Source organism: uncultured Amnibacterium sp. (assembly GCF_964244015.1).
Lineage (GTDB): Bacteria > Actinomycetota > Actinomycetes > Actinomycetales > Microbacteriaceae > Amnibacterium.
Genome location: NZ_CAXTHO010000003.1, coordinates 1 through 57,337, shown reverse-complemented (window position 1 = coordinate 57,337; position 57,337 = coordinate 1). Strand labels below are relative to the sequence as shown.

Sequence of the window (57,337 nt, the reverse complement as noted above, 5' to 3'; positions counted from 1 at the left end):
AACGGCATGCCGATCAGCTGGCGGCGGGACAGCCCGACGTCGGAGGCGAGGTAGACGTAGAGGGGGCCGGGCTCGCCCTCGGGTGCCGGCCGGACCAGTGCGACGTCGGTGGAGCCGGTGCCGCTCGGCAGCAGCGGGAAGTGTTGGTTCTCGAGCCGGTCGACGACGCTGCAGAACTGCCGGCCGCGCTCGCCGTCGATCACGATGAGGAAGCGCTCCTCGAGGGAGATGTCGAGCACGTGGATCAGGTCGCCCTCGGCGAGGTCGTCGAGCCGGCCGGTCCACGGGTCGGCCAGGTACGCCTTCGTCGCCCTGCCGAGGGCGGGGGAGGGGAACGTCACCACGAGGCGGTGCCCGCTCCGGGTCCACGGGCCCTGCTCGGCGTGCTCGTCCTGGTCGCCCGCGATGCGTCGCGCCTCGGACCCGTCGGGCTGCACCACCCACACCTGGGTGCGGACGCCGCCCCCGGTGGCGACCGTGCAGGCGAGCCACCGGCTGTCCGCCGACCAGGACACCGCGATGACCGGGTCCGCCGAGAGCGGGATGCGCTGGGCCGGGGGAGCGTCGCCGTGCAGCACGACCTCCTGCACCCAGACCTCCGGGGTCCCGGACCGGTCGCTGATGAACGCGACCCGCTTCGCATCGGGCGTCATGGTCGGTGACCAGCTGCCCCACGCGTCGATGAGGTCCGTCCCGAGCCGGACGGCGGCGTCGATCCGGTCGTCGGTGGCGGTGTCGGTCACGGGACCATCCTCCACCAGCGCCTCCTCCAGCGACGTCGGGGGAGGCCGCCCCGCCCCATCCCGCTGGCGAGCCCCTCCGCGGCCGATGCGCCCGCGTGCGCAGAGAGTGGATGACGGCCGTCTCCTCCGGCGGCGCAGTGCCGGACCGGTCCAGGAGGACCGCGTGCAGGCCAGCCGATCGGGCGCCGACCACGTCCACCTCGAACTCGTCACCGACGGAGAGCACGGTGTCCGGCGCGACGCCGAGCCGGTCGCACGTGATCAGGAACGCCCGAGGGTCGGGCTTCCGCGCACCCATCGCTTCCGCCCTGCGCTGGTCCTGCGCGACGAACCAGGCGTCGACGATCTCGGGCGTCGCGCGCTCGCCGAGCAAGCCCCTGACCGCCTCCAGCGCCGCACGCCGGTGGTCCATCAGCACCCCGTCGAGGTCGAGCAGGACCGTCGTCACCTTTGCGGATCCGGAGATGTTCAGCGACACGCCGTGCTCAGCGCTCCTTCCGCGGGGTGTCGCGGAATTCCTCCGGATCCGCGAAGGATCTCCGGATCCGCGAGACGGCGGATCAGCGGATGTGGTTGGTCTGGAGCCAGAGCTCGAGCAGGCCCAGCTGCCAGAGCGCGTTGCTGCCGAGGGTCGTGCGCTCGGTGTTCGGGTCGGTCAGGAGGCGCTCGACCGTGCTCCTGCGGAACAGGTCGCGGTGCTGCGCGGCCGGGTCCAGGAGGGCGTCGCGCACCTTCTGCAGCATCGGGCCCTCCAGCTGGCGGATCGCCGGGACGGGGAAGTAGCCCTTCGTCCGGTCGATGACCGCGTCCGGCACGACGCCGCGGGAGGCGCGCTTCAGCACGCCCTTGCCGCCGTCGGCGAGCTTCAGCTCGGGCGGGATCCGGCCGGCCAGCTCGACGAACTCGTGGTCGAGGAACGGCACGCGGCCCTCCAGGCCCCACGCCATCGTCATGTTGTCGACCCGCTTCACCGGGTCGTCGACGAGCATCACGGTCGTGTCGTTCCGCAGCGCCGCGTCGACGGCCGTCGTGGCGCCCGCGGCGCTGAAGGAGGCCTCGAGGAACGCCCGCGGCACGTCGGTCTCGGCGAGCCATGCGGGGTTCAGCCACTCGGCCATCGCCGCCCACGGCCGGTCGACGAAGACGTCCGAGTAGGCGCTGACGGCATCCCCGCGCGCGACCCCGGCGAGCGGCGGGTACCAGTCGTAGCCGCCGAGCACCTCGTCGGCGCCCTGGCCGGACTGCACGACCTTGATCGACTTCGCCACCTCCTCCGACAGCAGGTAGAAGGCGACGGCGTCGTGGCTGACCATCGGCTCGCTCATCGCCGCGACCGCGCCGTCGACCGCGGGCAGCAGGCGCGCCGAGCCGATCGGGATGCGGTGGTGGACGGTGCCGAACTCCCGGGCGACGAGGGTCGAGTACTCGAACTCGTCGCCGGACTCGCCGCCGCCGGACTCGAACCCGATGCTGAACGTCGCCAGGTCGGTCTGGCCCAGCTCCGCGAGCAGCGCGACGACGAGCGACGAGTCGAGCCCGCCGGAGAGCAGCACCCCGACCGGCACGTCGGCGACCATCCGCCGCTTGACGGCGACGCGGAGGGAGTCGAGCACCGCGTCCTGCCACTCCTGCGGCGACCGGCCGGCGTCGGCGGGGTCGCGCTCGAACGACGGCGTCCAGTACACGTGCTGCCGGCTGGTGCCGTCCGCCTCGATCACGCGGACCGTCGCCGGCGGCAGCTTCGTGATCCCCGCCAGGATCGTGCGCGGCGCTGGGACGACGGAGTGGAAGCTCATGTACTGAGCGAGCGCGTCGCGGTCGATGCCCGTGTCCACACCGCCGGCGTCGAGGAGCGCCTGCGTCGTGGAGGCGAACCGCAGCATCCCGGGCCGCTCGTCGAGGTAGAGCGGCTTGATGCCGAGCCGGTCGCGGGCCAGCACCGTCCTGCCGGTGCGGGGCTCGCGCAGCGCGATCGCGAACATCCCGAAGAAGTGGTCGACGAAGCCCTCGCCCCACTGCGCCCACGACTTCTCGATCACCTCGGTGTCGGAGGTGGAGACGAACGTGTGCCCGAGCCCGCGCAGCTCGTCGCGCAGCTCGTGGTGGTTGTAGATGCAGCCGTTGAACACGATGACGGCGCCGGTCTCGGTGTCCGTCATGGGCTGGGCGCCGGAGGCCGACAGGTCGATGATCGCGAGCCGCCGGTGCCCGAACGCGGCGGCCCCCTCCGCCCACAGCCCTTCGCCGTCGGGGCCGCGGTGCACCATGCACGCCGTCATCCGGGCGACGGCGCCCACGTCGGCAGGTCGGGAGTCGAACCGGATCTCGCCGGCAAGTCCGCACATGGGGTTCTCCTAGCGGTCGCGGGATCGGGCCCGGCGGTGCTCGGGGAGCACGATCCAGGTGTCCTTCGCCCCGCCGCCTCGCGAGGAGTTCACGACCAGGCTGCCCTCGGGCGCGACCCGGGTCAGGGCCAGGTCCGCGAGCAGGTAGTCCTTCCTGCGGTGCCCCGTCGCGTAGACGAACGCGCGCAGATCGACGTGCCGCGGCTGCAGCAGCCCGCCCTCGAGCGACGGGACGGAGGAGAGCGACACGACCTCCTGCGCCACCCAGGCCCTCGGGTCGTCCGCGATCTCCGCGCGCCGGCTCGCCACCTCGCCCGCATCCGCGGCGGGTCCGACGAGCACCCCGCGACCGCCGGAGCCGTCGACCGGCTTCGTCACCAGCTCTCCGACCCGCTCGAGCACCGCCTGCCGCTCGCCCTCGTCGCCGAGCCGGTAGGTCGGCACGCCCTCGAGCAGGGGCCGCTCGTGGAGGTAGTACCCGATCAGCTCGGGCACGGACCGGTACATGGCCTTGTCGTCGGCGACGCCGTTGCCCGGCGCGTTCACCAGGGTCACGCCTCCGGCCGCCGCGACGTGCATGATCTCGGCGCCGATCGCCCGCCCGGTCTCGTCCACGAGGTCGGGCAGCTCGACGTCGAGGCGCAGGTAGAGGCTGCCGATCCGGTCGCCCGACGACCGTTGGACGACGGTGCCGTGCTCGACGACCAGGTCGCCCGGCACCGCGAGCAGCAGGCCCGCACCGTCCGCGAGGCGCCGGTGCTCGAACCAGGCCGAGCTGTCCTCACCACCGGACAGCAGCGCGCCGCGCGTGCCGGGCTTCGCACCCGCCAGCACGGTGCGGCGGAGGTGCTCGAGCGCGGTCGCCGGATCGGCGAGGTGATCCGGCCTCGGCAGCTCGGGCAGCACGGCGTCCATCAGCTGCCGGATCGCGATGGAGTAGGCCACGCCGGAGGGGTTGCGCACGTTGTCCTCGAGCACCCGCCAGCCGCCGTACTCGTTGCGGACGAGGTCGAAGCCCTGGATCGGCGCGCGCAGCGCCTCGCGCGGCAGGCGGGCGGCGTCGGGCAGCCAGCCGGGAGCGCCGAGCACGGCCTCCTCCGGCAGCACCCCGTCCCGGAGGATCCTCCGCTCGCCGTACACGTCGTCGAGGAACGCCTCGATGGCGCGAGCGCGCTGGACGAGACCCGCTTCGAGCTCCGCCCACTCGTACGCCTGGATGAGCCGCGGGACGAGATCGACCTGGAACGGCCGCTTGCTGCCGGCGACGCCGAAGTCGAAGGAGTGCGTGGCCGTCCAGCGTTCCTGCGCCGCCGTCCGCTCGGCGATCCCGTCGTCCCCGAGCGCGCGCACGTGCTCGATGACCGCACGGTAGTTGGGGCGCGGCACCGCGTTCGCATCGATGCCCTCGTCGCCCGCGCGGGCCCGGTAGCGGCGCAGCGCAGGCGTGACCGCCGCCGGCCCGGAGGCGGGCCCCTGCGTCTCCTCGACGACGCTCCGCATCACGTCCGACAGGTCGCCGTGCTGCACGAACGCGGCGCGCTGCCGGTCCGCGGAGTTGCCGCGGGCCAGGGCGGTCTCGGTCAGCTCGCCGACCTCGTCCCAGTCGCCCAGCTCCTCCAGCGTCTCCCGCAGGTCCGTGACGAGCCCGCGGATCACCTCGTGCGCGAGCACGGGCCGCGGGTGGTCGGAGTCGTCGAGCAGCTTCCCCGACAGCCCGCCGCGCGCGGCCTGCCAGATCGCGGCACGGTGGAGGGGGAGCGGGCGCACGGTGCGGGGCAGCCCCTGCTCGATCTCCTTCTCGGCGTCGCGGACCATCGCGCGGAACAGGCCCGCGATCAGGACCGCGTCGTCGACGAGGGGGCAGGCGTCGCAGATCCGCAGCTCCAGCGTCGGTGCGTGGGACGAGGGGCGCACGTCGAAGTACGCCATCTTCGAATCCGCGATGACGCCGGAGGCGATCAGGTCGTCCAGCAGCTCGTCGTACGCCGCGGCGTCGGGCAGCGGGCCGGTCGCGCCGGCGCTCGGCCAGCGCTGCCAGATGATCGTGCGGATCGACGCGTAGCCGGTGTCGAGCCCGTTCCAGTAGGGCGAGCTCGCAGAGAGCGCGAGCAGCACCGGCAGCCGCCGGGCGATGCGCTGCGTGATCTCGACCGCGAGGTCCCGGTCCTCGACGCCGACGTGGATCTGGGTGCCGCAGATCAGCTGCTCGTCGACGAGCAGGCGGTACTGCTCCTGCATCCGCCCGTAGCGCCCGGTCGCGGTCAGCTCGAAGTCGCGGAACTCGCTGCGAGGAGCCGTGCCGACCGCGGCGATGCCGAGCCCCTCCTTCGACGCGACGTCCACGGCGCCGCGGCGGAGGCGCAGCAGCTCCGTCCGGAGGTCCGGCAGGCTCGAGACCACGTCGGTGTTGGTCTCGACCGTGGTGCGCTGGATCTCGGCGGAGTAGTTCGCGCTCGGCAGCTTGCCGAGCAGCTGAGGAGCGCGCGCGGCCAGCTGCCAGCGCTCGAGATCGATGAGGTGCAGCTCCTCCTCGGCGCCGAGCGTCAGTGCGGCGACCATCGCAGCACCCTAGCGATCACGCGGGCGAACCCGCCCTACGCGATGCCGGTCGTACCGAGCAGCAGGCCGATCGACCACGTCGCCGCGAGGGCGAGTCCGCCGCCGACGAGCGTGCGGACCGTCGGCCGGAGGGCGGGTGCGCCACCGAGGCGGGCACCTGCCGCGCCGGTCAGTGCGAGCGCGACGAGCACGACGAGCACCGTGATCGGGACCCGGGCCGCGCCGTGCGCGACCAGCACGGCGACGAGCGGCAGCACCCCTCCGGTCAGGAACGCGGTCGCGGACGCCAGTGCGGCCGCCCACGGGTTCGCGCCACTGTCGACCTGCGCCGCCCGCTCACCGTCGCGCTGGCTCGAGACCGAGACGTACTCGCCGAGCGCCATCGAGACGGCACCGCCGATCAGCGCCGCGAGCCCGGCGACCAGCACAGCGCCGTGCGCGGAGGACGCGCCGGCGACGCCGACGACGATCGCGGCGACCGACACGATCCCGTCGTTCGCCCCGAGCACGCCGGCGCGGAGGGTGTTCGCGCGGCCGGAGACGGCGCTCCCGTCCGAGGGCGCGCCGTGGGTCAGCACGGCCAGCGTCGAGGTCATGACGGCATCGTCCATGACGTGCCGGCGCTCGCGCCAGCAAGGACAGGCACACCTCACCGCTGATCAGGGTGCCCTTCTCGCGGTCACGGGCCGGGCGCGTAGCGTGCGTCGACGTGTCTTCTCACCCGCCCTACCCCGCCATGACAACGCCGCAGCTCGTCCTCGTCCGCCATGGCGAGACCGCGTGGAGCAGGTCGGGCCGGCACACCGGCGTCACGGACGTCCCGCTGACCGACGAGGGCGAGCGACGCGCTCGCGCGCTGCGCCCGGTGCTCGCGGATCGTGACGTCGCCCTGGTGCTGTCCAGTCCGCGGCGGCGCGCGGTGACGACGGCGCAGCTCGCCGGGTTCGCCGACCGGCTGGAGACGACGGAGGATCTCGCCGAGTTCGACTACGGCGCCTACGAGGGGCTCACCTCCGACGAGATCGAGACGATCCGGCCCGGGTGGAACCTCTGGCGGCACGGCGCGCCCGACGGCGAGACGCCGGCGGAGGTGCGGGTCCGTGTGGAGCGGGTGATCGCCCGCGCGCAGACGGTGCTGGACGCCGGCCACGACGTGCTGGCGTTCGCGCACGGGCACGTGCTGCGCGCGCTGGCGGCGGCCTGGATCGATCTGCCGCCGGAGGGCGGGGGCCGACTGGTGCTCTCGACCGCCGGGATCGCGGAGCTCGGGTACGAGCACGGCACCCGCGTCATCGACCTGTGGAACGCTGCGTGAGTGACCGACAGGGATGAGGCGCTCGCGGGGCGCCGGTTCGGTGCCGCAGCGGACCAGTACATCGCGGGCCGGCCGGACTACCCGCAGGAGATCGTGGACTGGCTCGTCGGGGACGCCGAGGCGGTCGCGGACGTCGGTGCGGGCACCGGCAAGCTGACCGCGGCCCTGGTGCGTCCCGGCCGGGAGGTCGTCGCCGTCGAACCGGATGCCGGCATGCTCGCAGCACTGGCGCGGGAGGTGCCGGGCGCTCGCGCCGAGGCAGGTTCCGGAGAGGCGCTGCCGCTGCCGGACGCCTCGGTCGACGCGGTCGTCTACGGGCAGGCGTGGCACTGGGTCGACGTGCCCGCCGCCTCCGCGGAGGCGGCGAGGGTGCTGCGGCCCGGCGGTGTCCTGGGCCTCGTCTGGAACGTCCGCGACTCGGACGTGGACTGGGTCCGCGAACTCGGCTCGATCATGCGGGGCAGCGCGGCCGAGCGGATGATCGACGGCGATTCCGTCGTCGTCGCACGTCCGTTCGGGCCGCTCGAGCGGCGGGACCTGCGCTGGACGCGCTCCATGACCGTCGCCGAGATCGTCGCGATGGCCGCCTCCCGCTCCTACGTCATCGCGCTGCCGGAGGCGGAGCGCGCGGACGTGCTCGACCGGATCAGGATCCTGCTCGCGACCCACCCCGAGACGGCCGGTCTCGACCGCATCGAGATGCCGTACACGACCAGCGCGTTCCGCACCCGTCGCCCCTGAGATCATCGTCGTGAAGGTGCTCCCGCCTCTGGAGCACCTTCACGACGAAGCCGGACCGCTACGGGGTCGGGGTGCCGCCGTTCACCGCGAGCGTGGCGCCGACGACGAAGCTCGACTCGGGTGAGCTGAAGAACACGTAGGCGGGCGCCAGCTCGGCGGGCTGAGCGGCCCGGCCGAGCGGGGTGTCCGAGCCGTACTCCTCGATCTCCTCCTGCGGGATCCCTCCCGAGACCTGCAGCGCGGTCCAGGTCGGGCCCGGCGCGACGACGTTCACACGGATGCCCTTCTCCGCGAGCTGCTGCGCCATGCCCTTGCCGAGGTTGTTAATCGCGGCCTTGGTGCTCGCGTAGTCGATGCGCTCGGGGGACGCCTGGTACGTCTCGAGGGAGGCGGTCAGCACGATCGTTGAGCCCGGCGGCAGCAGCGGCACGGCTGCCTGCACGATGCGGAACGCCGCGAACACATTGACCTCGTAGGTCTCGACGAACTGCGCGTCCGGCAGCTCCGTCAGATCCTTCGAGGTGACCTGCTTGCCCGCGACCAGCGCCAGGGCGTCGAGGCCGCCCAGCGCCTCCTGCGCCGTCGCGACGAGCGCCCGGCAGAACCCGGCGTCGGTGAGGTCACCGGGGATGCTCACGCCGATCCGGCCGGCCGCACGGATCTGCTCGAGCACATGATCGGCGTCCGCCTGCTCCTGCGGCAGGTGCACGATCGCGACATCGGCCCCCTCGCGGGCGAACGCGATCGCCGTCGCGCCGCCGATGCCGGAGTCGCCACCGGTGATCAGCGCCTTCCGTCCGGTCAGCCGCCCCGTGCCGCGGTAGGTCGTCTCCCCGAGATCGGGCACCGGTGTCATCGCCGACTGCAGCCCGGGCTTCTGCTGGACCTGATCGGTCGGCGGGTCGATCTTCGGGAAGCGGGTACGCGGGTCGTCGAACGTCAGCTGATCGGTCACGCGGGCGAGGGTGGCAAGCGGTTCTGGGCGATCGATTCGCACGCGCTGTGAGATCGTCGCTGCGTGGCCGTCCTGCTCGCGCTGTTCGGCGCCCTCGTCTACGGCGCCGCGGACTTCGCCGGCGGCCTCGCGACGCGGCGGGCGGCGGCGGTCGCCGTCGTCTTCTGCGGCCAGGCGGCGGGCGCGCTCCTGCTCGTCGCCCTGCTGGTGCTCGTACCCGGACGGTTCGACCCGCCGTCGATCGCGTGGGGCGCCGGCGCCGGTCTCAGCGGAGCGTTCGCGCTGCTGCTGTTCTACCGGGCGCTGGCGACCGGGTCGATGACGGTCGTCGCGCCGCTCACCGCGGTGACCGCAGCGGTCGTGCCCGTCGTCGGCGGCGTCGCCCTGGGCGAGCAGCCGTCCGCGCTCGCTCTGATCGGGGTGCTGCTCGCGATCGCCGCGATCCTGCTGATCAGCGCGGAGGGTGGACGCCTGCCGACCGCCGCCATGCTGCGGGGTCGGGGCGTGGCGGGCGCCCTGCTCGCCGGCGCCGGGTTCGGGCTGCTGTTCGTGCTGCTGTCCAGGGCCGCGCCGGACAGCGGGTTCTGGGCGCTCGCCGGCACGCGCGTCGCCTCCCTCGCGCTGCTCGCCGTCGTCGCGCTCGTGAGCCGGCGGAGCCTCCTGCCGCGCGGCGCCGCGCCGCTGCTGGTGATCGTCTCCGGCGTCGGCGACATGGCCGCGAACCTCCTGTTCCTGCTCGCCTCCCGCTTCGGGCTGCTGTCGATCGTCGGCGTGCTGGTGTCGATGTACCCGGCCGGCACGGTGCTGCTGGCGCTGGTGGTCCTTCGCGAGCGCCTCCACGCCCTGCAGGTCGCCGGCCTCGCCGTCGCCGGTGCCGGCGTGGCGCTGATCGCCCTCGGCTGAGGTGCACGGAACCGCGGGGCGCCCCCGCGGGCTGAGGAGTCGGCGGACGACCTGGGCAGGCGGCTACGGTCGCGGCGTGGTGCGGCAGCGGATCCTGTTCGGCGAGCAGCTCGGGCCCCTGTTCGACGACGGCGAGGAGCAGGTGCTCCTCGTCGAGTCGCTCGCGGCGTTCAGGAAGCGGCCGACGCACCGGGCGAAGGCGCACCTCTACCTCTCCGCGATCCGGCACCGGGCGGCCGAGCTCGGGGACCGTGCCGAGCTGGTGCGGGCCGACACCTTCCGCGAGGTGCTGACCGGCCGGGATCTCGTCGCCGTCGACCCGCCGTCCTATGCCGCCAGACGGCTGGTGCGCTCGGTCGGCGCGGAGGTGCTGCCGAGCCGCGGCTTCGTCACCGGCGAGCAGGACTTCGCGTCCTGGGTCGCGGGTCGCAGCGACCGGGGTCTCGTGATGGACACGTTCTACCGCTGGGTCCGCGAGCGCGAGGACATCCTGATGACCGCGGCGGGCAAGCCCGTCGGCGGCCGGTTCAGCTACGACGCGGACAACCGGCAGCCGCCTCCGAAGTCGGCACGGCTCGACCTGCCCGAGCCGTGGTGGCCGGAGGAGGACGAGATCGACGCGACGGTGCGCGCCGACCTCGACGCGTGGGAGCGCGACGGGACGGTGCACTTCATCGGCGACGACGGGCCGCGCCGCTTCGCCGCGACGCATCAGGAGGCCGGGCGGGCGCTCGAGCACTTCGTGCGGCACCGGCTGCCGGCGTTCGGCCCGGTCGAGGACGCCACCCTGTCCGCGGACTGGACGATGGCGCACTCGCTGCTGTCGGTGCCGATGAACCTCGGGCTGCTCGACCCGCGCGACGCCGTCCGCGCCGCGCTCGCGGCCTCGGCCGACGGCTCCGCGCCGCTGAACTCGGTGGAGGGGTTCGTGCGGCAGATCATCGGCTGGCGCGACTGGATGTGGCACCTCTACTGGCACCTCGGCGAGCGGTACGTGCACCGGAACGCGCTGGACGCGCGCCGGCGCGTGCCCGATGCGTTCTGGGAGCTCGACGCCGGCGCGATCGAGGCGAACTGCCTCTCGTCCGTCGTGGCCGGCGTCCGGGAGCACGGCTGGGCGCACCACATCCAGCGGCTGATGGTGCTCGGCAACTTCGCGCTCGAGCACGGCTGGTCGCCCGCCGAGACTTCCGAGTGGTTCACCGGCGCGTTCGTCGACGGCACGCCGTGGGTGATGCCGACGAACGTGGTCGGGATGAGCCTCCATGCGGACGGCGGCGTCGTCGCGACGAAGCCGTACGCCTCAGGAGGCGCGTACATCGACCGGATGACCGACTACTGCGGCGGCTGCCGGTTCGACCCGAAGGTGCGGGTGGGCGAGAACGCGTGCCCCTTCACCGCGGGCTACTGGGCGTTCCTCGCGGAGCATCGCGAGACGCTGTCGGCGAACCCGCGGATGGCCCAGCCGCTCGCCGGTCTGAACCGCCTCAGGGACCTCGACGCCGTCATCGAGCAGGAGGCCCACCGCACCCGCTGGTGAGTTCCGTTTTGAAGGAGTTTCCGGCGCTTCGCGCGGAAGACTCCTTCAAAACGGAAGTCAGAGGTCGACGAGGACCTTGCCGGTCGTACCGGCCTCGACGGCGGCATGGGCGTCGGCGGTCCGCTCCAAGGGGAAGCGGGTGAGCGGCAGGCCCGCCTCCTCGCCGACGCGGAGCGCGCCTGCCGCGACGGCCGCCTGCACGCCGGCGACCGCCGCGTCCTTCTCCGCGGGCGGCACCGTGTAGGTGAGCAGGAAGCGCCAGCGCAGGTTCCGCGTCATGAACGGCCGGATCGAGAACGACAGCGGATCGGGGCTGTCCGTCGCGTAGACCGCGATCATGCCGCCCGGCTTCAGCACCGCGGCGTCGAGCGCGGCGTTCGCGTTCGGGTTGACCTCGGCGATCAGATCCACGCCGTCGGGCGCGAGCAGCGTGATCGCCGCAGCCGCGTCCTCCGCGCGGTAGTCGACGACCTCGTGCGCGCCGGCCGCCCGCGCCAGCGCCGCCTTTGCGGGGGAGGAGACGGTGGTGATCACCCGGGCCCCCGCCCAGACGGCCAGCTCGATCGCCGCGTGCCCGACCGCGCCCGCCCCGCCGGCGACCAGCACCGTGCTGCCGGCGAGCGCGCCGGGTGCGAGCGGCTCACCCTCGTGGCCGCCTGCCCGCAGCGCGAGGTGCGCGGTGAGCGCGGGGATCCCGAGCGACGCGCCGAGATCGAAGGACGCGCCCTCCGGCAGCAGCACGGCCTGCCGCGCCGGCACGACGGTCAGCTCCTGCGCCGTCCCGTCCGGCCGCCCGTAGGCGGCGTCCCACACCCAGACCCGGTCGCCGACCGCGAAGGGGGCGCCCGCCCCGACCGCGTCGATCACGCCGGCACCGTCCTGGTCCGGCACCTGCTCGCCGACCGGATCGGTGCCGCTCCTCGACTTCCAGTCCGTGGGGTTCACCCCCGACACGGCGACGCGCACCCGCACCTCACCTGCGCCGGGCTCGCGCGCCTCGCGGTCGACGAGTCGCAGCACCTCGGGGCCGCCGGAGCTGGAGTAGACGATCGCGCGCATGCCCTCAGTGTCGTGAAGCCGATCCGGACGTCCGCCCAGAGGCGTCAGGCGAGCCTCGTGGAGGCGTAATACGCCATCGCGTCGCGGTAGAACTCCGCCAGGCCGGGTGCGATCGCGTCGTAGAGCGAGCGGAACCGGTCGTCGTCGACGTAGGTCGCGCCGAGTCCGGTGAACGACGCGGCATCCGGCGTCCACATCGCGGAGATCCGCTGGAACAGCGCAGCGATCTCGTCCTGCACCGATGCGGCGGAGACCGGCGTCGCGGCGGCGAGGAGCGCCGCCATGCGGTGCATCTCGTCGACGTACTCCTGCTGGAGCCGCCCCTTCTCGGCGTCCGTCAGGTTCGCGGTGTACCGCTCGCTCGAACGGGCCTGCTCCGGCCAGCGCGTCCGCGCCTCCTCCGCGTAGGCCTGCTCGTCGAAGCCGTCGAACAGGTCCTCGGGTCGGTCGATGGTCATCGGGTCGTTCCTCTCGGTTCGTTCCAGCTCCTGGATGGTGCGGTCGACGGTGTCGGCCATGCGCGCGAGCCGGTCGCCCTCGGCGCGGAGCGCGTCCCGGTGCTCCCGCAGGGTGGCGACCTCGTCCTGCTCCGCGTCGAGCACCGCGCCGATGGAGCGGAGCGGCAGCCCGAGCGCACGGAGCACGAGGATGCGCTGCAGGCGGAGCAGCGCTCGGTCGTCGTATCGGCGATACCCGTCGGCACCGACGGACGTCGGTCGGAGCAGTCCGATGGCGTCGAAGTGGCGCAGGGTTCTGCTGGTGAGGCCCGCAGAGCGGGCGACGTCGACGATGGACCACAGCACGCTTCCCACTCCTCTTCTCGGCCGGTGATCCGACCGTAGGGATTGCCGCTGCGTCAACCGCAAGCACCGCCACCCGGCAGATGCGACACTTCCCGGATGGCGAGGCTGCTGGTCGCGGTGAACGCGGTCTCCGGCGGTGGTCGCGGCGCCGCAGTCGGCGACCGGGCCATCGCCGCCTTCCGGGCGGCAGGCCACGAGGTGCGGCGGCTGGGCGGCGGCGACGGCTCGGCAATGGAGGCGGCGCTGCGGGAGGCCGCCGCCAGGAACCCTCCCGACGTCGCAGTCGTGATCGGCGGTGACGGCTCGCTGCATGCCGCGGTCAACGCGCTCGCCCGTACCGGGGTGCCGCTCGGCATCATCGCGGCGGGCACCGGCAACGACGTCGCACGCTGCCTCGGTCTGCCGCACGACGACCCCGACACGGCCGTCGCCCACCTCGTCGCGGCGCTGGCCGGGGACGTCATGCCGATCCGGGACATCGACGCGGTGCGGGTGAGCACGGGCCGCTGGTTCGTCGGGATGCTGTCCGCCGGGTTCGACGCGGCCGTCAACGAGCGGGCGAACCGGATGACCCGGCTGTCCGGCACCCCCCGCTACATCGCTGCCGTGCTGCTGGAGGTCGCACGACTCCGCGCGCGTCGCTACCGCGTCACCATCGATCGGGACACCCGCCGGCTCGACGCGGTGCTCGTGACGGTCGGCAACACCGCGAGCATCGGGGGCGGCATGCGGCTCGCGCCGGATGCGCGGGTCGACGACGGCCTGCTCGACGTGCTCATCGCGACACCGCTGTCGCGATTCGAGCTGCTGAAGCTGTTCCCCCGCGTGTTCCGCGGCACCCACGTGCACGACGACCACGTCAGCATCGAGCGCGGCCGGGTCGTCACGATCGACATCGACGATCGCCTCCCTCCGCCGATCACCTACGCGGACGGCGAGCGATTCGGCCCGCTGCCGGTCACCCTCGAGGTCGTGGCCGGCGCCCTGAGGGTCGTCGGGTGACGGAGGAGGTGCGCTGGGTCGCCGCCGACGACCCGGTGCTGCAGCCGCTGATCGACGACCTCGCGCGCGACTACGACGCGCGGTACCCGCCGACGAACGGCGTGCCCTCCTCCGCGGAGCTGATGCGGTATCCGCCGGAGGTGTTCACCACCGCGCAGCGCGGAGCGTTCGTCGCGGTGCTCGATGAGGGCCTCATCGTGGCGGGCGGCGCGATCAAGGCGGGGGAGCCGGGCGCCGACGGCCGACCGCTCGCGGAGCTGAAACGCATGTGGACGGATCCCGGCCGGCGCCGAAGCGGGCTCGCGGGCCGGGTGCTCACGCTGCTGGAGCAGCGGGCGGCCGAGCTCGGCTACACCGGGCTCGAGCTGACGACCGGCGCGCGGCAGCCCGAGGCCGTCGCCCTCTACCTCCGCCACGGCTGGACGCCGGACTTCGATCCTGCGGTCCCGCAGGACGCGTCCGCCTACCTCCGGTTCACGAAGCCGGCGCCGGAGGCCTGACCGGCCGGGCGACGACCGGGCTCGAGTAGGCGACGCTCGTCGTCACCGCGCCCATCGTCCCGATTCGGCCGGTGACCTGCTCGAGATGCCGCATCGACGTGGCGACCACCTTGATGACGAAGCAATCGTCGCCCGTGACGTGATGCGCCTCCAGCACCTCCGGCACGTCGTCGAGCAGGGCGTGCAGCGGCCCGTAGCTGCTGCTCGGGTAGCGCAGCCGGAGGTGCGCGAGCACCGAGTAGCCGAGCGCCTCGGGGTCGATCACGGCGCGGTAGCCCGTGATCACCCCGGCGTTCTCGAGACGCCGCACGCGCTCCGCGACCGCGCTCGCGGACATCCGGACGTCGCGTGCCAGCTCCGCCATGCTGCGACGGCCGTCGACCTGGAGCGCGGCGAGGATCGCGTGGTCGGTGCGGTCGGCGACGAACGGGGATCCTGCGGTCATCGCCGCAGTATCCCGCGGGATCGGCGGCCACCACTCGAGTGGACCGGGGATCGGGCCTTCAGATCGGTCTCGGCCCTCGGTACCGTTCCCGCTCATGACCGATGCCGTCGCCCACTTCGCCGCCCGCCTCCGCTTCGAGACGGACCCGTCCGACGTCCGCGCCGCCCAGGTGGCGGGGGAGCCGTTCGTGCTGGTCGACTCCCGCGGCGACGCGGCCTGGGCGCAGGGCCGCGCGGTCGGCGCCGTGCACCTGCCGGCGGCGCGGATCGCAGCGGAGGCGGCAACCACCATCCCGCCGGGAATACCGGTCGTCGTCTACTGCTGGGGCCCGGGCTGCAACGGCGGCACGAAGGCGGCGCTTGCGTTCGCCGAAGCGGGCTACTCGGTGCGCGAGCTGCTCGGCGGCTTCGAGTACTGGGCGAGGGAGGGTCTCCCGGTCGAGACCGACGAGGGCCCGCTCGTCCGCGCGCCGGACCCGCTCACCGCTCCGGTGCTGTCGGTCGCCTGCGACTGCTGATGTTTCATAAATCCGGGGATCGGCGTGCGCAGCCGCCCGATCCCCGGATTTATGAAACATCAGTCGCCGGCCAGCACCGTCGCCGCGCCTCGGACGAGGTCCTCGGCCGTTCCGCCGCGTTCCAGCAGGTCCGCGAGCGCCGCGCGGAGGGGTGCCGTGCCGGTGCCGCTCGTGACCGCCGCGTCGCGCAGCAGCGACGCGGCGTGCAGGGCCTCGATCGCGAGCAGGTCCGTCGCCGCGTCGATCGCGTCGTGCGTCGTGCGCGCCGCCGTCCACCCCCAGGTGGCGTAGTCCTCCACCTCGGACAGCACGACGTCGTCGAGGCTGACCGGGGCCGCGAGGCGGCGCAGGTCGTTCATGCGCTCGGCGCCCGTGTAGGCGAGCAGCCCGGGGATGCCCGCCCTGCCGGCAGCGCGGACGGGTCGGGCGAGCGCCGAGAGCACGGCGGTGCGCCGCGCCGAGATCCGGCCGACGTGCGCGAGCGCCAGGCGCGCCGACTCGAGGCCGAGCACGAGATCGGGCGACGCGAAGTTGCCGTTCGGCACGACCGAGCGCGACTCGACGTCGACCAGCGGATTCTCCGCCCTGACCACCAGCGCGTCGTCGACCGCGTCGGCGAGGTCTTCGGCGCGCTCCGCGAGCGCACCGTGCACCTGCGGTGCGCAGCGGAACGAGAGCTCGTCCTGCGTCCGCCGATCGGTCGCGCCGTGGAGGAAGGACGCCTGCAGCAGCTCGCGGATCACGACGGCGGACCGCCAGGCGCCACTGCCCTCGACGTCGTCGAACACGGTGCTCGAGTAGGGACCGAGATCGCCGGACGGCCGGTGCGCCCCGGCCGCCTCCAGCGAGAGCGCCACGACGCGGTCCGCGACCAGCCCGAGCTCCTCCACCCGCGGGATCGCGAGGACGGCCGAGCCGAGCGTGAAGGTGTTGGTGTTCAGGAGGGACAGCGCCTCGTGGGTCTCCAGCTCGAGCGGCACCAGGCCCGCGTCCGCGAGCGCCTCCGCGCCCGAGACGGTCAGGCCCTCCTCCGTCAGCGTCGCGCCCTCGCCGATCACGATCTGCGCGACCGCGGCGTTCAGGGCGAGGTCGGCCATGCCGACCGACCCGCGATCCGGCACGAACGGCACGATGTCGGCGTTCAGCAGCCCGACCAGGGCGTCCGCGACCGCCGGCCGCACACCGCTGCCGCCGAGCGCGAGCTGCGCGACACGGACCGCGATCGCCGCCCGCACGATCAGCGGCTCGACGGGATCGCCGATCGCACCCGCGTGGTTGCGCACGACCTGCAGCTGGAAGGCCGTCTGCTCGTCGACCTCGTCCCCAGCGCCGGCGCCGAGCCGCCGCGTCGCGCCGTAGACCGCGTCGCCGCGCTGCACCGCCTCGAGCAGGACCGCGCGGGACACCGCCATGCGGGCCCGAGCCGCCGCGCCGATGCGCACCGGCGCACCCGCCGCGATCGCCAGCAGGTCGTCGGCCTCGAGCGGCTCGGTCGCGACGGTGATCGCGCGCACCATGGGGGCGGAGGCCATCAGCGCGCGGCCAGGTTGCCGCGCAGCGTCGTCGCGGGCAGCTCGCGCTGCAGCAGCCCGGCGTCGTGGAGCACCGGCACGAGCGGGTCGAGGGTCCGGTGCACGTGCGCAGGATGCACCTGCCCGGTGAACAGGAACCCGTCCGCGCCGCTGCCCTCCGCCAGCTCGCCGAGCCGGTCCGCGATCTGCACGGGGGTGCCGACGATCGCCAGGCCGTCGGCCTTCGCGCGGGCGGCGAGCACCTCGCGGAGCGTCGAGCCCTCCGGCGCGCTCCGGACGAAGTTGTCGAGGGTGCCCCGGTTGCTGTTCGTCTCGAACGACGGCAGCGGCTCGTCCAGGTCGAAGGTCGCGAAGTCCACGTTGGTCAGGTACGAGATCGACTGCAGCTGCTCGTCGATCGCGGCCTGCGTGAGCTCGGCGCGGGCGGCCCTGACGGAGGCGGTGTGCTCCGCGTTCACGGTCGGGATCGGGTTCACCACGAACAGCACCGTGATCGCGTCCGGGTCCCGGCCGGCGTCGGCAGCGGCCTGCCGCACCCCGTCGCGGTGCGCCTGCATCCGCTCGGGCGTCGAGGCGAGCGCGAGCACCACGTCGGAGTGCCGCCCGGCGAACGCCTGCCCGCGGCCGGAGGCGCCCGCCTGCACCATCACGGGTTCCTCCTCCGGTGGCAGCGTATTCAGGGGGCCTCGCACGCGGAAGAAGCGGCCCTGGTGGTCGATGGTGTGCACCTTGCCGAAGTCCGCGTAGACACCGTTCGCGGTGTCCTCGACGACGGCGCCGGGCTCCCAGCTGCGCCAGAGCTTGCGGACCACGTCGAGCCACTCGTCGGCCCGGTCGTAGCGGAGGTCGTGCTCGATCTGCTTGTCGAGGCCGTAGTTCTGCGCGGCGAGGTCCGAGCCGGAGGTGACGACGTTGAACCCGAGGCGTCCGTGCGCGAAGTGCTGCAGCGTCGCGAGCAGCCGGGCGGCCGTGTACGGCTCCCAGAAGCTCGCCGACAGCGTCGGCACGATGCCGAGCCGCTCGGTCGCGCCGAGCAGGTACGGCACGAGGGGGAGCGGGTCGTGCTTCGGCACGAACCGCGCGGCCGCGAGGTTCACCTCCGCGGTGCCGCGGTAGGTGTCGGGTACGGCGACGCCGTCCTCGATCACGAGGAGGTCGAACGCGGCCGCCTCGAAGGCGCGTGCGGCGTCCTGGTAGATCCGCGGCTGGGTCCAGTCGTATCCGACGCCGTAGCTCGGGTCGCCCCAGCCCTGCACACCGAACCCGGCTCCGAGGAACCAGCCGAAGTGCACCGTCATCGAGCGAGCAGCGTGAGGTAGTTGGTCCCGGAGTCGGGGGCGATGGCCAGCACGACGTGCCGCTCGTCGAGGTCGGCCGCGACCTCGAGCGCGACCGCGACCGCGAGACCGGAGGAGGGCCCGACGAGCAGCCCCTCCTGCGCCGCCAGGTCCCGGACGGTCGCAGCAGCGACGTCGTCGGGGATCGTGCGGATCTCGTGCGGCACCGAGGTGTCGAGGTTCTGCGGCCAGTGGCTGCGCGGCCAGGTCGTGCCGACCCCCTCCACCCGCACGATGCCGGGCAGGCCGCCGCCGTAGGTGGAGCCGGTCGGGTTCGCGCCGACGATCCGCACCTGATCGCCGGACACCTCGCGGAGGTAGCGGCCCGTACCCGAGATCGTGCCGCCCGTGCCGATGCCGGCGACGAGGTGCGTGATCCGCCCTCCGGTCTGGCGCCAGATCTCCGGGCCGGTGTGCCGGTAGTGGGCGCCGGGATTCGCGGGGTTGTCGTACTGGTGGCTGCGCCAGCCGCTTCGCTCGATCGCGATGCGGTCGGCGACCGCCCGCGGGTTGTCCGGGTCGTCCGGGCCGGCCGCCCAGTCCGCCTCGATCAGCTCGGCGCCGTACAGGCGCAGCACCGCGAGCTTCTCGGGCGACATCGTTCCGCCGTGCACGATCACCACGGGGTGCCCGGTCACCCGGCCGACCAGCGCGAGCCCGATGCCGGTGTTGCCGGAGGTGGACTCCACGATCGCGGCCCCCGGCCGGAGCGCGCCGGACGCCTCCGCGTCGCGGACGAGCGCCAGCGCCGGCCGGTCCTTGGCGCTGCCGCCGGGGTTCCTGCCCTCGAGCTTCACCACCACCTGCGCGCCGCCTGCGGGCGCGAGCCGGTTCAGTCGAACCACCGGCGTCTCGCCGATGAGATCGAGCACCGAGTCGGCGACTCCTGGCAGCGACGGTGGCGCGAAGACGGCGGTGTGGTGCACCCGGACCACGGTAGAGCCGCAGGCGCCGTGGACCGCGAAGTGTGACGCCGCGCGGCGCCGCACCCGCTGTCCGAGGCGTCCGGCGCCACCACGACGGGCGACTTCGGACATCCCGGGCGTCCGTTCTCGCCCGCGACGTCCGGAAACGCCCGCCGACGACACGTCTCCCGCACCGACGCCGCGCACCCGGTTGTGTCAGGCGCTGCGCAGGCGCTCCAGGAGGGTGGCCTTCGGCAGGTTCGACGTGCCCGTCAGCCCGCGCTTCTTGGCCTCGGCACGCAGCTGCAGCAGCGTCCAGGACGCGCTCGGCTGGTCGTCGGTGGGCTCGGCCGGCAGGGGCGGGGTGAGCTCGGTCGAGGTCACCGTCGGCTCGGCGCTCGCGTCGTCCTGCGCGAACACGGCCGCCGCCTCGGCGGCCTCGCCCTCGTGCGACGGCTCCGGATCGATGGCGGCTGCCTCGATCTCCGCCTCGGTGATGATGTCGTCCAGCTCCGCCGCGACGGCTTCGGCCTGCGCGGCGTCGATCGTCAGCGCGTCGGTGACCACGTCGGCGTCGACGACGGCCTCGAGCACGGTCGCCTCGACGGCGGCGTCGACGATCGCGTCCTCGATCGAGTTCTCGAGGACCTCGTCGTCGAGGGTGTGCAGGTCCGCGACCTGGCGCTCCAGCGCCTGGACCTTGCGCTCCGCGTCGGTCAGCTTCGCCTCGGCGCTGCGGAGCGCGAGCTTCAGCAGGTCCGCCTCCGACGGTGTCGCCTTCGGTTCGGGTGCGCCTGCGGCGACCGCCTTGGCCTGCGCCTTCTCGGCGGCCTTCACGGCCGCGTCGGCCGTCTTCCTGGCCTTCTTCGCCTCGTCGGACAGTGCTGCCCGCTTCGCGGCGGCCTTGGCGGCGGTCTTCGCAGCCGCTTTGGCCGCCGATTTCGCAGCGGCCGACTTCTCGTCGGCCTTCTTGTCGTCCTTGGACTTCGACGAGCTGGACTTGCCGGACTTGGCCATGGGGTGCTCCTGAGGGGTAGCGGGCTGGAGGATGTCGGCGTGTCGCCGCCGATCACGCTACCGATGCACGGTGCGTGTCGGGTGGGCGCTCGGTCGGCCGCATCGGCCGCGTCGGCCGCTCAGGGTACGGCCGAGACGCTGCCGGAGGATCGAGGGCACTCATCGCGAAGGAGATCGACATGGCTGAGCTCGACATCCTCTTCCTCGGCGGCACCGGGACGATCAGCACCGCGAGCGTGCGGCTGGCCGTCGCACGCGGGCATCGCGTGAGCGTGCTGAACCGCGGCCGGAGCGGGAAGGCGCTGCCCGACGGCGTCGAGTCGCTGATCGGGGACGTCGCCGACCCGGCGAGCGTCGACGCGGCCGTGGGCAGCCGGACGTTCGACGTCGTCGCGCAGTTCCGCGCCTTCACCCCGGACACGGTCGCCGGCGACATCGACCGGTTCGGCGGCCGCGTCGGGCAGTACGTCTTCATCTCGAGCGCCTCCGCCTACCAGAAGCCGCCGGCGTCGATCCCCGTGACGGAGGCGACCCCGCTGAAGAACCCGTTCTGGCAGTACTCCCGGGACAAGATCGCGTGCGAGGACGTGCTGGTCGCCGCCGACCGGGACCACGACTTCCCGATGACGATCGTGCGCCCGAGCCACACCTACGACGACGCCCTGCTGCCGACCACGGGCGGCTGGACCGACATCGCCAGGATGCGCGCCGGCAAGCCGGTGGTCGTCCACGGCGACGGCACCACGCCATGGACCCTGACGCACGCCGACGACTTCGCGGTCGGCTTCGTTGGGCTGTTCGGCCGGCCGGAGGCGCTCGGATCCGCCTACACGATCACGGGGGAGTCGGCCCCGACCTGGAACCAGGTCTACACGTGGCTCGGCCGCGCGGCCGGCGCGGAGCCGACCCTCGCGCACGTCGCGAGCGAGCGGATCGCCCGCGAGATCCCGGAGGTGGGACCGGGACTCGTCGGCGACAAGGCCCACGCGATGCTGTTCGACACCACGAAGCTGCGCCGTCTCGTGCCCGAGTTCACGACCACCGTGCCCTACGCGGAGGGCGCTCGCCGCCAGATCGCCTGGTACGACGCGCACCCCGAGGCGCAGATCGTCGACGAGGAGCTGGACGCCCGGTTCGACCGTCTGGCCGCACTGGCCTGATGCGCCCGGCCGCTGTCGTTACGGTTGCTCGGGTGACCGAACTGCCCCCCGGACCGCCTCCGGGTCCGCGGGACCCCGCGGACGGCTGGGTGGAGCTGTCCGACGGCCGACGCTTCTGGGGCAGGGCGGGCGCTGCCGGGCTGCTCGTCGTCGATCCGGACGGGGCCGTGCTGCTGCAGCACCGCGTCGGCTGGAGCCACTTCGGCGGTACCTGGGGTCTTCCGGGCGGTGCACGCCACATCGGTGAGTCGGCGTACGACGGGGCGCTGCGGGAGGCGCACGAGGAGACCGGGATCGAGGTCGCCGCGCTGCGGCCGCGGTTCGCCGTCCGACTCGATCTGGAGGTCTGGAGCTACACGACGGTCGCGGTCGCGGCGCCCTCGACCCTCCCGGTGTCCGTCACCGATCAGGAGAGCACCGCGCTCGAGTGGGTTCCCGCCGACCGGGTCGCCGATCGCGAGCTGCACCCCGGATTCGGCTCGGCGTGGGCGCGGCTGCAGCAGCAGCTCGCCGTCCCCGACCCGGTGCTCGTCGTCGACGCGGCGAACGTCGTGGGCAGCCGGCCGGACGGCTGGTGGAAGGACCGGGCGGGTGCCGCCGCGCGCCTGCTCACCTCGTTGCAGGCCCTCGCGGCTGCGGGGACGCCCGCCGGGCCGGCAGGGGATGGCCCGCTGCCGGTCGTGCATCGCTGGCCGCGCATCGTCGTCGTGCTGGAGGGGCAGGCGACCGCCGCCGCGGACGTACCGGGTCTCGACGTGGTGCGCGCGACCGCCTCCGGCGACGACGCGATCGTGGAGCAGGCCGCGCGCTTCGCCGGCTCACCGGTCACGGTCGTCACGGCCGATCGGGGCCTGATCGAGCGGGTCAGGGCCGAGGGCGCCGACGTGCTCGGCCCGAGCCGCCTGCTCGAGCAGCTGGAGCAGCTGGACGCTCCGGCCCGCTGATCGAGGTGCGCCCGTGAGCGGCTCTCGGGCTCTAGGCCGGCTGGGCGGCGCCGATGCGCCAGCCGGCCAGCCGCCGGACCTGCGCGTCGAGGTCGGCCTCGAGCTCGCGGACCCGCTCGTCGGGCAGCACGGGGTTGAGCACGGCCCAGCAGCGGACGCGGGCGTCGCGATCATGGCTCAGGGACTCCACCAGCGCGGGATCGGTCGCCTCGTTCTTCGCGACCTCGCCGCGCACGCCGGCATCGCGGTCGGCCGCGAGCGCCGCCAGCAGGTCGAGCGGCGCGTGGAGGTTCGACGCGACGCTCTGCCGGATGCCCGGCCGGTCGTTCGCCGCCAGCAGCCGGAGGCGGGCGATCTTGCTCTCGGTCACCGGAGGGGAGAGATGCAGGATCGCCTGGTCGCCCGCGGCCAGCGCTGCGGAGTCCTGCCGCATCGCGTCCAGCTGGGCCTTGGTGGTGAACCGGATGCACGACATGTCGAGGACGGTAGCGCCCCCCTCCGACCCCGGCCGCAGCGGGTGTGGGACGGGGTCTGCGACACGCCGGAGGCGTCCGCTACCCTGGTGCGCCATGAGGAGGTCGCCGGATGCCCGATGAACGCGACGATCGCCCCCGCAGGCGCCGAGAGGAGCCGTCGAGCGGGCCCGAGACGACCGCCTCGTTCGGGTACGAGTTCGGTTCGAGGCTCGCTGAGCTGACCGGCAGCCCCGCGGAGGAGCAGGCCGCGGTCAGCGCCCTGCCCAGCGGTTCGGCGCTGCTCGTCGTGCGCCGCGGGCCGAACGTGGGGGCCCGCTTCCTGCTGGACGAGGACGAGACGATCGCCGGCCGGCACCCGTCCGCGGACATCTTCCTGGACGACGTGACGGTCTCGCGCCGTCACGCGCAGTTCCTCCGGCACGGCACCGCGTTCGAGGTCAAGGACCTCGGCAGCCTGAACGGCACGTTCTTCGACGGCGTCCGCATCGAGACGGCGCTGCTCTCCGACGGTGCGGAGGTGCAGATCGGCAAGTTCCGGCTCACCTTCTACGCCTCCCGCCTCGACCTGGCCGGGATCGCGGCCCGATGAGCGCGGCGCTTCCCGACCGTCGGGATCCGGCGCCCGCCACCGGCACGATCTCCATCGGGCAGGTCCTCGCCCGGCTCGAGCCGGACTTCCCCGAGCTCTCGCCCTCGAAGCTCCGCTTCCTCGAGGACCGCGGCCTCATCCAGCCCGCGCGGACCGCCTCCGGCTACCGCAGCTTCTCGTCGGTCGACATCGACCGGATCAAGCTCGTGCTGCAGATGCAGCGGGACCACTACCTGCCGCTCAAGGTGATCCGCCGCTACCTCGCGGACCTGGACGCCGGTCGCAACCCGGAATGGCCCGGCACCGCCACCGGGTCGATCTCGATCCTCGGCGCCGAGCGCCGGTGGACCCGAGACGAGCTGCTCGCGGAGGCGCACGCCGGCGTCGACCTGCTCGGCGACGCGATCGCGACGGGCCTGATGCGCGCATCCGAGCTGTACGACGAGGGCGACCTGGGCACGATGCGGGCGCTCGCCGACCTCCGGAGCGCCGGCATCGAGCCGAGGCACCTGCGCGCGATGCGCATCGCCGTCGAGCGGGAGCTGGAACTCGTCGCGAACGCCCTGCTGCCCCTCCGCCGCCGAGCGGACTCGGCGAGCCGGCACCGTGCCGACGAGCGCGCGAACGAGCTCTCGGGAGACCTCGAGACGATCCGCGCGGCGCTCGTGAAGCGCGCCCTCGAGAACCACGCGTCCTGACCTCGACGCCCGCAGCCACGGCCGACACGCCGGAGATCGAAACCGCGATGTCGTTGCCCGGACCCTGGGCGGTCTGTAGCGTGACCCACAGAACGCGTCCCCGCTGCCCGCGGGAAACGCGTGGGGGGTGGAAGGCAGGGCACATTGACTGAGGTAAATCGGAGTGAAGACCGATACGACCTCGGCTTGCTGTTCACGGACGGCATGCCGGAGTTGGACGATTCGGCTGGCTACCGCGGTGTCATCGCCGCGCGCGCAGCAGGGATCACGTATCGGCAGCTCGACTACTGGGCTCGCACGGGCCTCGTGGAACCGACGATCCGTGGTGCCGCTGGTAGCGGTTCCCAACGGCTCTACGGGTTCCGCGACATCCTGGTGCTGAAGCTCGTCAAGCGATTGCTGGACACCGGCATCTCGTTGCAGCAGATCCGCACCGCGGTCGAGCAGCTCCGTCATTGGGGGATCACGGACCTTGCGCAGACCACGCTGATGTCGGACGGCGCCAGCGTCTACCTGTGCACGTCGAAGGAAGAGGTCTTCGACGTGCTGCAGCGCGGGCAGGGCGTGTTCGGCATCGCGGTCGGCAAGGTGCTCACGGACGTCCAGTCGGACCTGGTCCAGCTGGAGTCCGAGGCCGCCGACCCGATGGACGAGCTCTCCCTCCGCCGCGCCGCGCGCGCGGTCTAGCGACTTCGACCGAAGGCCCGGACCGATACCGGCCCGGGCCTTCGGCGTGCCCGCGGTGGTCTCGAGACGGGCGCTGAGCGCCCTCCTCGACCAGCGGATGAGGGTCGCCGCACCCCGGTGGTCGAGGAGCGCCGTCCACGGCGCGTCTCGAGACCACGGAGCTACGCGGAGCGGCCGGCCGGCTGCTGGGTCGGGATCTCGCTCGTCGCGAACTCGCCGATGCGGCCGGTGCGCATCACGCGGTCCAGCAGCTGGTCGAACATGCGGGCCAGCTCCTGCGCGCTCTCGCCGGGCCAGACGTGCAGCGGCTTCGCCGCGCCCTGCGCCTGCTGCAGGGACGTGCGCTCCGGCAGCTGGGGGCTGAGCACGAGCGGCCCGAACATGTCGCGCAGCTCCTTGATGCGGAACTGGTGCTCGAGGCTCTGCATGCGGGCGCGGTTCACGATGATGCCGAGCGGCTGGAGGCGCGGCGAGAGACCGCGACGGATCTCCTCGATCGCCCGCAGCGCGCGGTCGGCTGCGGCGACGGAGAACAGCCCGGGCTCGGTCACGACGGACACCCGGTCCGACGCCGCCCATGCGGTCCTGGTGAGCGCGTTCAGCGACGGCGCGCAGTCGACGAGCACGAGGTCGTACTCCGCCTCGACGTGCGCGAGCGCCTCCTCCAGCTTCCAGATGTCGCGGACGGAGGGGTGCGGGCCGTCGAAGTTGATCGCGGCGGGCGAGCCGACCATCACGTCGACGACGCCGCCCCGGCCGCGGGTCCATCCCGACGGGGTGATCGCCGCACGGACGATCTTCTCCTTCGGGCTGCCCAGGACGTCGGCGACGTTGACGGCTGCGACGGGCACGTCCATCCCCGTCGAGACGTCGGCCTGCGGATCGAGGTCCACGACCAGGGTCGAGACGCCGCGGGCGAACGCCGCGGAGGCCAGGCCGAGCGTCACCGTGGTCTTGCCGACCCCTCCCTTGAGGGAGCTGACACTCAGTACGTGCACGCCCAGTAGGTTAGCGGCGATGCCCCCACGGGCCGGGGGAACCGCCGCGCCCACGACAGTTGGAGACGGGCCCGTGTTCACGAAGATCCTGGTGGCCAATCGCGGCGAGATCGCGATCCGCGCCTTCCGAGCCGCCTACGAGCTGGGCGCGAAGACCGTCGCGGTGTTCCCGTACGAGGACCGCGAGTCGCTGCACCGGCAGAAGGCCGACGAGTCGTACCAGATCGGCGAGCCGGGCCACGCGGTCCGCGCGTACCTGGACGTCGCCGAGATCATCCGGGTCGCGAAGCTCTCCGGGGCCGACGCCGTCTACCCCGGCTACGGGTTCCTGTCCGAGAACCCGGAGCTCGCGGAGGCGTGCGACGCGAACGGCATCACCTTCATCGGTCCGCCCGCCAGGGTGCTGCGCAGCGCCGGCAACAAGGTGACCGCGAAGGAGCAGGCGATCGCCGCCGGCGTGCCGGTGCTGAAGTCGTCCCCGCCGAGCAGGGACGTCGACGAGCTGCTCGCCGCCGCGGCGGGGATCGGGTTCCCGATCTTCGCGAAGGCGGTCGCGGGCGGCGGCGGACGCGGCATGCGACGGGTGGAGGCGCCGGAGGATCTGCGTGCGGCCCTCGAAGCGGCGATGCGGGAGGCCGACAGCGCGTTCGGCGACCCGACGATGTTCCTCGAGCAGGCCGTGCTGCGGCCCCGCCACATCGAGGTGCAGATCCTCGCGGACGGTGCGGGCACGACCCTCCACCTGTTCGAGCGGGACTGCTCGGTGCAGCGGCGGCACCAGAAGGTCGTGGAGATCGCACCGGCGCCGAACCTCGACCAGTCGATCCGGGACGCGCTCTACCGCGACGCGATCGCGTTCGCGCGCTCGATCGACTACGTGAACGCCGGGACCGTCGAGTTCCTGCTCGACACGGCCGGGGAGCGCGCGGGTCAGCACGTGTTCATCGAGATGAATCCGCGCATCCAGGTCGAGCACACCGTGACGGAGGAGATCACGGACGTCGACCTGGTCGGTTCGCAGATGCGGATCGCGGCGGGGGAGACGATGGCCGATCTCGGGCTGTCGCAGGACGCGCTGCAGATCCGCGGCGCGGCCATCCAGTGCCGCATCACGACCGAGGACCCGAACCAGGGCTTCCGGCCCGACACCGGCCGGATCACGACGTACCGGTCGCCGGGCGGGGCCGGCGTACGGCTCGACGGCGGCACCATCAACCCGGGTGCGCAGATCAGCCCGCACTTCGACTCGATGCTCGCGAAGCTCACCTGCCGCGGCCGGGACTTCGCCGCGGCGGTCGCGCGCGAGAAGCGGGCGCTGGCGGAGTTCCGGATCCGCGGCGTCACGACGAACATCCCGTTCCTGCAGGCGCTGCTCGACGATCCGGCGTTCGTCGCCGGCGACCTCTCGACGAGCTTCATCGAGGAGCGCCCGCAGCTGGTCCACCAGCGCCCCAGCCGCGACCGCGCGACGAAGATCCTGAACTGGCTCGCCGACGTGACGGTGAACCAGCCGAACGGGCCGATGCCCCGCGGGCCCCGACCGGAGGACAAGCTGCCGGCCGCCGACCTCGCCGCCGCACCGCCTGCGGGCTCGAAGCAGCGCCTCGACGAGCTCGGTCCGGTCGGCTGGGCGAGGGCGCTCCGCGAGCAGACGGCGCTGGCGGTCACCGAGACCACGTTCCGCGACGCGCACCAGTCGCTGCTGGCGACCAGGGTGCGGACACGCGACCTGCTCGCCGTCGCGCCGTCGGTGGCGCGGCTCACCCCGCAGCTGCTGACGGTGGAGGCGTGGGGCGGCGCGACCTACGACGTCGCGCTGCGGTTCCTCGGCGAGGACCCGTGGGAGCGGCTCGAGCGGTTGCGGACCGCACTGCCGAACGTCGCGATCCAGATGCTGCTGCGCGGGCGCAACACGGTCGGCTACACGCCCTACCCGACCCGGGTGACCGACGCGTTCGTCGCCGAGGCAGCCGCGACCGGGGTCGACGTGTTCCGGATCTTCGACGCCCTGAACGACGTGAACCAGATCCGCCCCGCGGTCGACGCCGTGCTGGCGACCGGGACGGCGGTCGCCGAGACCGCCGTCTGCTACACGGCCGATCTGCTCGACCCGGCGGAGACGCTCTACACGCTCGACTACTACGTGCGCCTCGCGGAGCAGATGGTCGCCGCGGGCGCGCACGTGCTGGCGATCAAGGACATGGCCGGCCTGCTGCGGCCCCGAGCCGCGGCGAAGCTCGTGGCGGCGTTCCGGCGCGAGTTCGACCTGCCGGTCCACGTGCACACCCACGACACGGCCGGCGGGCAGCTCGCGACCCTGCTGGCGGCGAGCGACGCGGGCGCCGACGCGGTGGACGTCGCCGCTGCACCGATGGCCGGTACGACCAGCCAGCCCTCGTTCTCCGCGCTCGTGGCGGCGCTCGCCCACACGGAACGCGACACCGGGATCCCGCTGTCCGCGGTGACCGACCTCGAGCCGTACTGGGAGGCGATGCGCGCGCGGTACCGGCCGTTCGAGTCGGGGCTGCCGGGCCCGACCGGCCGCGTGTACACGCACGAGATCCCCGGTGGGCAGCTGTCGAACCTGCGGCAGCAGGCGATCGCGCTGGGGCTGGCCGACCGGTTCGAGCTGATCGAGGACCTCTACGCCGCCAGCAATCGGATCCTCGGCCGCATCCCGAAGGTCACGCCGTCGTCGAAGGTCGTCGGCGACCTGGCGCTGCAGCTCGCCGCGACGGATGCCGACCCTGCCGACTTCGAGCAGCACCCCGAGCGGTACGACATCCCGGACTCCGTCGTCGGGTTCATGGCGGGGGAGCTGGGCGACCTGCCCGGCGGCTGGCCGGAGCCGTTCCGCACGAAGGTGCTGGCGGGCCGCACGGTCCGCGTCGGCGTGACCGACCTCTCCGACGCGGATCAGGCCGCGCTGGACACCGGGTCGGCGACCCGGCGCGCGACGCTGAACCGCCTCCTGTTCCCCGGCCCGACCAAGCAGTTCGCCGAGCTGCACGACCTGTTCGGCGACCTCTCCGTCGTCGACACCGCCGACTACCTGTACGGCCTGCGTCCCGGCATCGAGCACACCGTCGCGATCGATCGCGGCGTGGAGCTGTTCATCGCGTTGGAGGCCATCGGTGAGCCCGACGACAAGGGCATCCGCACGGTCATGACCACGCTGAACGGGCAGCTGCGCCCCGTGTACGTGCGGGACCGCGGCATCGCGATCACGACGACCGCGGCGGAGAAGGCCGACCCGAACCGCGCCGGCCACATCGCCGCACCCTTCGCCGGCGTCGTCACGGTCAAGGTCGAGCAGGGTGCGACCGTCGCGGCCGGTGAGACGATCGCGACGATCGAGGCGATGAAGATGGAGGCCTCCATCACCACCCCCGTCGCCGGCACGGTCACCCGCGTCGCGGTGTCGAAAACCGCGCAGGTCGAGGCCCAGGACCTCCTGCTCGTCGTCGAGTAGGCCCCGCGCCGTTCACGGATCGGGAGATCCGGCACCGCCGCTCCGCGGCAGCCGCCGGATCCCCTGATCCGTGCACGTCTGCACCGGACAGGTCGCGGGGTGCACACTGGGGTCGCGCTACCCCGGCGCTCGCCCCCGGAACCCTCGGGGCACGCCCCCAGAACGGGCGCACGGCCGCCGCGCCGTGCCGCTTCCGGGGGGAGCAGAACTCTCAAGTTACAGTCGAGACATCGACCGCTCGAGGAAGTGGAAGCCGTGGCCAACAAGCGCATGAAGCCGGACGTGTCCGGCGGTCTGCTGGACGGCGCCCGCATGGAGGACGACACCGAGTTCGGCGACGGACCCGTGCAGGTGGCGCTCGTGACCCGCGCCGCCGGTACCGACCTGTCCTCGTTCGCGCGCTTCCCGGTGCAGCAGCATCCCTCCATCGAGATCGATCTGCCGCCGTTGCCGAAGTCGGACATCCCCGAGGCCGAGGCCGCCGTCGCGATCGACGACGTCCCGGTCGACCCCGGTTCGCTCGCCGGAGCGACGTCGAGCGTCGAGATCGTCGCGGGGAACACCGGCGAGCACGCGTTCGACGCGCTGATCACGGGTTCGACGGCGCGCGCGACCACCGGGTCCTTCTCCCGTGCCACCGGCCCGCTCCCGCGCTCGACCGGCTCGCTGCCGCGTGCAACGGGTTCGATGTCCGTCCCGCGTCGCACGGGCAGCGCTTACGACGCCCTGCTCGGCGCGCCGGTCCCGCCGCCCGGCGCGTTCGGCGACCACCGCCCGGGCGCGACGGGGGAGATGCCCCGCCTCGACGGCGCCGGATCCGCCACGCGCCGCGAGCGCCGCAACGGCACGCCTCCCTCGACCGACGAGCCCGAGTCCGCCGCGATGCTCACCGCGGACCGCCTGATCGAGAACGGCGGCCGGGTCCGCGAGAAGCCCACCGGCGGCTGGAACCGGTTCGTCTACGCGGCGACGCTGCACCGCCTGAACCTCGGTGACTCACCGCTCGAGCGCACGCGCAAGGATGAGGTCGCCAGGATCACCAAGGCGTTCGAGGGCGGCACCCGCTTCGTCCCGGTGCTGACCCGCAAGGGCGGCGTCGGGAAGACGACGGTCACCACCCTGCTCGGGATGACGATGGCGACGCTCCGCGAGGACCGCATCATCGCGATCGATGCGAACCCGGACCGCGGCACGCTCTCCGAGCGGGTGACGAAGCAGACCCGCGCGACCGTGCGGGACGTCGTGACCCGGGCCAACGCGATCAGCGGATTCACCGACTTCACGACCCTCGTCTCGCGCGACGAGACGCGGCTCGACATCCTGGCGTCCGACACCGACCCGCTGCTGTCGGAGGCGTTCGACGAGAACGACTACAACGTGGTCGCCGATCTCGCCGCGCGGTTCTACTCGATCGCGCTCACGGACTGCGGCACCGGCATCGTCCACTCGGTGATGCGCGCGACGCTGCAGCGGGCCGACTCGGTCGTGATCGTGTCCGGCGGCAGCGTCGACGAGGCGCGCCTCGCCTCCGAGACGCTGACCTGGCTGGAGGCGAACGGGTACGGCGACCTCGTCCGGAACGCGGTCGTCGCGATCAACACGGCGACCCATGGCACGTCGCTCGTGAAGCTCGACGAGATCGAGTCGCACTTCGCCTCCCGCGTGCGCGACATCGTGCGGATCCCCTACGACCCGCAGCTCGCCGCCGGCTCCGTCGTGGACTACAAGAACTTGAAGCAGGGCACGAAGGACGCGGCCCGCACACTCGCCGCGCTGGTCGCCGACGGCCTGCCGACGCGCCGCGAGGGTTGAGCGTCCGGGACATCCGGCTCTTCGGCGATCCGGTCCTGCGGACCGTCTGCGAACCGGTCGGCGAACCGGGCGCGACCGTGGCGGCGCTGGTCGCCGATCTGCTCGACACCGTGCAGGTCCCCGGCCGGGCGGGCGTCGCCGCGAACCAGATCGGTGTCGCGCTGCGGGCCTTCGCGTACAACGTGGAGGGCCGGATCGGCTACCTGCTCGATCCCGAGCTGGTGGAGGTGCGCGGTGAACCCGTCGACTTCGACGAGGGCTGCCTCTCGGTGCCCGACCTCGTGTTCCCGACGAAGCGGTACCCGTGGGCCCGCAGCGTCGGCCGCCTCCTGGACGGCTCGACCGCGGAGGTGATCGGCGAGGGCGTGCTCGCCGAGGCGCTGCAGCACGAGCAGGACCACCTCGACGGCAGGCTCTACCTCACCCGCCTCGAGCCTGCTGTGCGTCGGGAGGCGATGGCCGAGGTGCGCAAGGCGCCCTGGTTCCTGTCGTAGCGCTTCGCGGCCATGCGGGTGGGAGCGTCCCTGCTGCGTATGGCGTTCTCGCCGCGAGGGAGGCCGGGAAGTGGGCGCGGGGGTGCGTCCGCGGGTCCGTCGCGTTCCTGAATTGCGAACCATGGTTGCTTGCTCAGGAAACGGGTCGTCGTTCAGGACGGATCCGGCGATCCGTCCTGAACACTGACCCTTTTCCTGAATCCGCAGCACCCGACGTCCGTCGTGTAGGACGCTGAAGCGGGTGTAGGTCGAAACCGCAGTTCTGATCCTACACCGGCGTCGCAGTCCTACACCCGATGCAGAACCGACCCCGACACCCCGCCCCCACCGTCCAGGCGCTTTCACCACGCACGAACGCACCGAACCTCGAGAAGCCCGCCACCCGCCCACCGTCAAGGCGCCCTTCCCACGCACGATCGCATCGGACCTCGAGAAGCCCGCACCCACCCACCGTCAAGGCGCCCTTCACCACGCACGAACGCACCGGACCTCGGAAAGCCCGCCCACTCACCACCCAGCGTGCAGAAGCTCACCGCGCCGAGCCGACCTGCTCCTTCTTCGCCTCCGCGTACAGCGCGTCGATGTCGGCGCTGCGCTTGTCGAGGATGACGTGGCGCTTGATGCTCATCTTCGGCGTCAGCTCGCCCGACGCCTCGGTGAAGTCGTCGGCGAGGATCCGGTAGGCGCGGACGCCCTCCGCGCGGGACACCTGCGTGTTCGCGGTGTCGATCGCCTGCTGGATCTCGGCACGGACGACCGGCAGCTTCGCCGCCTCCATCACCGGCAGGCGCTCGTCCTCGCCCTTGTTCTTCAGCCAGGCGGGCAGCATCTCGGTGTCGAGGGTGACGAGCGCGGCGATGAACGGCCGCTGGTCGCCGACGACCACGACCTGGCTGACGATCGGGTCGGCGCGGATCGGGTCCTCGAGCTCGGCGGGGGAGACGTTCTTGCCGCCCGCCGTGATGATGATCTCCTTCTTCCTGCCCGTGATCAGCAGGTGCCCGTCGTCGTCGAGGGAGCCGATGTCGCCGGTCCGGAACCACTCGCCGTCGAACGCCTCCGCGGTCGCCTTCGCGTTGTGGATGTACTCGGGGAAGACGCCGATGCCGCTCACCTCGATCTCGCCGTCGGCGGCGATCCGGATCGCGGAGCCGGGCAGCGGTGGACCGACGGTGCCGACCTTCGCTGCGGCTGGCCGGTTGACCGTGATCGGCGCAGTGGTCTCCGTCAGCCCGTAGCCCTCCAGGATCGTCACCCCGATGGCGCGGTAGAAGTGGTTCAGCCGCTTGCCGAGCGGCGCCGACCCGGACACGGCCCAGCGGCACTGCCCGCCCAGCACGGCGCGCAGCTTCCGGAACACGAGCGCGTCGGCGGCCCGGTACTGCACCGCGAGCGCGAGCGGCACGCGGCCGGCGACCTTCGCCTCCGACCAGCGGACGCCGACGTCGACGGCCCAGCGGAACGCGGCGCCGCGGCCGGACGCCTCCGCCCGCTGCTCGGCGGAGTTGTAGACCTTCTCGAACACCCGCGGCACGGCGAGCAGGAACGTCGGCTTGAACGAGCCGAGCGACGGCACCAGCTGGGAGGTGTCCGCCTGGTGCCCGACGCGGATGCCGCCGGAGACGGCCAGCACGGAGATGAACCGCGCGAAGACGTGCGCGAGGGTCACGAAGAGCAGGGTCGCGGCCTGCTCGTGCACGATCTCGGGGATGTCGATCGTGACGTTGCGCGTCAGCTCGACGAAGTTGCCGTGCGTGAGCACGCAGCCCTTCGGCTTCCCGGTCGTCCCGGCCGTGTAGATGATGGTCGCGGTGTCGGACGCGACCGCGAGCCGCCGACGGCGCTCGATCTCCTGGTCGGGCACGTCGCGCCCCGACGCGGCGAGCTTGTCGAGGCCGCCGAGGTGCAGCTGCCACACCGAGTGGAGGTTCGGGAGGTCCGCCTGCACCTCGTCGACGCGGGTGTAGTGCTCCGCGGTCTCGACCACGATCGCGGCGGCGTCGGAGTCCTCGAGGATGTGGCGCACCTGGTCCGGCGAGCTCGTCTCGTACACGGGCACGACGAGCGCCCCGGCGTACCAGGCGGCGAAGTCGACGACGGACCACTCGTAGCGGGTGGAGGAGAGCAGCCCGATCCGGTCGCCCGGCTGGATCCCCGCCGCGACGAACCCCTTCGCGACGTCGACGACGCGCTGCTGGAACTGGGCGGCGGTGATCGGGCGCCACCCGCGCGGTCCTGCGGCACTCGACGGGGCGCCGTCGGGGACCTGGAACAGCACCAGGTCGGGTGTGCGCGACGCGCGCTGCGCGAGCAGCTCGGCGACGTTCAGTGCCGGCTCGGGATCCACGAGGATCCGCGTCTCGGTCTGCTGCACTCGAAGCTCCTTCGCCTGGGTGGGGTCGATGGTATCGGGCGGGGTACCAGGAGGCGGCAGACGGGGCCGGAGGCGCCTTTCCGCTTAGGCTCCTCTGCCGTGCACGCGATCGGGATCGACATCGGCGGGACGAAGATCGCCGGCGGGATCGTCGACGAGCTGGGCGCCATCGAGCGCTTCGAGCGGGTGCCCACCGATGCGCGCGACTCGGACGCGATCGAGGAGGCGATCGTCTCGATGATCGAGACCCTCGCCGACGGCGAGCGGCTGCCCGTCGGGGTCGCGGCCCCCGGCTTCATCGACGCCGCCCAGAGCACCGTGTACTACACGCCGAACATCCCGTGGCGCAACGAGCCGCTGCGGGAGCGGCTGGAGGCGCGCCTCCACCTGCCCCTCGTGATCGACAACGACGCCAACGCGGCCGGCTGGGCGGAGTTCCACTTCGGCGCCGGCCGCCTGGTCTCCGACATGGTGATGCTGACCTCGGGCACCGGGGTCGGCGGGGCGGTGATCGTCGACGACCGCCTCCTGCGCGGCGGCTTCGGCGTCGCCGGCGAGCTGGGGCACCTGCGCGTCGTGCCCGACGGGATCCTGTGCGGGTGCGGCGCGCGCGGCTGCATCGAGCAGTACGGCTCGGGTCGGGCGCTGCAGCGCATGGCGGGCGAGATCGCGGACTCGGGCGGCATCGGCCGGGCGCTGGCCGCCGAGCGCGAGCGCGCGGGAGGGGTGCTCGAGGGCGCCGTCATCGGCCGGCTGGTGCAGGAGGGGGATCCCGGCGCGATCGCCGCGCTGAGCGAGCTCGGCTCCTGGCTCGGCCAGGCCTGCTCCAGCCTCGCCGTCGTCCTCGATCCGCAGCTGTTCGTGATCGGCGGCGGGGTGGCCGACGCCGGCGACCGCCTGCTCGACCCGGTCCGCCGCGCGTACTCGGACCACCTCCCGGCTCGCGGGTTCCATCCCGAGCCGGTGTTCGCCGTCGCCCAGCTCGGCAACGAGGCGGGCGTGGTGGGCGCGGCAGACCTCGCGCGCCTCCAGGCGGACCCGCACGCGACCGCCTCCGCGCCCTGAGGCCGGGATCCGGGTCCGCCCCGGCGACCCGGTAGCCTCGTCGGGATCCGCCGGGGAAGGAGACCCTCGATGCTGTACTGGCTCATCAAGAACCTCTTCCTGGCGCCGTATCTGAACGCGACGTTCCGGCCGTGGGTCTCCGGCATCGAGAACGTGCCGACGACGGGGGCGGTCATCCTCGCGTCGAACCACGTCTCGATCGTCGACTCGCTGTTCCTGCCGCTGATGCTGCGGCGCAAGGTGACCTTCCTCGCCAAGAGCGACTACTTCACCGGGAAGGGCATCAGGGGATTCGCCATCCGGACGTTCATGAACGGGGTCGGTCAGCTGCCGATCGACCGATCGGGCGGCAAGGCCAGCGAGGCGTCGCTCGACACGGGGGTGCAGGTGCTGCAGCACGGCGGCGTGCTGGGTATCTACCCGGAGGGGACGCGCAGCCCGACCGGCAAGCTCTACCGCGGCCGCACCGGCGTCGCCCGGATGATCCTCGAGGGCAAGGCCCCGGTGGTCCCCGTCGCGATGTTCGACACCGACAAGGCGATGCCGATCGGGTCGAAGATCCCGAAGGTGCGCCGGGTCGGTGTCGTGATCGGCGAACCGCTCGACTTCTCCCGCTTCGAGGGTATGGAGGGGGACCGGTTCGTGCTCCGGTCGATCACCGACGAGATCATGGTCGAGATCGCGAAGCTCTCGGGCCAGGAGTACGTGGACGCGTACGCGAGCACCCTGCGGCAGGCGTCTGCCGCCCGTGCCGCGTGACGAGGGAAGCGCCCGTGCTGTCGTCCTTCGAGGATCCCGTCGTGCCCGCGCGCCCCGAGGTGGTCGCGGGGCTCGACCACTGGCGCACCCTGGAGGTGCTGCAGCAGCCGACGTGGGACGACCCCGCCGAGGCGGAGGCCGCCGTCGCCGAGGTGCGCTCCATGCCCCCGCTCGTGTTCGCCGGTGAGATCGATCAGCTGCGGACGAGACTCGCGACCGCGGCCGCCGGTCACGCGTTCGTGCTGCAGGGCGGCGACTGCGCGGAGACCTTCGAGGCCGCGACGGCCGACCGCATCCGGGCGCGGGTGAAGACGATCCTGCAGATGGCGGTGGTGCTCACCTACGGCGCCTCCATGCCGGTCGTGAAGATGGGCCGCATGGCGGGCCAGTTCGCGAAGCCCCGGTCGAGCGACTCGGAGACGCGCGGCGGCGTGACCCTGCCCGCGTACCGCGGCGACATCGTGAACGGGTACGACTTCACGCCCGAGTCACGCCGTCACGACCCCGCCCGGCTGGTCCGCGGGTACCACACCGCCGCCTCCACGCTGAACCTCGTGCGCGCGTTCACGCAGGGCGGGTTCGCCGACCTCCGCGAGGTGCACAGCTGGAACCGCGGCTTCGCCGCGAACCCGGCGAACCAGCGGTACGAGGGCCTCGCGCGCGAGATCGATCTCGCCGTGAGGTTCATGGAGGCCGCCGGCGCGGACTTCGACGAGCTGAAGCGCGTCGAGTTCTACACGGCGCACGAGGGGCTGCTGCTCGAGTACGAGCGCGCGCTGACCAGGATCGACTCCCGCAACGGGACGCCGGTCGACACCTCCGGCCACTTCATCTGGATCGGGGAGCGCACCCGGCAGCTGGGCGGCGCGCACGTCGACTTCTTCCGTCGGATCCGCAACCCGATCGGGGTGAAGGTCGGACCGGGCATGACGTCGGACGAGCTGGAGCGCCTCGTCGACCTGCTCGACCCGGACCGCGAGCCCGGCCGTCTGACGCTGATCACGCGGATGGGCTCGTCGAGGATCCGGGACACCCTGCCTCCGCTGCTCGAGGCGGCGAAGGGCTTCGCGGCGACGCCGCTCTGGATCACCGACCCGATGCACGGCAACGGGATCACGACGCCGACCGGCTACAAGACGCGCCGCTTCGACGACGTCGTCGACGAGGTCATCGGCTTCTTCGAGGCGCACCGCGGCGCGGGTACGCATCCGGGCGGCATGAACGTGGAGCTGACCGGCGACGACGTGACCGAGTGCCTCGGCGGCTCGGAGCACATCGACGAGCAGACGCTCGCCACCCGCTACGAGTCGCTCTGCGACCCGCGGCTGAACCACATGCAGTCGCTCGAGCTCGCGTTCCTGGTGGCCGAGGAGCTGGCGAAGCACTCCCGCCGCTGAGCCCCGCCCGAGCACGACGGCAGGATTCAGCACCATCAGCAGGACGGAAACGCCCGGTGAGTCCTGCTGATGGTGCTGAGTCCTGCTGAACTGCTCCCTACGGGGTGGTCGGTGGCGCGGTGGGGCCGGTCGAGACGACGAGGCGCACGGTCGTACCGGCCGGGACCTCGGCGGCGGCCGGCACGGTGTCGCCGTCCGCGTCGATCAGGCGGAGCACCGTGCCGGCCGCGCGGCTCGATGTCCGCTCGACCTGCTGACCGAGCGTCAGGCGGGCAGCGGCGACCGCCGCGGTCGCCGCCGCGACGGTGTCGCCCTTCACCGCCGGGACCGAGGCCGGTTGCGCGCCGCGCGACAGCACGAGCGAGACCGTCGCGCCGTGCGAGAGCGTGGCGCCCGGCTTCGGGTCGGTCGTGGCGACCGTGCCGGAATCCTCCGTGCTCCAGGCTCGCTTCGAAGGCCCGAGGCGGAACCCCTGCGCCGCGAGTTTCCGGGCGGCGCCGTCCTCGGTCATGCCGGACACCGCGGGCAGCGCCGAGGTCGAGCCCGGGCCCCCGCCGTAGTACCAGCCGGTGCCCGCAGCCAGCGCACCGGCGACGAGCACCGCGCCGAACGCCCACGCCCCTCGGCGATGCGCCTTCGCCGTCGCGGCCCGCAGCCGCTCGATGACGTCGGTGACTTCACCACGTTTCGGTGCTGCCGGTCGGACGTCGGCGGTGGTCAGCACGCGGGTGGCGGCCGCGGACGAGGAGGGGATCACGGCGGTGCGCTGGGTCGCGGGGCGCTTGCGCGCCGCCTCCACCCCGTCCGCCATCAGGTGCTGCGTCTCGAACAGCTGGTCGAGCATCGCCCGGGCGTCGCGGGGGCGGTCCTCCGGATCCCGGGAGGTCGCCCACAGGGTCAGGTCGTCGAGCAGCGCCGGAATCGCGGGGTTCTTCAGCGACGGCGCCGGAACCGAGTCGTTCGCATGCTGGTAGGCGATCTGCACCGGCTGCTCGCCCTTGAACGGCTGCTCGCCGGTGAGCATCTCGTACATCATGATGCCGACCGCGTAGATGTCGCTCCTGGTGTCCGCGATACCGCGGGTGACGAGCTCGGGGGAGAGGTAGGCGATCGTCCCGAGCAGCGCCTGGCCGCTCGCGGTGTGGCTCGTCGCGGCGCGGGCGAGTCCGAAGTCGCCGATCTTGATCCGGCCGTCGTCGGCCAGCAGCACGTTCTCGGGCTTCAGGTCACGGTGGATGATCCCGGCCTTGTGCGCGGCGACGAGACCGGCGAGCACCGCCTCCAGAATGTCCATCGTCTGCTCGGGCGTGAGGCGGCCGTACTCGCCGAGGAGGTCGCGGAGGGTGATGCCCTGCAGGTACTCCATCACCAGGTACGCCGTGCCGAGGTCCTGGCCCTGGTCGAAGACGTTGACCACGTTCGGGTGCGCGAGCCGCGCGGCGCTGCGCGCCTCCTGGATGAACCGGTCGCGGAACGCGGCGTCGTCTGCCAGATGCGCGTGCATGATCTTGACCGCGACGCGGCGCTCCAGCCGCAGATCGGTGGCGAGGTAGACCGTCGCCATGCCGCCCCGCGCGATGCGCGCACGGATCTGATATCGCCCGTCCAGCAGCCGGCCCACCATGGGGTCGGGAGGCGCGGCGGTCACGTCGGGCAGTGTAAGGAGCGGCGGTGACGGAGCCCGGGCACGGGCCCGGTGCGGCGCCGTTCTCCTCGGTCCCCGTCCAGGTTCGGCCGGGTCAGCGCCCTGCGCGCTCGAGGTCCTGCAGCCACCCGCGAGCGGCGCGCTCCCACTTGCCGTACGCCGCGGGGGAGGCGCCCCGCTGCACCGCGTACGCGGCCTCGCCGATGCTCATGAACTCCCAGCCGCCCACGTCGAGCAGCCCCGTCGCCGGCGCGACGATGCCGCTGCCGGAGCCGCCGAAGAACGCGATCGCGGCGTGACGAGGATCGAGCAGCGCATCCTCATCGCCCCAGCCGAGGCTCGGCCGCTGCTGGAAGAGCCCGACCGCGTCGGCCTCCCCGAATGCGAGGTTGTGCAGGGAGGAGTCCTGCATCGCGGCGGTGAGGGCGATGACGATGCCGTCGTCCGGCACGCCGGCCTCCCGCCCGACCGCCAGGACGACGCGTGCGTTCTCCCGCATCTCGCCGGTGAGCGTGACCGCGCCGGAGCCGGTCTTCCGCAGGTTCGGCACGGGGATCACGAGCTGCTGGCCGGCGCGGACGGTGCTGCCGCGGGACAGCCCGTTCGCGAGGAGGACGGCGGCGGTCCCGACGCCGTGGCGCTGTGCGATGGAGGAGATCGTCTCGTCGCGGGAGACACGGTGCCGGTGCAGCTCGTCGGCGACGGAGGTCGTGGCCGGGCGGCTCTCGTGCGGCTTGACGAGCAGGGTCTGGCCGGTGGCCAACGCGGTCCTCCACCCCAGCCCGTTGAGCGCGAGCACGCTCGCGGTCGAGACGCCGTGGCGCGCGGCGATGTCGAACACGGTCTCGCCCTGGGCGACCTCGACCTCGATCGCGCCCTCGCGGGCGCGGCGCATCGGTTCGGCGTCGGCCGAAGGCCGCGACCAGCGACCGTCGCGGTCGCCGCCGACCGACAGGTCGCCGGACGGTGCGACGGACCGGGCGAGCGACCCCATGAGACGACCGGCTGCCCCGAGCCGTGTCCGCAGCGCGCCGCGGTCGCCCGTGTGCCGTCCCCCGTCGGCCCGCGCCAGTCGCTCCTGCTCCGAAAGCGTGGAACTCATGTCCATCCTGTTCTCGCCCATCCCCCGAGGGGCGTGAGCGCACAGTCCCAAACGGCGTCCCCGAAGTCAATGGACGTGGCCGCTGGGACCCGCGTTCGCCCCCCGGAACGCTGACCCCAGTTCGAGCCCTGGCATCCTTGTCTCCCGTGACCGGCATGAACGAGCGGACCTGGCTGACCGTCCCCGACCTGGTGGAGCGGCTCGACTCGACGCCGAGCCGCGTGCGCAGGCTGATCGAGGACCGGACCCTGCTGGCGATGCGCCGCGACGGCGTGCTGTCGGTGCCGGAGGTGTTCCTCGACGACGAGGGGCCCCTGCCCGAGCTGCGCGGCACCGCGATCCTGCTGTCGGACAGCGGCTTCGACAACGACGAGTCCGTCACCTGGCTGCTCGAGCCCGACGACAGCCTCGGCGTCGCCCCGATCGACGCGCTCCTCGCGGGCCGCAAGGCCGAGGTCCGCCGGGTCGCGCAGGCCCTCGCCTTCTGATCGCTGCTGCGACCGGCGGGTCGCTCAGGCCGTGCGGACGCTGATCGAGTCCGCGAGGCGGGAGAGGGCGTCGCGGGCGTCGGCCGTGAGCGGTGCGCCGTCCAGCGCCTCGAGCGCGCGCTCGACGTTGGCGGCGATCAGCTGCTCGACCTCGTCGATCGCGCCGGAGCCGCGGATCGTCTCCTGCAGCATCTGCACCTGCTCGACCGTCAGCTCCGGGTCGCCGAGCAGCTCGTCCACCGTGCGGCGGGCGGAGGTGGGCAGCGCGCGGCGCGCGAGCGCGACGAGCACGGTGCGCTTCCCCTCCACCAGGTCGTCGCCCGTGGGCTTGCCGGTGACCTCGCTGTCGCCGAAGACGCCCAGCAGGTCGTCGCGCAGCTGGAAGGCGACACCGAGCGGCAGCCCGAACTCGCGCAGGGCGGCCATCTGCGGCATCGACGCCCCGCCCAGGGATGCGCCGATCGCGAGCGGCGCCTCGATCGAGTACTTCGCGGACTTGTAGGTGATGACGGTGATGGCGGTGTCGACCTCGCGACCCTCGCGGACGTGCGGCCACGACGCCTCCGCGACGATGTCGAGGTACTGGCCCGCGGTGACGTCGGTGCGCATCCGGTTGAACTCGGCGCGCGCCGCCCGGGCGTTGTCCCGGTCCGACAACTGGTCGAGCGACTCCGAGAACAGCTCGTCGCTCCACACGAGCAGCAGGTCGCCGAGCAGGATCGCGGAGGAGTCGCCGAAGCGGGTCGCGTCGCCCACGAAGCTGCGGTCGCGGTGCTCGCGCTCGAAGCGGCGGTGCGCGGACGGCGCTCCACGGCGGGTGTCGGAGGCGTCGATCAGGTCGTCGTGCACCAGCGCGGCGGCGTGGAACAGCTCCAGCGCGGCCGCGACACCGACGACCGCGGGCACGTCCCTGCTGCGCGAGTCGCCGAAGATGTCGTCGGACGACCCCGTTCCCTGCACGGACTGCCAGCCCCAGTACGCGAACCGGGCCCTGAACCGCTTCCCGAATCTCAGAAAGTCCCTCGAAATCATCTCGATCGGCGCGGTGTCGTCCGAGATGGCGGCGAGAATCGGTGCTCGGGCGTCGAGGAACTCGTCGATCCGGTTCTGCACGAGGTCGACGAGTCGGCCACCGGTGCTCACACCGCCTAGCCTAGCCACGAGCCCGCCTTGTACACTGGCGCCGCTCACGGCCGCGCGGCCAGTCCACCCCTGAGAGAAGAGGGACCCGGATGCCACTTTCCGAGCAGGAGCAGCGCCTCCTCGACGAGATGGAGCGCAGCCTCTACCACGGCGACGCCGATTTCGTCGCGTCCGTCGGCCGGGCCCAGGGGCGGATCAGCTACGGCGCCGTCGTGGGCGGCGTGCTGCTGGTCGCCGCCGGCATGGCCGTCATCATCCTCGGGGTGCTGGGCCACAGCTGGCCGATCGGCGCGCTGGGATTCGTGGCGATGTTCGCCGGCGTGCTGATCGCCATCGGCGTCCGGACCCGACGAGGGCCGGCCGGGTTCCCCTCCGCGCCCGGCGCGCGTCCCTCCGGCTTCATGGACCGGCTCTCGCAGCGCTGGGAGCGCCGCCGCCAGCCCTGATCTTCTCCCGACTCGACAGAACGCCCCGTGGCTCCGGCCACGGGGCGTTCTGTCGTTCCCGGGGAGCGCCGTGAGGACGAATCCGAATCGGAGTGGTCTGAGTGGAGGAGAGTGGAGTAAAGTGGGGCACGCCAGCGTCGCTGGTCACGCAGATGGCGAGGGGTCGGTGCCGTGTTCCTCGGTACCTACTCACCGCGTCTCGACGAGAAGGGGCGGATCATCCTTCCTGCCAGGTTCGCGGACGACCTCGCCGACGGCGTGGTCATCACCCGTGGGCAGGAGCGGTGCCTCTACGTGTACGCGCGCGACGAGTTCGACCGCGTGCACGAGAAGATCCGCCAGGCGCCCGTCACGAGTCGCGACGCGAGGAACTACCTCCGGGTGTTCCTCTCCGGCGCGCACGACGAGACGCCGGACAAGCAGCGCCGGGTGACGATCCCGCCCGCCCTCCGCACGTACGCGGGCCTCGAGCGCGAGCTCGCGGTCCTCGGCGTCGGCGACCGGGTCGAGATCTGGGACGCCGCCGCATGGGAGCGGCACCTGGCCGAGACCGAGGACGCGTTCGCGTCCGTCGAGGGCGAGGTGGTCCCCGGGATCCTCTAGCCCGTGCCTCCCGAGTCCCAGCCGTGACGGGATCCCTGACACACTTCCCCGGTGCCAGGTCGCCCGTCCGTCCGCCCCTGTCACACTTCCCCGGTGCCAGGTCCGGTCCACGGATGGGTATCGGGATGAACGGTCCGGAGGATCCCGGAGGCCACGCCTCCACTCCGCTCCACGTCCCCGTCCTGCTCGAGACGACGCTGGCGCTGCTGGCGCCCGCGCTCGACCGGGAGACGCCGACCGTCGTGGTCGATGCGACGCTCGGGCTCGGCGGCCACGCGGAGGTGCTGCTGACGCGCTTCCCGCGCACGACCCTCGTCGGCGTCGACCGGGACCCGGACGCCCTCCGGCTCGCCGGTACGCGGCTCGCGCGGTTCGGCGGCCGCTTCCAGCCGGCCCACGCGGTCTACGACGCGATCCCGGAGGTGCTCGACGACCTCGACGTGGATTCCGTCGACGGCGTCCTCTTCGATCTCGGCGTCTCGTCGATGCAGCTCGACCAGGACGACCGGGGCTTCAGCTACGCCCGCGACGTGCCGCTGGACATGCGGATGGACCCGGGGGAGACCCGCACGGCGGCGGCGATCGTCAACGAGTACGACCCGAAGGCGCTGTCCAGGATCTTCCGGATCTACGGCGAGGAGCGGCTCGCCGACCGCTACGCGCGGGCGATCGCAGCGGCGCGGGAGGCCACCCCAATCCGGGGTTCGGCCGAGCTGGTGGCCGTGCTGGAGCGCGCGACGCCCGCCGCGCTGAAAGGTCGCGGCCACGTGGGCAAACGCGTGTTCCAAGCGCTGCGGATCGAGGTCAACCGCGAACTCGAGGTGCTCGAGCGGGCGGTTCCGAGGGCCCTCGACCGGATATCCACCGGTGGCCGGATCGTGCTGCTGTCCTACCATTCCCTCGAGGACCGGATCGTCAAACGGGCGCTCGCCGCCCGGACCGTCTCGACCGCCCCGCGAGGGCTCCCGATCGAGACCGACGACACGGCTCCCACCTTCACGATGCTGACTCGGGGTGCACCCAAGGCGGCGGAGGCGGAGGTGGAACGGAACCCGAGGGCCGCATCCGTGCGGCTCCGGGCGGCGGAGCGGATCCGGGGGGATCACCGCACCGCCTGAGACATGGATGTCACACAGTTGGGGGACTGTTCGTCTTGAGCACCGCATACGCATTCGATCCCGTCCGCCGGCCGCTGCCGGCCCGTCCCGTCGAGGCCGCTCCGGTCGTCGACACCACAGCCGCCGTCGCTCCTCGCCCGGCCGCGCTCGCCCGACCGAAGGTGCTCGCCGGGGCCGCGGTGCTCGGCGGCGTCGTCTGCGTCGTCGCGGCGCAGCTGCTGCTGTCGATCGGCACCGCGAACGGCGCCTACCGGCTCGCTTCGCTGCAGCAGCAGTCCGACCTCCTCTCCCGCCAGCAGCAGGTGCAGGCGGAGACGCTGCGGGCCATGGCCGCGCCGCAGCACCTCGCGGCCCGCGCCGCGGCGCTCGGCATGGTGCCCGACGACTCGCCCGCCTACCTCGACGCCCGCACCGGCGCGGTCCTGGGCAGCACCTCGGCGGCCGCCGGTCAGGCATCGGAGCCCGGCGGCATCGTCGGCTGACCCGCCTGCGGGGCTTCTGCGGTGATTGCCGACTGGTGCGGGAGCGATCACCACCGCACCAGTCGGAATCGACCGCACCAAGCCGCCGCGGGAGGGTGACGAAGGCGCCGACCGCGGCGCGCGCCTCCGCCGCCCGCCGCTCGACCTCACCTAGGTTCACCGGGCCGGGGAACCCATCCCGGCGGATGGAGGGGCGGATGCGCGAGCACCGGCGTCGGGCGCGATGGCGGCCCGCGTTCGTGCTGCTGACGGTCCTGCTGCTCGCTGGAGTGTTCCTCGTGCGTCTCACCGACGTGCAGGTCGTGCAGGCCGATGCGCTGCGGACCGCCTCCAAGGACCGGCGCAGCGTCACGAGCGTGCTGCCGGGTCCGCGCGGCGACATCGTCGATGCGCGCGGCACCGTGCTGGCGACGACCGTCACGCGCTACACGGTCACCGCGGTGCCGTGGATCGCCGCGAAGGCCGGCCACGTCGCCCGCGACGCCGGACGCATCGCGACCGCGCTCGGGGTGGACCAGGCCACCGTGCAGGCGGCGCTCACCGCCGACCCGAAGTCGAGCTACGCGCTGCTCGCGAAGCAGATCTCCTTCTCCCGGCTCGAGAAGGTGCAGGCGCTCGACCTCGGCTGGCTCTACTACCAGGCCGTCTCGAAGCGCACCTACCCGGCCGGCGCCGTCGCCGGGAACCTGCTCGGCTTCGTCGGGGCGGACCAGACCGCGCTCGCCGGGGTCGAGCGCGCCGAGAACACCTGCCTCGCCGGCACGGACGGCGAGTCCATCGCCGAGCGGGGGCTGGACGGCCCCCCGATCCCCGGCTCGGAGACCGTCGTCACGGCGGCGAAGCCGGGCGGCACGATCCGGCTCACGATCGACCGCGACCTCCAGTACTACACGCAGCAGGTGCTGGCCCAGCGGGCGAGGCAGACCGGCGCCGCCTGGGGATCCGTGGTGGTGGAGGAGGTGAGGACGGGCAAGCTGCTCGCCGTCGCGGACTGGCCGACGGTCGACCCGAACACCCCCTCGAAGACCGCGGACACCGATGCGTCCGCACTCGGGTCGCGGTCGTTCACCGCGCCCTACGAACCCGGCTCGACCATGAAGGCGGTCACCGCCTCGATGCTGCTCGACTCGGGCGCGGCGATGCCCGCGACCCAGGTCGTCGCCCCCTACCGCCTGATGACCGCCGACGGCGCCGACATCAACGACAGCGAGATGCACGGGAACGAGCACCTCACCCTGACCGGCGTGCTCGTGCAGTCGAGCAACACCGGCATCTCGCAGCTCGGCGCCAGGATCTCCGACGCCACGCGCCTCGCCTACCTGAAGGCGTACGGGTTCGGTGCGCCGACGGCGGTCGGCTTCGGTGCGGAGGCGGGCGGCTCCTTCGGCTCCGACGCGCCCGACTGGGACCCGCAGACGCGCTACGCGACGATGTTCGGCCAGGGCCTGACCGTGTCGGCCGTGCAGATGGCGAGCGCCTACCAGACAATCGCGAACGGCGGCCTGCGCCTCCCGGTCCGCCTCGTCGACTCCTGCACGACGGCGGGCGGCGCGGTCACGGCGCCGGCGAACGGCACGGCGAAGCGGGTCATCTCGACCACCGCGGCCGGCAGCACGGTGCGCATGCTCGAGAACGTCGCGACGAAGGGCTGGCTGCGGGCCGACGTCGCCATCCCCGGGTACCGGGTCGCGACCAAGACCGGCACGGCGCAGGAGGTGGACTCCTCCGGCGGCTACTCGAAGGACTACCTCGTGTCGATGGCGGGCATCGCCCCGGCGGACGACCCGACGTACGTCGTCTACGTCGCGCTGTCCCAGCCGACGAAGCTGAACACGTCCCAGGCGACCGCGCCGATCTGGCAGAAGGTCATGGCCAGGGCGCTGCAGGCCGGTGGAGTGGTGCCCTCCGGCACGACCTCCCCGGACCTCCCGACCTCGTGGTGACCGAAGCGTCGCAGCAGGCATCCTCTACGCTGGGCCACCGGATGCGGGACGTGCGGGAGGTGGCCGGGGTGCAGACGGCGAACTCGGCGGCAGGCAGTCCCCTCCGGTGATCGCGCTCATGCTCGACGAGATCGCGACCGCCGTGCAGGGCGTCGTGCACCCGTCCTCCGCCGGTGCCGCGGTCGTCGACGGACCGGTGGACACCGACTCCCGCGAGGTCACCCCCGGCGGGGTGTTCGTCGCGCGCGTCGGCGAGACGATGGACGGGCACGACTTCGCGGCGTCCGCGCTCGAGCGGGGCGCCGCGCTGCTGATCGTCGAGCGCCCGCTCGACCTCGACGTGCCGCAGGTCGTCGTCGCCGACGCGACCGTCGCCCTCGCCGCGCTGGCGAAGACGGTCGTGGCGCGGGTTCGGGAGGCGGGCCGGCTGCGCGTCGTCGGCATCACCGGCTCCAACGGCAAGACCACGACGAAGAACCTACTGCGCGAGATCCTCGGCCGGGTCGGCCCGACCGTCGCGTCGCACGCCTCGTTCAACAACGAGGTCGGCGGCCCGATGACGATGCTGCGCGTCACGCACGACACCGAGTTCCTGGTCGCCGAGATGGGCGCCAGCGGGCCCGGAGCGATCGCCCGCCTCGTCGCCCTCGCACCGCCCGACATCGGCGTCGTCCTGAAGGTCGGCCTGGCGCACGCGGCCGGCTTCGGCAGCATCGAGGGCACCGCGCTCGCGAAGTCCGAGATGGTCACCGGGCTCGGCGAGCACGACGTGGCCGTGCTGAACCGCGACGACCCGCGCGTGGCGGCGATGGCCGAGCGGACGAGGGCGAGGGTCGCCTGGTTCGGGCTCTCCGCCGACCCCTCCACCGGCGGTACGACCGCCGACGACGTGGAGGCGACGGCCGCGGGCACGACCTTCGACCTCGTGCTGCCGGGCGGCGAGCGCCGACCCGTGGCGTTCCGCGTGCTCGGCGAGCACCATGTCGGCAACGCGATGGCGGCCGCAGCGGTCGCGACGGCGCTCGGCGTCGACGCGGACACGATCGTCACGGGGCTCGAGGCCGTCACCCGCGCCGAGCGCTGGCGGATGGAGGTCGTCGCCACCGGCCCCGTGACCGTCGTCAACGACGCCTACAACGCGTCGCCCGACTCCATGGCCGCCGCGCTGAAGGCGCTGGTCCAGATCGCGCCGGGCCGCTCCGTCGCCGTGCTCGGCGCGATGACCGAGCTCGGCGAGTCGGCGGGGGAGGAGCACGACCGCGTCGGCCTGCTCGTCGTCCGGCTGAACATCGGCCAGCTGATCGTCGTCGGGCCGGACGCGAAGCGCATCCATCTCGCGGCGACCGCGCAGGGCTCGTGGGATACGGAGAGCATCTACGCCGAGACCCAGGAGGAGGCGGAGGAGCTGCTCGAGCTGGTGGTGCAGCCCGGCGACACCGTGCTGGTCAAGTCCTCCAACTCGGCAGGGCTCCGCCACCTCGGCGACCGGCTCGGCGCCCGCTGGGCCCGGGGCGCCTGATGCAGTCCCTGCTGACCGGCGCGGGCGTCTCGCTGCTCTTCACGCTGTTCCTGACACCGCTGTTCATCCGGCTGTTCCACCGCCTCGGCTGGGGCCAGTTCATCCGCGACGACGGTCCGGTCAGCCACCACTCGAAGCGCGGCACGGCGACGATGGGCGGCGTCGTCTTCATCCTCGCGGCGGTCGTCGGCTACTTCGTCGGCCATCTGAACGACCTGCGGGCGATCACGATCTCGGGTCTGCTGGTGCTGCTGCTGATGGTCGGCCTCGGTATCGTCGGCTTCGTCGACGACTACCTGAAGACCCGGAACCAGCGCAGTCTCGGCCTGGGCGGCTGGGCCAAGATCGCCGGGCAGCTGATCGTCGCGACCGGGTTCGCGCTGCTGGTCCTCCAGTTCCCGAAGACCGCGGTGGGTGCTGGCGGTAAGCAGTACACGACGACCCCGGCGACGACGAACATCTCGATCGTCCGCGACCAGTGGTTCGACGGCTCCGTGCTGAGCTTCACCGCGATCTTCGGCGCGACGATCGGCGTGATCGTGTTCGTCGTCTGGATCTGGCTGATCGTCGCCTCCACCTCGAACGGCGTGAACGTCACCGACGGTCTCGACGGCCTGGCCACCGGGGCGTCGATCTTCGCGATCGGGTCGTACGTGATCATCGGCTTCTGGCAGTTCAACCAGTCCTGCTTCGAGCCGTCGCTCGACGCCGCGAACGTCGCGCTCTGCTACGACGTGCGGGACCCCCTCGACCTCGCGACGGTCGCGGCGTGCGTCACCGGTGCGCTGATCGGGTTCCTCTGGTGGAACACGTCGCCGGCGCAGATCTTCATGGGCGACACGGGCTCGCTCGCACTCGGCGGCGCGCTGGCGGCGCTCGCCGTGCTCTCCCGCACTGAGCTGCTCGTGGTGCTGATCGGCGGCCTGTTCGTGATCGAGCCCGGCTCGGTGATCCTGCAGCGCGCGTACTTCAAGGCGACCAAGGGGAAACGGATCTTCCTGATGAGCCCGGTCCACCACCACTTCGAGCTGAAGGGATGGGCCGAGATCACCGTCGTCGTGCGGTTCTGGATCATCGCCGGCCTGCTGGTGGCGCTCGGCGTCGGGCTCTTCTACCTCGAGTGGCTGACGAGGCGCGGGTGAGCGGCCCGGCGATCCCGCCGCGAGCAAACCGCCCCGACCCGCTGATCGAGGTGCGAGCGCAGCGCTCCCATCCGCTGATCGAGGTGCGAGCGCAGCGCCCTCACCCGCTGATCGAGGTGCGAGCGCAGCGCTCCCATCCGCTGATCGAGGCGCGAGCGCAGCGCTCCCATCCGCTGATCGAGGTGCGAGCGCAGCGCCTCCACCCGCTGATCGAGGTGCGAGCGCAGCGAGCCTCGAGATCACCCCGAGCAGTCTCGAGGCGCGCATGACCGCCGAGCTGAGCACGCTCACCTCCTGGCACGCGGAGGGCTGGCGCGGGCTGAAGGTCGGCGTGCTCGGCGCCGCGGTGGTCGGCTTCGCGGCAGCGGACACCCTCGTCGAGCTCGGCTGCGACGTGCTCGTGGTCGGCGAACGGGTCACGGAGGAGCGCGCGACGCTGCTCGGCGTGATCGGCGCGGCGGTGCGGCAGGGTGACGCGGCGGCGCAGCGCGACGCGCTCGTCGAGTTCGGCCCCGACCTCCTCGTGGTCAGCCCCGGGTTCCACCCCGACGTCCCCGCGCTGGCCTGGGCGGCCGAGGCGGGCGTGCCGGTGCTCGGCGACGTCGAGCTCGCGTGGCGCCTCCGCGACAAGACCGGGGAGCCCGCCGAGTGGATCACCATCACGGGCACCAACGGCAAGACGACGACGACGCAGCTGACGACCGCGATCCTGCTCGAGGACGGCAGGCGAGCGCGCGCCTGCGGCAACATCGGCAGCCCCGTGCTCGACGCGATCCGGGAGCCGGACGGCTGGGATGTGCTCGTCGTCGAGCTGTCCAGCTACCAGCTGCACTGGATGAACGACGTCAGCCCGGCGGCGAGCGTCTGCCTGAACATCGCCGACGACCACCTCGACTGGCACGGTTCGGCCGAGGCGTACCGGGCCGCGAAGGGCCGCGTCTACGAGCGCACCCGGCTCGCCTGCGTCTTCAACGTCGAGGACCCGGTCACCGAGCAGCTGGTCCGCGAGGCCGACGTCGTCGAGGGCTGCCGGGCCATCGGCTTCACCCGCGGCGTCCCGCGCGTCTCCGAGGTCGGGATCGTGGAGGAGGTCCTCGTCGATCGCGCGTTCCTCGAGGAGCGCCGCACCTCCGCGCTCGAGCTCACGACGCTGCACGCGTTGCACGACGCCGGCCTCTCCGCGCCGCACGTCGTCGCGGACGTGCTCGCTGCCGCCGCGCTCGCCCGTGCGGTCGGCGTGGCGCCGCGCGCGATCCGCGACGCGCTCGCGGCGTTCCGGCTCGACGCCCACCGCATCCAGCCGGTGGCGGAGGCGGAGGGCGTGCGGTTCGTCGACGACTCGAAGGCCACCAACCCGCATGCCGCCGCCGCGTCGCTCGGCGCGTTCGAGCGCGTCGTCTGGATCGCGGGCGGCCTGACCAAGGGCGTCGACGTCGCCCCGCTCGTCGTCGCCGCGGTCGCCGCCGACCGCCTCCGCGGCGCCGTGGTGATCGGCCGCGACCCCGCCGCGTTCACCGAGGCGCTGGCCCGACACGCGCCGGGCGTCCCGGTCGCGGTGGTGCCGGACGTGGACACTGACCGGGTGATGCCCCTCGCGGTCGAGGCGGCGCGTGCGCTCGCCTCCGACGGCGACGTCGTGCTGCTCGCGCCCGCAGCGGCCTCGATGGACCAGTTCACCGACTACGCGGACCGGGGCGACCGGTTCGCCGCCGCCGTCCGCGACGCGATCGCCGGAGGCCCGGCACGCACGGAGTGAGATCGATGGACAGCGCGACCCCGACCAGGACCGTCAACCCGGTCGTCCAGCTGCCCGTCGCCCGGCGGTCGAGCGCGCAGCGGGCCGTCCTGCACCGCATCACCCTCCCGTCGCTCGCGGCCGTCGGCGGCGGCGACGCGCTCGCCCTCGGCGCGCTGACGCTGTTCCTCACGGTGTTCGGCCTGGTGATGGTGCTGTCGTCGTCGAGCGTGGAGGCGAGCGTCGCCGGCAATCCCTACGGCGACTTCGCGACCCAGGGGATCGCCGCGTTCGTCGGCGCCGGCGCGATGCTGGCGATCGCCACCCGCCTCCGCACCCAGCTGCTCGCGCGCCTCGCGCCGGCCGCGTTCCTCGCCGCGGTTCTGCTGCAGCTGCTGACGGCGCTGACGCCGCTCGGGACGAACATCGGCGGGAACCAGAACTGGATCCGGATCGCCGGCGTCAGCGTGCAGCCCTCCGAGTTCGTGAAGCTCGGCCTCGTCCTGCTGCTCGCCTCGTTCTTCTCCCGGCGCCCGGGGGAGCGGCTCGGCGTGCGCGGCGTCCTGCCGCCCGTCGTGTTCACAGGCATCGCGATCGGGTCCGTGTACCTCGGGCACGACCTCGGCACCTGCCTGATCCTCGCCCTGATCGGCGGCGGCGGGTTCCTGCTATCGAACGTCCGGCTTCCCGTCCTGCTGGTGCTCGGCGGCGGCGCCGGCGCGCTGCTCTGGGTCTTCTCGCAGGCGAACGGCTCCCGCACCGACCGGCTCGAGGCGTGGCAGAACGGCTGCACGGACCTGCTCGGCGCCTGCTGGCAGACCACGCAGGCCCAGTGGGCGCTCGCGAACGGCGGCCTCACCGGCGTCGGGATCGGCAACTCCGTGTCGAAGTGGTTCTGGCTGCCGGAGGCGGACAACGACTTCATCGCCGCCGTGATCGGCGAGGAGACGGGGCTGATCGGCCTCGCGGTGCTGCTCGGGTGCTTCGTCGCGATGGCGGTGGTGCTGCTGCGGATCGCCACCCGCACGCAGGACCGGTTCACCCGCGCCGCCGCCGGGATGGTGCTCGCCTGGCTGGTCGGTCAGGCGTTCGCGAACATCGCGGTGGTCGTCGGGGTCGCTCCGGTGTTCGGTGTGCCGCTGCCGTTCGTCTCCGCGGGCGGGTCGTCGCTGATCGCGAACCTGGCCGCCGTCGGCTGCATCATGGCGCTCGCCGACCGTCCCGTCGCCGCTGCGCTGCCGCTCGCGCACCCCGAGCATCCGGCCGGCCGCGGACGATCGATGGGCGCCCGATGACGCGCTGGCTGCTGGCGGGCGGCGGCACCGCGGGCCACGTGAACCCGCTGCTCGCGGTCGCCGACGCTCTCGTGCAGGAGGGGGACGAGGCGCTCGTGCTCGGCACGGCGGAGGGGCTGGAGTCCCGCCTCGTGCCCGAGCGCGGCTACGAGCTGCTCGTCATCCCGCGCGTCCCGTTCCCGCGGCGACCGGACCTGGCGGCGCTGCGGTTCCCGCGCGCCGTGACCGGCTCGATCGCGCTGACCGGCCGGTACCTCGCCGAGCGCCGCATCGACGGGGTGATCGGCTTCGGCGGCTACGCGGCTGCGCCCGCCTACCTCGCCGCCCGACGCCGCGGCGTGCCGTTCGCGATCCACGAGCAGAACGCGAAACCCGGCATGGCGAACCGGCTCGGTGCCCGCCTGACCCGGGCGGTCGGCGTGACGTTCCCGGACACGCCGCTGCCGCACGCGACACGCGTCGGCATGCCGCTGCGCCGGGAGATCGCCGGGCTCGATCGCGCGGCGCTCCGCGCGGAGGCGCGCGTCTTCTTCGACCTCGACCCCGCCCGGCCCGTGCTGCTCGTGACGGGCGGCTCGCTCGGTGCGCGACAGCTGAACCGGGCGGTCGTCGCGAACGCGTCGGCGGTGCTCGCGACCGGCTGGCAGGTGCTGCACCTCGCGGGCGGCAGGAACGAGGAGCCGGACCCCGGCCTGGCCGGCTACCGGCTGCTCGACTACTGCGACCGGATGGACCTGGCGCTCGCCGCCGCGGAGCTCGCGGTGTCGCGGGCCGGCGCCTCCACGGTCAGCGAGCTCTCCGCGCTCGGGCTGCCAGCCGTGTACGTGCCGTACGCGGTCGGGAACGGCGAGCAGCGCTTCAACGCCGCGGGCGTGGTGGCGGCGGGGGGCGCGGTGCTGGAGGAGGACGGCACGTTCACGCCGGAGCGGTTCGCCGCCGTGGTCCTGCCGTTGCTCGCGGATCCTGACCGCGTCGCCGCGATGGCCGCGGCGGCCACGGGCGACGGGGTGCGGGACGGCGCGGAGCGGATGACGCGCCTGGCCCGCGCCGGGCTGGCGGGGGCCTCCCGCGTACCCTCGGGCGCATGACGATCACGCCCGATCTGACCGTGCCGATCCCGGACCGGCTCGACCGGGTGCACTTCGTCGGGATCGGCGGCTCCGGCATGAACGGGATCGCGAAGCTCTTCCTCACGCGCGGCGCGACGGTCAGCGGCTCCGACCGGACCCGGAACGCCTACACGGACGCGCTCCGCGATGCCGGCGCGACGGTCTTCATCGGACACGACGCCGGCAACCTCGGCGACGTCGACGCGATCGTGGTCACGAGCGCCCTGTGGCCCGACAACCCCGAGCTGCTGGAGGCCCGCAGGCGCGGTGTGCCGGTGCTGCATCGCTCCCACGCGCTGAAGGCGCTCATCGGTCGCGACCGGCTCGTCGCCGTCGCCGGTGCGCACGGCAAGACGACCACGACCGGGATGCTCGCCGTCGCGCTCGACGCGCTGGGCGCGGACCCGAGCTTCGTCGACGGCGGGACGATCAAGGACTTCGGCACCTCGTCGCGGCTCGGCGGCGGCGACGTGTTCGTCGTCGAGGCCGACGAGTCCGACGGCTCGTTTCTGCTCTACGACACCGCGATCGCCCTCGTGCTGAACGTGGACGCCGACCACCTCGACCACTACGGCACGGAGGAGGCGTTCGACGACGCCTTCGTCGACTTCGGTGCGAAGGCCGCCGAGCTGCTCGTCATCAACGCGGACGACGCCGGAGCGCGACGTGTCCGGTCCAGGATCTCCGGCCGGACGGTGCGGACCTACGGCGAAGCGGCCGACGCCGACGTGCGGGTGTCCGCCATCACCACCGACGGCGCTGCCGGGGGCGTGCTGACCGCCGGCGGCGACTCCGTGAGCATCCGCCTCCGGATCCCCGGCCGGCACAACGTCGTGAACGCCGCGGGCGCGGTCGCGGTGCTGCTCGGTCTCGGCTACGGGCTGCAGGAGGCCGCCGACGCGGTCGCCCGGTTCGGCGGCACCGGTCGGCGCTTCGACCTGCAGGCGCGGGTCGACGGCGTCAGCGTCTACGACGACTACGCGCACCTGCCCGCCGAGGTCGACGCCGCGCTCACCGCCGCCCGCACGGTCGTCGGCGACGGCCGCATCATCGCCGTGCACCAACCGCACCTCTACTCCCGCACGCAGGCGATGGCCGGCCGGTTCGCGGAGGTGCTCGAGCGCACCGCGGACCACACCGTCGTCCTCGACGTCGACGGTGCCAGGGAGGACCCGGTGCCCGGGGTGACCGGGCGGCTGGTCGTCGACCGGTTCGCCGACCCGGCCGCCGTCGACTACGCACCCGACTGGGCGCAGGCGGCCGACCTCGTCGCGCAGCTCGCCCGACCCGGCGACTTCGTCGTCACGCTCGGCTGCGGCTCCGTCTACCGCATCGTGCCGCAGCTGCTCGAGGCGCTCGGCGACAGGGCACCCGTCCGGTGAGCCGGCCGCCCGCCCCTCCCGCGCGGCCGCCGGTGCTGCCGCAGCGGATCGCGCCCGTCCGGCCGCTGCATCCCGACCGTCCGCTGCACACCGATCGGCGCTTCCCCGACCCTCCGCCCGCCCGCGACGACCGCAGGGCGATCCGAGCCGCGGTCCGCGCTCGTCGCCGGATGGAGGCGCGGGAGCGGCGCCGCAGCGGCCTGGCCGGCCGGCCGCGGATCGTGGTCGGCGCGGTGGTCGGCGTCCTCGTGCTGCTGATAGGCGTGCCGCTGCTGCTCGCGTTCGGCCCCGTGTTCCCGGTCAGGACGATCGCGGTGTCCGGCACCTCCGGTGCGCTCGGCGCAGAGGTGCGATCGGCGCTCGCCGGCGAGCTCGGCCGGCCCGTGGCGCTCGTCACCGACCAGGACGTGGCCGCGGCGCTGAGGGCCGTGCCGGCCGTCGAACGCTTCACCCTGGTCCGACGACCGCCGAGCACGCTCGAGGTGGCGATCGTGCCGAGGACCCCCGTCGCACAGCAGCGCACGGGCGACGGCTGGGCGGTGCTCGACGCCGCACGGGTCACCATCGAGGTCGATCCCGCGCGGGCGGCCGGTCTGCCGGTCCTGACGATCCCCTCCGGCACTGCGGCGTCCGGTGAGGTGTACGCGGCCGCCGTCTCCGCGCTGCGCGCGCTCGCCGGCGCGGATCCGGTCGTGACGGCCGTGCGGGCCACGAGCGCCGACGATGTGCAGCTGACGCTCCGCGGCGGCGTCCACGTGCAGTGGGGCGGCGCCGAGGACGGCGCCGCGAAGGCCGAGGCTCTGCGCGCCGCACTGGTCCGAGCCGCCGACGGCGCGACCGTGATCGACGTCTCGTCGCCCGGAGTCGTGCTGACCCGCTGAGTGGACCCGGCGCGTCGAGGGGCTCGGGCGGCGGGCCTGCACCTACCGTCGTGCCCAGCGGAAAACCCTGATGAGCAGGAGTTTCACCTTCAACTTCACGTTGAAGTCGCGCGGCAGACACCCACCCGGAAGGCCCTCGTGACGTCGAACCAGAACTACCTCGCGGTCATCAAGGTCGTCGGCGTCGGCGGCGGCGGTGTGAACGCCGTGAACCGCATGATCGAGCTCGGCCTGCGGGGCGTGGAGTTCGTCGCGATCAACACCGACGCCCAGGCCCTCCTGCTCTCCGACGCCGACGTGAAGCTCGACGTCGGCAGGGAGCTGACCCGCGGCCTCGGTGCCGGAGCGGACCCCGAGGTCGGCCGCCGTGCGGCCGAGGACCACGCGGAGGAGATCGAGGAGGCGCTCGCCGGCGCCGACATGGTCTTCGTGACGGCGGGGGAGGGCGGCGGTACCGGCACCGGCGGCGCCCCGGTCGTCGCCCGCATCGCGAAGTCGATCGGCGCCCTGACCATCGGCGTCGTCACGAAGCCGTTCGCGTTCGAGGGCAAGCGCCGCCTCCAGCAGGCCGAGCGCGGGGTCCAGTCGCTCGCGAACGAGGTCGACACCCTGATCGTCGTCCCGAACGACCGGCTGCTCGAGATCAGCGACCGCGGCATCTCCATCGTCGAGGCGTTCGCCACCGCCGACCAGGTGCTGCTCGCGGGCGTCCAGGGCATCACGGACCTGATCACGACCCCGGGCCTGATCAACCTGGACTTCGCGGACGTGAAGAGCGTCATGCAGGGCGCCGGCAGCGCCCTGATGGGCATCGGCTCGGCCAGGGGAGCCGACCGCGCGATCAAGGCCGCCGAGCTCGCGGTCGCGTCTCCGCTGCTGGAGGCGTCGATCGACGGCGCCCACGGCGTGCTGCTGTCGATCATGGGCGGCTCGAACCTCGGCATCCTCGAGATCAACGACGCGGCCCGGCTGGTGCAGGAGGCGGTGCACCCGGAGGCGAACATCATCTTCGGCGCGGTGATCGACGACACGCTCGGCGACGAGGTGCGCGTCACGGTCATCGCCGCGGGCTTCGACGGCGAGAACTTCCGCGAGAAGCGCGACACCCGCCGCAGCAACTTCGTCGAGACGGCCGCGAAGCCGGCGGTGCACACCGCGACCACGCCGACGGCGACCCAGAAGCCGTCGGGCGGCACGGACCAGAACGCGACCGGCTCGCACGAGTGGCAGCTCGTCGCCGACTCGACCACCCTGACCCAGACGAGCGACCTCGACTACGCGGACGACGACGACGACCTAGACATCCCGGAGTTCCTGCGCTGATCCCGGATCGGCCCAGACCGCCGTCCCCGCCCCGCTGGTCCGGACCCGCTGTTCGCGCCCCGCCGGCCCCGCCCCGCCGGCCCCGCCCCGCCGGCCCCGCCCCGCTGGTCCGGACCCGTTGTGTTCGACCCGCTGTTCTCGACCCGCTGTGCCCGACCCGCTGTTCGCGCCCCGCCAACCCCGCCCCGCCAACCCCGCCCCGCCGTCCCCGACCCCGACCCGTGGACCCCGCCCCGCTGGTCGAGGTGCGAGCGAAGCGAGCCTCGAGACCACCCCGCAGCGGCCACTCCCGCGCGCGTGGTCCGTGCATTGCTTCGCCCGCCTCGCAGCTACCGTCCGCGGCGCGAGGGAAGCCGGGACGGTGGTGACGCGGTGGCCTTCTCGAGAGCAGCTCGCATCATCCGCGTGGTGCGGCACTTGGCGTGCCATGTTCAGGAATCTGTTCGTCGATCAGGACTGATGCCGTATTCGATCCTGATCGACACCCGCGTTCCTGATCACGACACCAGGTGTGCGTCGATCAGGAGATCTGCTGATCCCGGCGTCCGTTCCGGCAGTGTGCGTCCCTTCCGGCAGGTGAATCGGCCCGAAGCCACTGCCGGAACGGACACTCCCTGCCGGAAGGGACGCGCGCCTCCCGGCCCTCTCCCCAGCGCACGGCACCGAGCCACCGGCACCGCCCCACCCGCCGCCGTCCCGGCCTCCCGGCCATCCCGACACCGCACAGGCTCCCGACGCCCCACCCACCCGGCCCCACCCCGGCCCAGCCGCACCGCCAGGACGCCCCGACTACGGTCGACCCCGTGACGGAACTCGCCGACCGCCTCCACGCCGTCCA

The 57,337-nt window shown here is 73.0% G+C and carries 49 protein-coding genes and 2 pseudogenes (1 of these 51 cut by a window edge); 32 read left to right on the top strand and 19 right to left on the bottom strand.

Annotation, left to right across the window (positions count from 1 at the left end; all coding sequences use genetic code 11):
• The 5 genes and pseudogenes from ACFE67_RS00950 to ACFE67_RS00930 form a co-directional block, all read right to left on the bottom strand.
• A protein-coding gene (locus ACFE67_RS00950) for a S9 family peptidase (protein WP_375404996.1) crosses the window boundary here: on the bottom strand, positions 1-743 show its start. It extends 1,096 nt beyond the left edge of the window; 743 of the gene's 1,839 nt are visible here — the first part of the coding sequence; it begins with the start codon at positions 741-743; its stop codon lies off the left edge, out of view.
• Between the two features lie 133 nt (positions 744-876).
• Positions 877-1,041, bottom strand: a pseudogene (locus ACFE67_RS00945) (HAD family hydrolase); the annotation flags it as partial.
• A 262-nt stretch (positions 1,042-1,303) separates the two neighbouring features.
• A complete protein-coding gene (locus ACFE67_RS00940; RefSeq protein ID WP_375404995.1) occupies positions 1,304-3,088 on the bottom strand; it encodes an N-acetylglutaminylglutamine amidotransferase in 1,785 nt (594 codons plus the stop codon).
• Positions 3,089-3,097: 9 nt separating this feature from the next.
• Positions 3,098-5,647 carry a glutamate--cysteine ligase gene (locus tag ACFE67_RS00935; RefSeq protein WP_375404994.1) on the bottom strand — a complete coding sequence of 850 codons (2,550 nt, stop codon included), beginning with the start codon at positions 5,645-5,647 and terminating at the stop codon, positions 3,098-3,100.
• Between the two features lie 35 nt (positions 5,648-5,682).
• On the bottom strand, positions 5,683-6,243 hold the full coding sequence (locus tag ACFE67_RS00930; protein ID WP_375404993.1) for a VIT1/CCC1 transporter family protein: 561 nt from the start codon (positions 6,241-6,243) through the stop codon (positions 5,683-5,685).
• Positions 6,244-6,383: 140 nt separating this feature from the next.
• Here ACFE67_RS00930 and ACFE67_RS00925 point away from each other — a divergent pair, with 140 nt between their 5' ends.
• On the top strand, positions 6,384-6,962 hold the full coding sequence (locus ACFE67_RS00925) for a histidine phosphatase family protein (protein WP_375404992.1): 579 nt from the start codon (positions 6,384-6,386) through the stop codon (positions 6,960-6,962).
• Complete coding sequence (locus tag ACFE67_RS00920) at positions 6,963-7,703, top strand: class I SAM-dependent methyltransferase (protein ID WP_375404991.1); 741 nt, start codon at positions 6,963-6,965, stop codon at positions 7,701-7,703.
• Between the two features lie 58 nt (positions 7,704-7,761).
• Here ACFE67_RS00920 and ACFE67_RS00915 read toward each other — a convergent pair whose 3' ends face one another.
• The gene (locus ACFE67_RS00915; protein ID WP_375404990.1) at positions 7,762-8,658 is read right to left on the bottom strand and encodes an SDR family oxidoreductase; all 897 of its coding nucleotides are present in this window, start codon (positions 8,656-8,658) and stop codon (positions 7,762-7,764) included.
• Between the two features lie 63 nt (positions 8,659-8,721).
• Here ACFE67_RS00915 and ACFE67_RS00910 point away from each other — a divergent pair, with 63 nt between their 5' ends.
• Complete coding sequence (locus ACFE67_RS00910; protein ID WP_375404989.1) at positions 8,722-9,561, top strand: EamA family transporter; 840 nt, start codon at positions 8,722-8,724, stop codon at positions 9,559-9,561.
• Between the two features lie 76 nt (positions 9,562-9,637).
• On the top strand, positions 9,638-11,101 hold the full coding sequence (locus ACFE67_RS00905) for a cryptochrome/photolyase family protein (RefSeq protein ID WP_375404988.1): 1,464 nt from the start codon (positions 9,638-9,640) through the stop codon (positions 11,099-11,101).
• A 57-nt stretch (positions 11,102-11,158) separates the two neighbouring features.
• Here ACFE67_RS00905 and ACFE67_RS00900 read toward each other — a convergent pair whose 3' ends face one another.
• Both ACFE67_RS00900 and ACFE67_RS00895 read right to left on the bottom strand, forming a co-directional pair.
• The gene (locus ACFE67_RS00900; RefSeq protein ID WP_375404987.1) at positions 11,159-12,160 is read right to left on the bottom strand and encodes an NADPH:quinone reductase; all 1,002 of its coding nucleotides are present in this window, start codon (positions 12,158-12,160) and stop codon (positions 11,159-11,161) included.
• A gap of 44 nt (positions 12,161-12,204) precedes the next feature.
• Positions 12,205-12,963 (bottom strand): MerR family transcriptional regulator, encoded by a 759-nt coding sequence (locus ACFE67_RS00895; protein WP_375404986.1) that lies wholly within the window; start codon positions 12,961-12,963, stop codon positions 12,205-12,207.
• A gap of 96 nt (positions 12,964-13,059) precedes the next feature.
• On the opposite strand from ACFE67_RS00895, the gene ACFE67_RS00890 reads away from it, so the two are divergent.
• Together ACFE67_RS00890 and ACFE67_RS00885 are read left to right on the top strand one after the other, a co-directional pair.
• Positions 13,060-13,965: a diacylglycerol/lipid kinase family protein gene (locus ACFE67_RS00890; protein WP_375404985.1), complete on the top strand. Its 906-nt coding sequence runs from the start codon at positions 13,060-13,062 to the stop codon at positions 13,963-13,965.
• Entirely contained in the window at positions 13,962-14,465 is a 504-nt protein-coding gene (locus ACFE67_RS00885; protein ID WP_375404984.1) for a GNAT family N-acetyltransferase, read from the top strand. Before ACFE67_RS00890 ends, ACFE67_RS00885 begins: the two co-directional genes overlap by 4 nt.
• Here the strand turns inward: ACFE67_RS00885 and ACFE67_RS00880 are convergent.
• A complete protein-coding gene (locus tag ACFE67_RS00880) occupies positions 14,440-14,910 on the bottom strand; it encodes an Lrp/AsnC family transcriptional regulator (protein ID WP_375404983.1) in 471 nt (156 codons plus the stop codon). The two genes, ACFE67_RS00885 and ACFE67_RS00880, sit on opposite strands and share 26 nt — an antisense overlap.
• 94 nt (positions 14,911-15,004) lie before the next feature.
• Between ACFE67_RS00880 and ACFE67_RS00875 the strand changes: the two genes are divergently transcribed.
• Entirely contained in the window at positions 15,005-15,427 is a 423-nt protein-coding gene (locus ACFE67_RS00875) for a rhodanese-like domain-containing protein (RefSeq protein WP_375404982.1), read from the top strand.
• Between the two features lie 59 nt (positions 15,428-15,486).
• Here the strand turns inward: ACFE67_RS00875 and ACFE67_RS00870 are convergent, their stop codons facing one another.
• The 4 genes from ACFE67_RS00870 to ACFE67_RS00855 all read right to left on the bottom strand — a co-directional run bounded on the left by ACFE67_RS00870 (position 15,487) and on the right by ACFE67_RS00855 (position 20,218).
• A complete protein-coding gene (locus ACFE67_RS00870) occupies positions 15,487-16,959 on the bottom strand; it encodes an aromatic amino acid ammonia-lyase (RefSeq protein WP_375404981.1) in 1,473 nt (490 codons plus the stop codon).
• Positions 16,959-18,257 (bottom strand): NtaA/DmoA family FMN-dependent monooxygenase, encoded by a 1,299-nt coding sequence (locus ACFE67_RS00865; protein ID WP_375404980.1) that lies wholly within the window; start codon positions 18,255-18,257, stop codon positions 16,959-16,961. The genes ACFE67_RS00870 and ACFE67_RS00865 overlap by 1 nt, the downstream gene beginning before the upstream one ends.
• Complete coding sequence (locus tag ACFE67_RS00860) at positions 18,254-19,222, bottom strand: PLP-dependent cysteine synthase family protein (protein WP_375404979.1); 969 nt, start codon at positions 19,220-19,222, stop codon at positions 18,254-18,256. The genes ACFE67_RS00865 and ACFE67_RS00860 overlap by 4 nt, the downstream gene beginning before the upstream one ends.
• 195 nt (positions 19,223-19,417) lie before the next feature.
• Positions 19,418-20,218, bottom strand: coding sequence for a hypothetical protein (locus tag ACFE67_RS00855; RefSeq protein ID WP_375404978.1), 801 nt, complete (start codon positions 20,216-20,218; stop codon positions 19,418-19,420).
• Positions 20,219-20,397: 179 nt separating this feature from the next.
• Here ACFE67_RS00855 and ACFE67_RS00850 point away from each other — a divergent pair, with 179 nt between their 5' ends.
• Positions 20,398-21,378, top strand: a complete 981-nt coding sequence (locus ACFE67_RS00850; RefSeq protein ID WP_375404977.1) for an NAD-dependent epimerase/dehydratase family protein — start codon at positions 20,398-20,400, stop codon at positions 21,376-21,378.
• 32 nt (positions 21,379-21,410) lie between these two features.
• Positions 21,411-22,322: an NUDIX domain-containing protein gene (locus tag ACFE67_RS00845; RefSeq protein WP_375404976.1), complete on the top strand. Its 912-nt coding sequence runs from the start codon at positions 21,411-21,413 to the stop codon at positions 22,320-22,322.
• 31 nt (positions 22,323-22,353) lie between these two features.
• Here the strand turns inward: ACFE67_RS00845 and ACFE67_RS00840 are convergent, their stop codons facing one another.
• Positions 22,354-22,797 (bottom strand): hypothetical protein, encoded by a 444-nt coding sequence (locus ACFE67_RS00840; protein WP_375404975.1) that lies wholly within the window; start codon positions 22,795-22,797, stop codon positions 22,354-22,356.
• A 110-nt stretch (positions 22,798-22,907) separates the two neighbouring features.
• On the opposite strand from ACFE67_RS00840, the gene ACFE67_RS00835 reads away from it, so the two are divergent.
• From ACFE67_RS00835 to ACFE67_RS00825, 3 genes are all read left to right on the top strand, one after another.
• Positions 22,908-23,387, top strand: coding sequence for an FHA domain-containing protein (locus tag ACFE67_RS00835; protein WP_375404974.1), 480 nt, complete (start codon positions 22,908-22,910; stop codon positions 23,385-23,387).
• The gene (locus ACFE67_RS00830) at positions 23,384-24,085 is read left to right on the top strand and encodes a MerR family transcriptional regulator (RefSeq protein ID WP_375404973.1); all 702 of its coding nucleotides are present in this window, start codon (positions 23,384-23,386) and stop codon (positions 24,083-24,085) included. Before ACFE67_RS00835 ends, ACFE67_RS00830 begins: the two co-directional genes overlap by 4 nt.
• Positions 24,086-24,289: 204 nt before the next feature.
• Positions 24,290-24,772: a MerR family transcriptional regulator gene (locus ACFE67_RS00825; protein ID WP_375405004.1), complete on the top strand. Its 483-nt coding sequence runs from the start codon at positions 24,290-24,292 to the stop codon at positions 24,770-24,772.
• A 161-nt stretch (positions 24,773-24,933) separates the two neighbouring features.
• Here ACFE67_RS00825 and ACFE67_RS00820 read toward each other — a convergent pair whose 3' ends face one another.
• Complete coding sequence (locus ACFE67_RS00820) at positions 24,934-25,770, bottom strand: ParA family protein (RefSeq protein ID WP_375404972.1); 837 nt, start codon at positions 25,768-25,770, stop codon at positions 24,934-24,936.
• Positions 25,771-25,843: 73 nt separating this feature from the next.
• Between ACFE67_RS00820 and ACFE67_RS00815 the strand changes: the two genes are divergently transcribed.
• The 3 genes from ACFE67_RS00815 (at position 25,844) to ACFE67_RS00805 (ending at position 31,548) form a co-directional block, all read left to right on the top strand.
• Positions 25,844-29,242, top strand: a complete 3,399-nt coding sequence (locus ACFE67_RS00815; RefSeq protein ID WP_375404971.1) for a pyruvate carboxylase — start codon at positions 25,844-25,846, stop codon at positions 29,240-29,242.
• 255 nt (positions 29,243-29,497) lie between these two features.
• On the top strand, positions 29,498-31,054 hold the full coding sequence (locus ACFE67_RS00810; protein ID WP_375404970.1) for a MinD/ParA family protein: 1,557 nt from the start codon (positions 29,498-29,500) through the stop codon (positions 31,052-31,054).
• A complete protein-coding gene (locus tag ACFE67_RS00805; RefSeq protein ID WP_375404969.1) occupies positions 31,051-31,548 on the top strand; it encodes a peptide deformylase in 498 nt (165 codons plus the stop codon). Before ACFE67_RS00810 ends, ACFE67_RS00805 begins: the two co-directional genes overlap by 4 nt.
• Before the next feature lie 529 nt (positions 31,549-32,077).
• Here the strand turns inward: ACFE67_RS00805 and ACFE67_RS00800 are convergent.
• Complete coding sequence (locus tag ACFE67_RS00800; RefSeq protein WP_375404968.1) at positions 32,078-33,922, bottom strand: AMP-dependent synthetase/ligase; 1,845 nt, start codon at positions 33,920-33,922, stop codon at positions 32,078-32,080.
• A gap of 99 nt (positions 33,923-34,021) precedes the next feature.
• Between ACFE67_RS00800 and ACFE67_RS00795 the strand changes: the two genes are divergently transcribed.
• From ACFE67_RS00795 to ACFE67_RS00785, 3 genes are all read left to right on the top strand, one after another.
• The gene (locus tag ACFE67_RS00795) at positions 34,022-34,987 is read left to right on the top strand and encodes an ROK family glucokinase (RefSeq protein WP_375404967.1); all 966 of its coding nucleotides are present in this window, start codon (positions 34,022-34,024) and stop codon (positions 34,985-34,987) included.
• 69 nt (positions 34,988-35,056) lie between these two features.
• A complete protein-coding gene (locus tag ACFE67_RS00790; protein ID WP_375404966.1) occupies positions 35,057-35,746 on the top strand; it encodes a lysophospholipid acyltransferase family protein in 690 nt (229 codons plus the stop codon).
• Positions 35,747-35,787: 41 nt separating this feature from the next.
• Positions 35,788-37,143: a class II 3-deoxy-7-phosphoheptulonate synthase gene (locus ACFE67_RS00785; protein WP_375404965.1), complete on the top strand. Its 1,356-nt coding sequence runs from the start codon at positions 35,788-35,790 to the stop codon at positions 37,141-37,143.
• 124 nt (positions 37,144-37,267) lie between these two features.
• Here the strand turns inward: ACFE67_RS00785 and pknB are convergent.
• Both pknB and ACFE67_RS00775 read right to left on the bottom strand, forming a co-directional pair.
• A pseudogene (gene pknB / locus ACFE67_RS00780) lies at positions 37,268-38,767 on the bottom strand (Stk1 family PASTA domain-containing Ser/Thr kinase); the annotation flags it as partial.
• Between the two features lie 115 nt (positions 38,768-38,882).
• A complete protein-coding gene (locus ACFE67_RS00775) occupies positions 38,883-39,890 on the bottom strand; it encodes a LysM peptidoglycan-binding domain-containing protein (RefSeq protein WP_375404964.1) in 1,008 nt (335 codons plus the stop codon).
• 155 nt (positions 39,891-40,045) lie between these two features.
• Here ACFE67_RS00775 and ACFE67_RS00770 point away from each other — a divergent pair, with 155 nt between their 5' ends.
• Complete coding sequence (locus ACFE67_RS00770) at positions 40,046-40,378, top strand: Rv2175c family DNA-binding protein (RefSeq protein WP_375405003.1); 333 nt, start codon at positions 40,046-40,048, stop codon at positions 40,376-40,378.
• Between the two features lie 24 nt (positions 40,379-40,402).
• Here the strand turns inward: ACFE67_RS00770 and ACFE67_RS00765 are convergent, their stop codons facing one another.
• Complete coding sequence (locus ACFE67_RS00765) at positions 40,403-41,521, bottom strand: polyprenyl synthetase family protein (RefSeq protein ID WP_375404963.1); 1,119 nt, start codon at positions 41,519-41,521, stop codon at positions 40,403-40,405.
• An 89-nt stretch (positions 41,522-41,610) separates the two neighbouring features.
• Here ACFE67_RS00765 and ACFE67_RS00760 point away from each other — a divergent pair, with 89 nt between their 5' ends.
• The 13 genes from ACFE67_RS00760 to ftsZ all read left to right on the top strand — a co-directional run bounded on the left by ACFE67_RS00760 (position 41,611) and on the right by ftsZ (position 56,499).
• Positions 41,611-41,967, top strand: coding sequence for a DUF3040 domain-containing protein (locus tag ACFE67_RS00760; RefSeq protein ID WP_375404962.1), 357 nt, complete (start codon positions 41,611-41,613; stop codon positions 41,965-41,967).
• 171 nt (positions 41,968-42,138) lie between these two features.
• A complete protein-coding gene (mraZ, locus tag ACFE67_RS00755) occupies positions 42,139-42,570 on the top strand; it encodes a division/cell wall cluster transcriptional repressor MraZ (RefSeq protein ID WP_375404961.1) in 432 nt (143 codons plus the stop codon).
• A 125-nt stretch (positions 42,571-42,695) separates the two neighbouring features.
• On the top strand, positions 42,696-43,688 hold the full coding sequence (gene rsmH / locus ACFE67_RS00750) for a 16S rRNA (cytosine(1402)-N(4))-methyltransferase RsmH (protein WP_375404960.1): 993 nt from the start codon (positions 42,696-42,698) through the stop codon (positions 43,686-43,688).
• Between the two features lie 35 nt (positions 43,689-43,723).
• A complete protein-coding gene (locus tag ACFE67_RS00745) occupies positions 43,724-44,170 on the top strand; it encodes a hypothetical protein (RefSeq protein ID WP_375404959.1) in 447 nt (148 codons plus the stop codon).
• Between the two features lie 197 nt (positions 44,171-44,367).
• Entirely contained in the window at positions 44,368-46,113 is a 1,746-nt protein-coding gene (locus tag ACFE67_RS00740; RefSeq protein WP_375404958.1) for a peptidoglycan D,D-transpeptidase FtsI family protein, read from the top strand.
• Between the two features lie 106 nt (positions 46,114-46,219).
• Positions 46,220-47,632, top strand: a complete 1,413-nt coding sequence (murF, locus tag ACFE67_RS00735) for a UDP-N-acetylmuramoyl-tripeptide--D-alanyl-D-alanine ligase (RefSeq protein WP_375404957.1) — start codon at positions 46,220-46,222, stop codon at positions 47,630-47,632.
• On the top strand, positions 47,632-48,774 hold the full coding sequence (gene mraY / locus ACFE67_RS00730) for a phospho-N-acetylmuramoyl-pentapeptide-transferase (protein WP_375404956.1): 1,143 nt from the start codon (positions 47,632-47,634) through the stop codon (positions 48,772-48,774). Before murF ends, mraY begins: the two co-directional genes overlap by 1 nt.
• 265 nt (positions 48,775-49,039) lie before the next feature.
• Positions 49,040-50,530 (top strand): UDP-N-acetylmuramoyl-L-alanine--D-glutamate ligase, encoded by a 1,491-nt coding sequence (gene murD, locus ACFE67_RS00725; protein WP_375404955.1) that lies wholly within the window; start codon positions 49,040-49,042, stop codon positions 50,528-50,530.
• Positions 50,531-50,535: 5 nt separating this feature from the next.
• Entirely contained in the window at positions 50,536-51,804 is a 1,269-nt protein-coding gene (locus ACFE67_RS00720) for an FtsW/RodA/SpoVE family cell cycle protein (RefSeq protein ID WP_375404954.1), read from the top strand.
• Positions 51,801-52,892: a glycosyltransferase gene (locus ACFE67_RS00715; RefSeq protein WP_375404953.1), complete on the top strand. Its 1,092-nt coding sequence runs from the start codon at positions 51,801-51,803 to the stop codon at positions 52,890-52,892. The genes ACFE67_RS00720 and ACFE67_RS00715 overlap by 4 nt, the downstream gene beginning before the upstream one ends.
• A complete protein-coding gene (murC, locus tag ACFE67_RS00710; RefSeq protein ID WP_375404952.1) occupies positions 52,889-54,295 on the top strand; it encodes a UDP-N-acetylmuramate--L-alanine ligase in 1,407 nt (468 codons plus the stop codon). Before ACFE67_RS00715 ends, murC begins: the two co-directional genes overlap by 4 nt.
• Positions 54,292-55,176 (top strand): cell division protein FtsQ/DivIB, encoded by an 885-nt coding sequence (locus ACFE67_RS00705; RefSeq protein WP_375404951.1) that lies wholly within the window; start codon positions 54,292-54,294, stop codon positions 55,174-55,176. The genes murC and ACFE67_RS00705 overlap by 4 nt, the downstream gene beginning before the upstream one ends.
• 138 nt (positions 55,177-55,314) lie before the next feature.
• On the top strand, positions 55,315-56,499 hold the full coding sequence (gene ftsZ / locus ACFE67_RS00700; RefSeq protein ID WP_375404950.1) for a cell division protein FtsZ: 1,185 nt from the start codon (positions 55,315-55,317) through the stop codon (positions 56,497-56,499).
• The last annotated feature ends 838 nt before the right edge of the window (positions 56,500-57,337 follow it).

Excerpts from the sequence above, each read along its gene's own strand:
- ACFE67_RS00940 (WP_375404995.1), bottom strand. The coding sequence starts at position 3,088 with ATGTGCGGACTTGCCGGCGAGATCCGGTTCGACTCCCGACCTGCCGAC.
- ACFE67_RS00935 (WP_375404994.1), bottom strand. The coding sequence starts at position 5,647 with ATGGTCGCCGCACTGACGCTCGGCGCCGAGGAGGAGCTGCACCTCATC.
- ACFE67_RS00930 (WP_375404993.1), bottom strand. The coding sequence starts at position 6,243 with ATGACCTCGACGCTGGCCGTGCTGACCCACGGCGCGCCCTCGGACGGG.
- ACFE67_RS00925 (WP_375404992.1), top strand. The coding sequence starts at position 6,384 with ATGACAACGCCGCAGCTCGTCCTCGTCCGCCATGGCGAGACCGCGTGG.
- ACFE67_RS00900 (WP_375404987.1), bottom strand. The coding sequence starts at position 12,160 with ATGCGCGCGATCGTCTACTCCAGCTCCGGCGGCCCCGAGGTGCTGCGA.
- ACFE67_RS00890 (WP_375404985.1), top strand. The coding sequence starts at position 13,060 with ATGGCGAGGCTGCTGGTCGCGGTGAACGCGGTCTCCGGCGGTGGTCGC.
- ACFE67_RS00880 (WP_375404983.1), bottom strand. The coding sequence starts at position 14,910 with ATGACCGCAGGATCCCCGTTCGTCGCCGACCGCACCGACCACGCGATC.
- ACFE67_RS00875 (WP_375404982.1), top strand. The coding sequence starts at position 15,005 with ATGACCGATGCCGTCGCCCACTTCGCCGCCCGCCTCCGCTTCGAGACG.
- ACFE67_RS00870 (WP_375404981.1), bottom strand. The coding sequence starts at position 16,959 with ATGGCCTCCGCCCCCATGGTGCGCGCGATCACCGTCGCGACCGAGCCG.
- ACFE67_RS00865 (WP_375404980.1), bottom strand. The coding sequence starts at position 18,257 with ATGACGGTGCACTTCGGCTGGTTCCTCGGAGCCGGGTTCGGTGTGCAG.
- ACFE67_RS00855 (WP_375404978.1), bottom strand. The coding sequence starts at position 20,218 with ATGGCCAAGTCCGGCAAGTCCAGCTCGTCGAAGTCCAAGGACGACAAG.
- ACFE67_RS00850 (WP_375404977.1), top strand. The coding sequence starts at position 20,398 with ATGGCTGAGCTCGACATCCTCTTCCTCGGCGGCACCGGGACGATCAGC.
- ACFE67_RS00840 (WP_375404975.1), bottom strand. The coding sequence starts at position 22,797 with ATGTCGTGCATCCGGTTCACCACCAAGGCCCAGCTGGACGCGATGCGG.
- ACFE67_RS00835 (WP_375404974.1), top strand. The coding sequence starts at position 22,908 with ATGCCCGATGAACGCGACGATCGCCCCCGCAGGCGCCGAGAGGAGCCG.
- ACFE67_RS00830 (WP_375404973.1), top strand. The coding sequence starts at position 23,384 with ATGAGCGCGGCGCTTCCCGACCGTCGGGATCCGGCGCCCGCCACCGGC.
- ACFE67_RS00825 (WP_375405004.1), top strand. The coding sequence starts at position 24,290 with ATGCCGGAGTTGGACGATTCGGCTGGCTACCGCGGTGTCATCGCCGCG.
- ACFE67_RS00790 (WP_375404966.1), top strand. The coding sequence starts at position 35,057 with ATGCTGTACTGGCTCATCAAGAACCTCTTCCTGGCGCCGTATCTGAAC.
- ACFE67_RS00775 (WP_375404964.1), bottom strand. The coding sequence starts at position 39,890 with ATGAGTTCCACGCTTTCGGAGCAGGAGCGACTGGCGCGGGCCGACGGG.
- ACFE67_RS00770 (WP_375405003.1), top strand. The coding sequence starts at position 40,046 with ATGAACGAGCGGACCTGGCTGACCGTCCCCGACCTGGTGGAGCGGCTC.
- ACFE67_RS00760 (WP_375404962.1), top strand. The coding sequence starts at position 41,611 with ATGCCACTTTCCGAGCAGGAGCAGCGCCTCCTCGACGAGATGGAGCGC.
- rsmH (WP_375404960.1), top strand. The coding sequence starts at position 42,696 with ATGAACGGTCCGGAGGATCCCGGAGGCCACGCCTCCACTCCGCTCCAC.
- ACFE67_RS00740 (WP_375404958.1), top strand. The coding sequence starts at position 44,368 with ATGCGCGAGCACCGGCGTCGGGCGCGATGGCGGCCCGCGTTCGTGCTG.
- mraY (WP_375404956.1), top strand. The coding sequence starts at position 47,632 with ATGCAGTCCCTGCTGACCGGCGCGGGCGTCTCGCTGCTCTTCACGCTG.
- murD (WP_375404955.1), top strand. The coding sequence starts at position 49,040 with ATGACCGCCGAGCTGAGCACGCTCACCTCCTGGCACGCGGAGGGCTGG.
- ACFE67_RS00720 (WP_375404954.1), top strand. The coding sequence starts at position 50,536 with ATGGACAGCGCGACCCCGACCAGGACCGTCAACCCGGTCGTCCAGCTG.
- ACFE67_RS00715 (WP_375404953.1), top strand. The coding sequence starts at position 51,801 with ATGACGCGCTGGCTGCTGGCGGGCGGCGGCACCGCGGGCCACGTGAAC.
- murC (WP_375404952.1), top strand. The coding sequence starts at position 52,889 with ATGACGATCACGCCCGATCTGACCGTGCCGATCCCGGACCGGCTCGAC.